The 57,671-nt window shown below is 26.0% G+C and carries 53 protein-coding genes and 1 pseudogene (1 of these 54 only partly in view); 29 read left to right on the forward strand and 25 right to left on the reverse strand.

Features of this window, described 5'->3' with window-relative positions; all coding sequences use genetic code 11:
* The 6 genes in view from BUA62_RS01070 to BUA62_RS01095 are tightly spaced (at most 60 nt apart) and all read right to left on the reverse strand, a layout consistent with a single transcriptional unit that may run on beyond the window.
* Positions 1–827: the 5' portion of a hypothetical protein gene (locus BUA62_RS01070; protein WP_072862536.1), read on the reverse strand. Its footprint begins 334 nt before the window's first position; only the first 827 of its 1,161 coding nucleotides appear in the window; it begins with the start codon at positions 825–827; its stop codon lies off the left edge, out of view.
* Positions 828–880: 53 nt separating this feature from the next.
* Positions 881–2,461 carry a glycoside hydrolase family 130 protein gene (locus BUA62_RS01075; RefSeq protein ID WP_072862537.1) on the reverse strand — a complete coding sequence of 527 codons (1,581 nt, stop codon included), beginning with the start codon at positions 2,459–2,461 and terminating at the stop codon, positions 881–883.
* A 41-nt stretch (positions 2,462–2,502) separates the two neighbouring features.
* Entirely contained in the window at positions 2,503–5,640 is a 3,138-nt protein-coding gene (locus BUA62_RS01080; protein WP_072862538.1) for an alpha-mannosidase, read from the reverse strand.
* A 27-nt stretch (positions 5,641–5,667) separates the two neighbouring features.
* Positions 5,668–6,501, reverse strand: a complete 834-nt coding sequence (locus tag BUA62_RS01085; RefSeq protein WP_072862539.1) for a carbohydrate ABC transporter permease — start codon at positions 6,499–6,501, stop codon at positions 5,668–5,670.
* Positions 6,494–7,375: a carbohydrate ABC transporter permease gene (locus BUA62_RS01090; RefSeq protein ID WP_159429481.1), complete on the reverse strand. Its 882-nt coding sequence runs from the start codon at positions 7,373–7,375 to the stop codon at positions 6,494–6,496. The genes BUA62_RS01085 and BUA62_RS01090 overlap by 8 nt, the downstream gene beginning before the upstream one ends.
* 60 nt (positions 7,376–7,435) lie before the next feature.
* Positions 7,436–8,758: an extracellular solute-binding protein gene (locus tag BUA62_RS01095; protein ID WP_072862543.1), complete on the reverse strand. Its 1,323-nt coding sequence runs from the start codon at positions 8,756–8,758 to the stop codon at positions 7,436–7,438.
* 314 nt (positions 8,759–9,072) lie between these two features.
* On the opposite strand from BUA62_RS01095, the gene BUA62_RS01100 reads away from it, so the two are divergent.
* A complete protein-coding gene (locus BUA62_RS01100; RefSeq protein ID WP_072862545.1) occupies positions 9,073–10,242 on the forward strand; it encodes an ROK family transcriptional regulator in 1,170 nt (389 codons plus the stop codon).
* 40 nt (positions 10,243–10,282) lie between these two features.
* Here the strand turns inward: BUA62_RS01100 and tgt are convergent, their stop codons facing one another.
* Positions 10,283–11,395, reverse strand: coding sequence for a tRNA guanosine(34) transglycosylase Tgt (gene tgt, locus BUA62_RS01105; RefSeq protein WP_072862648.1), 1,113 nt, complete (start codon positions 11,393–11,395; stop codon positions 10,283–10,285).
* 4 nt (positions 11,396–11,399) lie between these two features.
* Positions 11,400–12,023 (reverse strand): cyclodeaminase/cyclohydrolase family protein, encoded by a 624-nt coding sequence (locus BUA62_RS01110; protein WP_072862547.1) that lies wholly within the window; start codon positions 12,021–12,023, stop codon positions 11,400–11,402.
* A gap of 122 nt (positions 12,024–12,145) precedes the next feature.
* On the opposite strand from BUA62_RS01110, the gene BUA62_RS01115 reads away from it, so the two are divergent.
* Genes BUA62_RS01115 through BUA62_RS01160 form a run of 10 tightly spaced genes read left to right on the forward strand, consistent with a single transcriptional unit; the run spans position 12,146 to position 19,960 of the window.
* Entirely contained in the window at positions 12,146–12,958 is an 813-nt protein-coding gene (locus tag BUA62_RS01115; RefSeq protein ID WP_072862549.1) for a purine-nucleoside phosphorylase, read from the forward strand.
* A 9-nt stretch (positions 12,959–12,967) separates the two neighbouring features.
* Positions 12,968–13,939, forward strand: a complete 972-nt coding sequence (locus tag BUA62_RS01120) for a DHH family phosphoesterase (RefSeq protein WP_084670640.1) — start codon at positions 12,968–12,970, stop codon at positions 13,937–13,939.
* Positions 13,936–14,358 carry a Na+/H+ antiporter subunit E gene (locus tag BUA62_RS01125; RefSeq protein WP_072862551.1) on the forward strand — a complete coding sequence of 141 codons (423 nt, stop codon included), beginning with the start codon at positions 13,936–13,938 and terminating at the stop codon, positions 14,356–14,358. The genes BUA62_RS01120 and BUA62_RS01125 overlap by 4 nt, the downstream gene beginning before the upstream one ends.
* A 44-nt stretch (positions 14,359–14,402) precedes the next feature.
* Entirely contained in the window at positions 14,403–14,609 is a 207-nt protein-coding gene (locus BUA62_RS11900) for a monovalent cation/H+ antiporter complex subunit F (protein ID WP_084670641.1), read from the forward strand.
* Positions 14,609–14,890 carry a monovalent cation/H(+) antiporter subunit G gene (locus BUA62_RS01135; RefSeq protein WP_072862555.1) on the forward strand — a complete coding sequence of 94 codons (282 nt, stop codon included), beginning with the start codon at positions 14,609–14,611 and terminating at the stop codon, positions 14,888–14,890. The genes BUA62_RS11900 and BUA62_RS01135 overlap by 1 nt, the downstream gene beginning before the upstream one ends.
* A complete protein-coding gene (locus BUA62_RS01140) occupies positions 14,883–15,638 on the forward strand; it encodes a transporter substrate-binding domain-containing protein (protein WP_072862557.1) in 756 nt (251 codons plus the stop codon). Before BUA62_RS01135 ends, BUA62_RS01140 begins: the two co-directional genes overlap by 8 nt.
* Positions 15,635–16,318 (forward strand): hydrogen gas-evolving membrane-bound hydrogenase subunit E, encoded by a 684-nt coding sequence (mbhE, locus tag BUA62_RS01145; RefSeq protein ID WP_072862559.1) that lies wholly within the window; start codon positions 15,635–15,637, stop codon positions 16,316–16,318. Before BUA62_RS01140 ends, mbhE begins: the two co-directional genes overlap by 4 nt.
* Positions 16,318–16,653 (forward strand): cation:proton antiporter subunit C, encoded by a 336-nt coding sequence (locus tag BUA62_RS01150; RefSeq protein ID WP_072862561.1) that lies wholly within the window; start codon positions 16,318–16,320, stop codon positions 16,651–16,653. Before mbhE ends, BUA62_RS01150 begins: the two co-directional genes overlap by 1 nt.
* A complete protein-coding gene (locus BUA62_RS01155; protein ID WP_072862563.1) occupies positions 16,653–18,080 on the forward strand; it encodes a complex I subunit 5 family protein in 1,428 nt (475 codons plus the stop codon). The genes BUA62_RS01150 and BUA62_RS01155 overlap by 1 nt, the downstream gene beginning before the upstream one ends.
* A 26-nt stretch (positions 18,081–18,106) precedes the next feature.
* Positions 18,107–19,960, forward strand: a complete 1,854-nt coding sequence (locus BUA62_RS01160) for a WD40 repeat domain-containing protein (protein ID WP_072862565.1) — start codon at positions 18,107–18,109, stop codon at positions 19,958–19,960.
* A 26-nt stretch (positions 19,961–19,986) separates the two neighbouring features.
* On the opposite strand, the gene BUA62_RS01165 is transcribed toward BUA62_RS01160, so the two are convergent.
* The 4 genes from BUA62_RS01165 to BUA62_RS01180 all read right to left on the reverse strand — a co-directional run bounded on the left by BUA62_RS01165 (position 19,987) and on the right by BUA62_RS01180 (position 23,463).
* Positions 19,987–20,358 carry a hypothetical protein gene (locus tag BUA62_RS01165; RefSeq protein WP_072862567.1) on the reverse strand — a complete coding sequence of 124 codons (372 nt, stop codon included), beginning with the start codon at positions 20,356–20,358 and terminating at the stop codon, positions 19,987–19,989.
* Complete coding sequence (gene feoB, locus BUA62_RS01170) at positions 20,355–22,304, reverse strand: ferrous iron transport protein B (RefSeq protein ID WP_072862569.1); 1,950 nt, start codon at positions 22,302–22,304, stop codon at positions 20,355–20,357. Before feoB ends, BUA62_RS01165 begins: the two co-directional genes overlap by 4 nt.
* Positions 22,305–22,545: 241 nt before the next feature.
* Entirely contained in the window at positions 22,546–22,995 is a 450-nt protein-coding gene (locus BUA62_RS01175; RefSeq protein WP_072862572.1) for a FeoA family protein, read from the reverse strand.
* A 195-nt stretch (positions 22,996–23,190) separates the two neighbouring features.
* Positions 23,191–23,463 (reverse strand): metal-sensing transcriptional repressor, encoded by a 273-nt coding sequence (locus BUA62_RS01180; protein ID WP_072862652.1) that lies wholly within the window; start codon positions 23,461–23,463, stop codon positions 23,191–23,193.
* Positions 23,464–23,624: 161 nt separating this feature from the next.
* Between BUA62_RS01180 and BUA62_RS01185 the strand changes: the two genes are divergently transcribed.
* The 6 genes from BUA62_RS01185 (at position 23,625) to BUA62_RS01210 (ending at position 30,658) form a co-directional block, all read left to right on the forward strand.
* The gene (locus BUA62_RS01185; protein WP_072862575.1) at positions 23,625–26,258 is read left to right on the forward strand and encodes an O-antigen ligase family protein; all 2,634 of its coding nucleotides are present in this window, start codon (positions 23,625–23,627) and stop codon (positions 26,256–26,258) included.
* A gap of 77 nt (positions 26,259–26,335) precedes the next feature.
* A complete protein-coding gene (locus tag BUA62_RS11420; RefSeq protein ID WP_159429483.1) occupies positions 26,336–26,503 on the forward strand; it encodes a hypothetical protein in 168 nt (55 codons plus the stop codon).
* Between the two features lies 1 nt (position 26,504).
* The gene (locus BUA62_RS01195) at positions 26,505–27,383 is read left to right on the forward strand and encodes a DegV family protein (protein ID WP_072862580.1); all 879 of its coding nucleotides are present in this window, start codon (positions 26,505–26,507) and stop codon (positions 27,381–27,383) included.
* Positions 27,383–29,725 (forward strand): ATP-dependent DNA helicase RecG, encoded by a 2,343-nt coding sequence (recG, locus tag BUA62_RS01200; RefSeq protein WP_072862582.1) that lies wholly within the window; start codon positions 27,383–27,385, stop codon positions 29,723–29,725. Before BUA62_RS01195 ends, recG begins: the two co-directional genes overlap by 1 nt.
* Before the next feature lie 8 nt (positions 29,726–29,733).
* On the forward strand, positions 29,734–30,282 hold the full coding sequence (rsmD, locus tag BUA62_RS01205; protein ID WP_072862584.1) for a 16S rRNA (guanine(966)-N(2))-methyltransferase RsmD: 549 nt from the start codon (positions 29,734–29,736) through the stop codon (positions 30,280–30,282).
* Between the two features lies 1 nt (position 30,283).
* Positions 30,284–30,658: a late competence development ComFB family protein gene (locus BUA62_RS01210; protein WP_072862586.1), complete on the forward strand. Its 375-nt coding sequence runs from the start codon at positions 30,284–30,286 to the stop codon at positions 30,656–30,658.
* Here BUA62_RS01210 and BUA62_RS01215 read toward each other — a convergent pair.
* Entirely contained in the window at positions 30,649–31,197 is a 549-nt protein-coding gene (locus BUA62_RS01215; RefSeq protein ID WP_072862588.1) for a hypothetical protein, read from the reverse strand. The genes BUA62_RS01210 and BUA62_RS01215 overlap by 10 nt on opposite strands.
* 87 nt (positions 31,198–31,284) lie before the next feature.
* On the opposite strand from BUA62_RS01215, the gene BUA62_RS01220 reads away from it, so the two are divergent.
* The 9 genes from BUA62_RS01220 to BUA62_RS01260 all read left to right on the forward strand — a co-directional run bounded on the left by BUA62_RS01220 (position 31,285) and on the right by BUA62_RS01260 (position 40,763).
* Positions 31,285–33,321: a CBS domain-containing protein gene (locus BUA62_RS01220; protein ID WP_072862590.1), complete on the forward strand. Its 2,037-nt coding sequence runs from the start codon at positions 31,285–31,287 to the stop codon at positions 33,319–33,321.
* The gene (locus BUA62_RS01225) at positions 33,308–33,640 is read left to right on the forward strand and encodes a hypothetical protein (protein ID WP_072862592.1); all 333 of its coding nucleotides are present in this window, start codon (positions 33,308–33,310) and stop codon (positions 33,638–33,640) included. Before BUA62_RS01220 ends, BUA62_RS01225 begins: the two co-directional genes overlap by 14 nt.
* Positions 33,627–34,190: a DUF4416 family protein gene (locus BUA62_RS01230; RefSeq protein ID WP_072862594.1), complete on the forward strand. Its 564-nt coding sequence runs from the start codon at positions 33,627–33,629 to the stop codon at positions 34,188–34,190. The genes BUA62_RS01225 and BUA62_RS01230 overlap by 14 nt, the downstream gene beginning before the upstream one ends.
* A gap of 3 nt (positions 34,191–34,193) precedes the next feature.
* On the forward strand, positions 34,194–35,552 hold the full coding sequence (locus BUA62_RS01235) for a hypothetical protein (protein ID WP_072862597.1): 1,359 nt from the start codon (positions 34,194–34,196) through the stop codon (positions 35,550–35,552).
* An 8-nt stretch (positions 35,553–35,560) separates the two neighbouring features.
* Positions 35,561–36,889 carry a hypothetical protein gene (locus tag BUA62_RS01240; protein WP_072862599.1) on the forward strand — a complete coding sequence of 443 codons (1,329 nt, stop codon included), beginning with the start codon at positions 35,561–35,563 and terminating at the stop codon, positions 36,887–36,889.
* Between the two features lie 22 nt (positions 36,890–36,911).
* Positions 36,912–38,033 carry a non-hydrolyzing UDP-N-acetylglucosamine 2-epimerase gene (gene wecB, locus BUA62_RS01245; protein WP_072862601.1) on the forward strand — a complete coding sequence of 374 codons (1,122 nt, stop codon included), beginning with the start codon at positions 36,912–36,914 and terminating at the stop codon, positions 38,031–38,033.
* Between the two features lie 22 nt (positions 38,034–38,055).
* Positions 38,056–39,135, forward strand: coding sequence for an ERCC4 domain-containing protein (locus BUA62_RS01250; RefSeq protein WP_072862603.1), 1,080 nt, complete (start codon positions 38,056–38,058; stop codon positions 39,133–39,135).
* 146 nt (positions 39,136–39,281) lie between these two features.
* Positions 39,282–40,397 carry an MFS transporter gene (locus BUA62_RS01255; RefSeq protein WP_072862605.1) on the forward strand — a complete coding sequence of 372 codons (1,116 nt, stop codon included), beginning with the start codon at positions 39,282–39,284 and terminating at the stop codon, positions 40,395–40,397.
* A 27-nt stretch (positions 40,398–40,424) separates the two neighbouring features.
* Positions 40,425–40,763, forward strand: coding sequence for a hypothetical protein (locus BUA62_RS01260; RefSeq protein ID WP_072862607.1), 339 nt, complete (start codon positions 40,425–40,427; stop codon positions 40,761–40,763).
* A 15-nt stretch (positions 40,764–40,778) separates the two neighbouring features.
* Here BUA62_RS01260 and BUA62_RS01265 read toward each other — a convergent pair whose 3' ends face one another.
* A complete protein-coding gene (locus tag BUA62_RS01265; RefSeq protein ID WP_084670644.1) occupies positions 40,779–41,816 on the reverse strand; it encodes a DUF362 domain-containing protein in 1,038 nt (345 codons plus the stop codon).
* Positions 41,813–42,727: an alpha/beta hydrolase gene (locus BUA62_RS01270; protein WP_200782269.1), complete on the reverse strand. Its 915-nt coding sequence runs from the start codon at positions 42,725–42,727 to the stop codon at positions 41,813–41,815. Before BUA62_RS01270 ends, BUA62_RS01265 begins: the two co-directional genes overlap by 4 nt.
* 144 nt (positions 42,728–42,871) lie before the next feature.
* Between BUA62_RS01270 and BUA62_RS01275 the strand changes: the two genes are divergently transcribed.
* On the forward strand, positions 42,872–43,504 hold the full coding sequence (locus BUA62_RS01275; RefSeq protein ID WP_072862611.1) for a deoxynucleoside kinase: 633 nt from the start codon (positions 42,872–42,874) through the stop codon (positions 43,502–43,504).
* Complete coding sequence (locus BUA62_RS01280; RefSeq protein WP_072862613.1) at positions 43,492–44,118, forward strand: deoxynucleoside kinase; 627 nt, start codon at positions 43,492–43,494, stop codon at positions 44,116–44,118. The genes BUA62_RS01275 and BUA62_RS01280 overlap by 13 nt, the downstream gene beginning before the upstream one ends.
* A 38-nt stretch (positions 44,119–44,156) precedes the next feature.
* On the opposite strand, the gene msrA is transcribed toward BUA62_RS01280, so the two are convergent.
* The 4 genes and pseudogenes from msrA to BUA62_RS01300 all read right to left on the reverse strand — a co-directional run bounded on the left by msrA (position 44,157) and on the right by BUA62_RS01300 (position 46,427).
* Positions 44,157–44,657, reverse strand: a complete 501-nt coding sequence (gene msrA / locus BUA62_RS01285) for a peptide-methionine (S)-S-oxide reductase MsrA (RefSeq protein ID WP_072862615.1) — start codon at positions 44,655–44,657, stop codon at positions 44,157–44,159.
* Between the two features lie 258 nt (positions 44,658–44,915).
* Positions 44,916–45,237: pseudogene (locus BUA62_RS11905) on the reverse strand (PD-(D/E)XK nuclease domain-containing protein); the annotation flags it as partial.
* Positions 45,238–45,487: 250 nt separating this feature from the next.
* Entirely contained in the window at positions 45,488–45,982 is a 495-nt protein-coding gene (locus BUA62_RS01295) for a hypothetical protein (protein WP_072862617.1), read from the reverse strand.
* A 37-nt stretch (positions 45,983–46,019) separates the two neighbouring features.
* Positions 46,020–46,427: a hypothetical protein gene (locus BUA62_RS01300; RefSeq protein WP_072862619.1), complete on the reverse strand. Its 408-nt coding sequence runs from the start codon at positions 46,425–46,427 to the stop codon at positions 46,020–46,022.
* A 435-nt stretch (positions 46,428–46,862) separates the two neighbouring features.
* Between BUA62_RS01300 and BUA62_RS01305 the strand changes: the two genes are divergently transcribed.
* Positions 46,863–47,357 carry a hypothetical protein gene (locus tag BUA62_RS01305; RefSeq protein ID WP_072862621.1) on the forward strand — a complete coding sequence of 165 codons (495 nt, stop codon included), beginning with the start codon at positions 46,863–46,865 and terminating at the stop codon, positions 47,355–47,357.
* Between the two features lie 103 nt (positions 47,358–47,460).
* Here the strand turns inward: BUA62_RS01305 and BUA62_RS01310 are convergent, their stop codons facing one another.
* From BUA62_RS01310 to BUA62_RS01335, 6 genes are all read right to left on the reverse strand, one after another.
* The gene (locus BUA62_RS01310) at positions 47,461–48,747 is read right to left on the reverse strand and encodes an McrC family protein (protein ID WP_072862623.1); all 1,287 of its coding nucleotides are present in this window, start codon (positions 48,745–48,747) and stop codon (positions 47,461–47,463) included.
* Between the two features lies 1 nt (position 48,748).
* Entirely contained in the window at positions 48,749–50,926 is a 2,178-nt protein-coding gene (locus BUA62_RS01315; protein WP_072862625.1) for an McrB family protein, read from the reverse strand.
* Between the two features lie 26 nt (positions 50,927–50,952).
* A complete protein-coding gene (locus BUA62_RS01320; RefSeq protein WP_072862627.1) occupies positions 50,953–51,864 on the reverse strand; it encodes a restriction endonuclease in 912 nt (303 codons plus the stop codon).
* Positions 51,865–52,031: 167 nt separating this feature from the next.
* Complete coding sequence (locus BUA62_RS01325; RefSeq protein WP_072862629.1) at positions 52,032–52,532, reverse strand: restriction endonuclease; 501 nt, start codon at positions 52,530–52,532, stop codon at positions 52,032–52,034.
* A gap of 37 nt (positions 52,533–52,569) precedes the next feature.
* The gene (locus tag BUA62_RS01330) at positions 52,570–55,455 is read right to left on the reverse strand and encodes a DEAD/DEAH box helicase family protein (RefSeq protein ID WP_072862631.1); all 2,886 of its coding nucleotides are present in this window, start codon (positions 55,453–55,455) and stop codon (positions 52,570–52,572) included.
* 1 nt (position 55,456) lies between these two features.
* Positions 55,457–57,325 (reverse strand): site-specific DNA-methyltransferase, encoded by a 1,869-nt coding sequence (locus BUA62_RS01335; protein ID WP_072862633.1) that lies wholly within the window; start codon positions 57,323–57,325, stop codon positions 55,457–55,459.
* Between the last annotated feature and the right edge of the window lie 346 nt (positions 57,326–57,671).

Here is a 57,671-nt window from a genome sequence, read left to right on the forward strand (position 1 = left end):
TCATGAATAATAGTAATATCCTTTTCCGGGCAATAATATGTTTTAAATATAGGATCTTTTGGCTTTATTCCTGCATACTCATTTCCATTTTCATATATTAATCGTGATGCTAATAATAATGCAAAATCTTCTCCACGGGGTATTTCTAAAGGGTAAAACATTTTTTGAGCAAATTCTTTTCGTATTATCATATTACCGCCAAAACCAAATATAGCTTCTTTTAAATCATTAGTTTTAGATAATCTAATAATATCTTTATCCATAGATTCATTTTTTCTCCAACTTTTTAAAATATCTTTTCCTAAAATTCTTATTGTTTCATTTTTTTCATATGGGGCAGTGATCAAATATTTATCAGGATTTTTTGTCAAAATTTCTTTAGCTTTTATAATATAATTTTTTCTTAATAATTCATCATCATCTATTTGTATAATAATATCTTCATTATTCATAGTAGGGAATATAAAACCAAGATTCCTTATTTCAGAATATCCTTTTGTTGAAAAGAAATTTGAGTTGTATTTTTCTCTGTACTTTTTTATGTCTGTATTTGTATATAAATAATATTTAAATTTCAATTTTTTTAATATTTTTTCTGTTTTTTCTTTGATTTCATCATCGTGAGAAGTATTTTCATGTGCTGCTATTGAAAAAATATAAACATTTAATTCATCATTTTCATCCATATTTAAATTATTAATGCTTTTTATTGTTTTATACAATGTATTTTTTTGTTCAAATTCATTTAATGGTGTTGGATGATCAAAGTTATCTACAAGATTTTCATTAACTCTTATATAAGTATTTATAACGATAGCAAATTTCATAAATATCCCTCTTTCTATATAATTTTAGTTATATTAGTTTTCTGTTATAAATATTAGGAACTTAATATATCCATTAATTTTGCAGATGCAACTCCGATTACTTTATCACCTCCGTCATAATAAAATAAAAGTTCATCTTTATCTTTTATTATTTCATTTGAATCTTTATTTTTCATAGTTATTCCATTAGTAAATACAACATTTGGTGCCCAACCATATAATTCATAATCTTCTTCTGGTAAAAATATAGGTTTCTTTGAACGATAAAGGATTTCTGATGGATTGTTTGGATTTAGTAAAGCTACACCTAACATATAACTCCTTCTGCCTTTATTAATTCCAACTCCGTGATAAATCAATAATAATCCATGTACAGTTCGCAAAATCTGTCCCGCACCTATTCTTTCTGAATCCCATTTGTTTTTTCTAGTTTTCAAAATATCCACAAAATCATTATTCCATATTTCTTCAATTTTATTTGAATAACTAATAGCAATATTTTTTTTTTTAGATATCATTGGTCTGCGTAATAATGCATGTTTACCATTTATCTTTTCTGGAAATAAGACGGCATTTCTATCATAAGTATTAGGAAACAAAAGTCCATGTTTTGTCCATTTGTTTTTAATTTCGTTTTTCGAAATATCTTTTAGATTAATAAAATCTTTTATATCAATAGAAGCTAATGCAATTTGAGTTTTATCAGAATAGGCCGTATAAGTCATATAAATCTTTTTATTTATTATTGTTAGACGAGGATCTTCTACACCACCTCTTTCACGTTTCCTTTCATTTAATTTTTCGTTTTTTGGTATTTCATATTCTGTAGTAGGAATGAAAATTGGAAAATCTAATCTCCCGTCAATATCTAAACCGTTTTTGCTCCATGCTAAACCAAATCTAGAAATATGATCATTTCCAAAAGCTCTATAAACTATGTAATGTATGCCGTCTATTCTAAGTGCAGCTGGATTATAAACCAATTTTGATTCCCAGTCGTTTTTTGGAATTGGTGATAATATTGGATTTTTTTCATATCTTTTTAAAATACTATTTTTTTCAAATAAATCTTTTACGGGTATATTAAATAAAACTTTACGAAAGTCATAACTAGTACCATTAATATAATCCCTTTTAAATTTTGATAATGAGATTATATCATCAAAAAGCATTTCTTCTCCATCTATAATAAATTTTTTACTATTTAAATCTTCCCATTTTTTTAAAACTAATCTTACTTTTTTTATTATTTCATTTTTTAAAATAATTAAATCTAAAATCATTTCATCTTTTTTTGCTGAAACTTTTTTATCATTTAATTGTTCAACTAAATAAAACAAACTATTTGGATTAGCATCAATCTTTCCAATTATTGAATCAATAACTATAGCTCCTTTTTTTATCTTACCTTTTAAAATCTTTGAGTTACCTAAAACTGCTGCTCCGGACTCTATTACAACATCTTTCCCTAATTCTGCATGCTGATCTATTAATACTCCATCTTTTAAAATTATATCAAATTTTTTTCTTAATCTTTCATCAAAAAACATCTTTTTTATTATTTTAGGTAATAAATGAATATCTTTATAGTTAGGTATTAAATTAGTAAATTTAGATAAATATAATTGATTCACCATTTCCCACCTTTCAATTCTGATAATTATCAAATTTTTAACTAATCTTTGCTTCCAATATTTTTAGAGCTTTTATATTTTTGATAATAATACTCATAAATATATTCATATACACGTTTATTAACTCTAGCGTTATTTAGTAAATATCCCAATTCTCTCAATTCTGATTTAATTTTTTTTATCAGATGAAGAAAATCTTCTGTATTTCTTTTATATGTTTCAAGATATTTTTTTTGAGATAAAATTACAGATATTTTAGCTTCCAAAAAAGCCCTTTCATAAGACATTATTTCATTTTTAATTTTATGATATTCATATTGTATCTCTATAAATTTATCAGAATTCTTCATATTCCTTAATTTGTTTTCAAGCTTTTTTGCTAATTTTTTAGCTTCTTCTAATTTTTTTTCTATAATCTTCATTCTTTTTTGTTCGCTTTCTATATCTTCTTTTAATATTAAAGGCACACTTTCGTATAATTGAAAATCTTTATCAATATTTAATTCAAAATCTCTATTAATTATTTTAAAATAAAAAGAATTCATATTTTTATTCTTTATAATATTCTTCATATCAAAATCTAATTTAAAAGTTACTATTTCTTTTGGTTCTACTTTAAAAGAAATCTCGTTATTGCTGATAATTTCTACTTTTCCAATATTATCTTCATATAAATTTGTTATATAAGCATTTTTGATTTTAAAAATAGTTGAAATTTTTCCAGAGACTTTTTTATCAAGCGTGTTAAATAATCTAATAATTATTCCATCATTTTTTTCTGCAATTTTTAAAGAAGATAGCTGTAATGAATTATTTTCAGATATTAACTCAAAAAAATTATTTTCATCTTTTAATATTCCAATATGATTATCAGTTTTGACAATTAATGGTTCTATGTTGAACTCAAGGCTTTTATAATATGACATACCATCAACATGAGAACCTTTATGAGGATAAATAGCATATTCAAATTCCATTTTTCTTAAACATTGAGCATCTGGTGTAAATATTATCGGACCTGCATCTCCTATTCTTGTTAATAAATCATTTCTTGCTAACCATCCTACAGCTCTAAAAAGAGTTAGCGCTATAGTATTTTTTTCAGGTAAAATTTCATATTCAGTCAAACCTTTATTTAAAACAGAAATTCCCTTTTCTCCATCATTTATATCAACAAAATATTGTTGATTAAATGTTGTTATTGGTTTATTTTCTCTAGCACCAATGATTATTCTTTTTACATTATCCGGTATCAAAGTATCATCAAACTTTTTTTGTTTAATGCTTCTTTTCATTATATCAAATTGAGAACCGGCAAAAGAATGCTTTGAATTCAATTCTGTAGGAAATAAAATTCTCAAACGATGATCTTTAACAGTATTTTTTATTTCTGTTTTAATCTTTATTACAGGAGAATTTGATTCTACAATAACCCAATGAATAATTGGCATTTCCCTTAATATTTTAGTTCTTGTCTTTCTATCTTCTGTTAATGATTCAGGTAAAAGCAAACTCAAACTAATTTTAACAACAACCTTAAGAGGGCCTTTTTCAATAAATTCTATCTTAGCTTTATTTTTATTATTTGTAATAATTACATCTTTTTCGGGATAAGAATAATTGTATTCATCACCAGCATCTGCCTCATCAATTACAGTACATAAATTATTATACGTATAATTATTTATTTTATCTGTTAAATCTAATGTACCATTAGAATTTAGAATAACTTTCAAATATTTATTCTCTATTATATTCTTTTTCGTGACCACTTTATCATAATTCAAATATTTTATCTTTGAATTTTTATCTTTTCTTTTGAGATAAATTGTTTTGTATCCCATTGCTGGAATTTCATTTAGCAAAATAAATATTTTGCCATCTTTTCCTTTTTGAAAGGGTATATAATTATTATGTGAATCCAAAATATAAAAGTTTTTTTCATCTGTTTTTAAAGTAATAATTTTATTTTGTAATTTATAAGGCATATTATTAAAAATAATATAAGGATCTTCTTCTAAAGATGTATCGATATACGAAACTATTTGTTTTAATGAATTCATAGAAACTTCTTTTGATAAAGAGTACGATTGTTCAAATCTTTTTTCCATATCTATATGAACATCATCAATACTAACACCACAAATACTATCATGCGGATGATTCTTCAATAACATCTTCCAGCTATTTTCAATTTTTTCTTTTTCATACATACCAGTAAACAACCAATTGATAGTTGAGAAAGGTTCTGTGTACTTTTCTAACTCAATTTGACATCTATGATTTAACAATTTTAGATACATTCGCGAAGAAAGAACACCAGGAAATACAGAAATAAATCTTCCACTATAAAGTGCTCCTTTTAATACTTTTAATTTAGGAGAATATTTTTTAATTTCTTCTATATACTCTTCAGGAGTACTTTGTTTGACTTTTATATTTGAAAATTCTGTATTTCTTAATACAGGAAAAAAATTATCTGGTTTCATTTCCTGATCATATCCATTCATTAATAATACATTCGGCGTAGTTGCAAAAGGATATATTTTTTTTACTTCATTTTCGATTCTCTCTTTAAAAATTTCTTTGTATTCGCCTAATCTCATAGCATTTCTGTAACTACTTAAAAGATAAACCGATAATATCTGACTTCCATCCGGACTTTCCCATAAAAACTCGGAATTAATATCAGTTGGTTCCATCTCAATGCCACGCCATAAAAAAAGACCCTTAATATCAAATTTTTTATGTATTTGTACCGCTTGAGAAATTTGACCAAAATTATCTAACAACCATCCTACTTTCATAACATTTCCATATTCTTCTGAAATTTGATGCCCAATTAATAAATTTCTTACTAAAGCTTCTCCGCTTGTAAGCTGCCAATCTGGTTGCAAATAATATGGTCCTATAAATAATCTTTTTTGTTGTACATACTTTTTTAATTTTTCTTTGTATGAAGTAACATCCATATTCTTCTCCGCTAATTGTTGAAGATAATCTTCTATTATCAATGTTTGACCATCTAAAATAAAACGATATGTCTTTTCTTTTTCCAATAAAGCAAACAGAGAATCAAGAAAAGGAATTAACCATTCATTTGTATATTCACTATTTAAAAACCATTCACGATCCCAATGTGTGTGTGAAATAATATGCGCATATATTGTTGATATCACTCAAAAAACCTCCTCGTACAAATTTTTTTATTCTTTAACCGCACCAGCTGTTAAAGCGCTTACAATAAATTTTTGTAATAAAATAAATAATATTACTGTTGGAAGGGTTGCTATAATACTTGCTGTTGCTGTCAAGTGTATAGTTATAGCCTCGCCACCAGCTTGATAGTTATATATACCTAACGATATTGGGAATAATTTTCTTGTACTCAACAATATAAAAGGTATAATAAATTGCCCCCAACTTGATATTGCATTAAAAATTACTGCTGTTGAAATTCCTGGAGTAACAAGTGGAAGTATTATTTTAAAAAGCAATTGCCAATCAGTGCATCCATCAATTTTTGCAGCTTCATCTATACTTACAGGAATACTATCTATTGTTCCTTTTAATAACCAAACTGTAAATGGAATTTGTATCGCAATATATACTAAAATAACACCTAAATGTGTATCCAATAATTGTAATTTATTAAAATAATTATATAAAGGAATAGCTATTATCAATGGAGATATCATTTGAAAAAGTAATATTGAAAATAGAATTACTTTTTTAAATTTAAACCTATATCTTGAAAAAGCAAAAGCTCCAGGAATACTAACCACCAAGGTTCCTAAAACTGTAAATATTGTTATTTTAAATGAATTATATAAGTAAAAAACAATATTTTTATCTCTTAATATTTTTGTATAATTATTCAAATCTATTTTCCTTGGTATTAATGTTGGCGGATATCTAAAAACTTCGCTTAAAGGTCTTAAAGAAATCGAAAAAATCCATAATAATGGAAGTAGAAAAAAACAAAAAATTATAAAATATCCAATATATATTAAAATATCACCTTTTTTATTTCTAATCATTTTCAACACCACCTTTAGAAATTACCATCTTATAATAAAATATGGATATAATTAAATTTATGAAAAATAAAATCACTGCTAAAACTGATCCTCTACTAAGATTCAATTTCCCAAAAATCGTATCATAAATATTTAATGAAATAACTTCCGTGGATCTTCCAGGGCCTCCGCCAGTTAAGGTCATTATCATATCAAATGTATTAAATGTATAAATTGTAACCAAAACTGTATTAATAAAAATCATAGGCTTTAATTGAGGTAGTGTTATATAAAAAAACTTTTTAATACCTGATGCACCATCTATACCAGCTGCTTCATATAATTCATAAGGTATTTGTTTAATACCGCCATATTGCATAATCATAGAAAAAGCTGTTCCTCGCCATACATTAGCAACTATAATTGAATAAATCGCTAACTTTTGGCTTGAAAGAAATGGAAAAGAATGCCCGAAAATTAACATAAGATAATAATTAAAGATGCCATAATTCGCTTCTGTTAAAAATAACTTCCATATAATTCCAATTATTACTCCAGGAATTACCCAAGCTATTAATACAACAGTTCTAAGAATTAATGTTCCTTTTAAATTTCTTTTTTCTCCTTCATCGATTAAAGCTGCAATTAAAATACCTAAAAAAATTTGAATAATAATGCTCAAAAAAACAAATAACAATGTAGTTTTTAACATTATCCAAAAATTTAAATCTGAAAAAACGCTAAAATAAGAAGAAAATGTAAAAGAATATTGATTTTCACCTAATCTAATGTCTGTAAAACTATATTTAAAAACATCCAAAATAGGAATTAAATAAAACACTGATAAAATCAAAAAAAGCGGTGTAATATATATATAAAAATTTCTTTTTTTCAAGATTTTCACCCCCATATATAAATGGCCCTTACTTTCAAGGGCCATTTGTATTAAATTTTATTATTTTATTTCATTATATTTTTTCATAACTTCTGCCCACGCATTGTTTAAAGCCTCTTCAGGAGATTGTTTCCCTTCTATTACATTGGCAATAGCTACTTGAAATTCCGTTGAGATTGTTGGATATATTGGATAACCTGGTCTAACATATCCATCCTCTGCAATTTTTAATAATTTTTCCATCCATGGATTTTCAGAGTAATAACTGAATTCCTTATAAACACTTTTTCTTGTTGGAAGATATCCAGCATTTTTTGTCCAACCGGCCATACCTTCTTTTCCAAAATAAAGAGTTGTTATAAATCTAATAGCAGCTGCTTGTTTTTTTGGATCGTCAGTAGTTATTCCCCATGTCCAACCACCAACACTTGTAGCTTTCATACCTTTTTTAAATTGAGGCAAAGGAGCAATATCCCATTTTTTCGCAAATTCTTCTTCGCCCATAACTTCTGATAATTGTTTTATTTGCCAATTTCCACCTATAAACATCGCTACATTGTTTCCAATAACATCACCATTAACATCAGATTCGCTTTTTATGTTAACAACTCTTCTTGGAGAAACTCCTTCATCAACTAATCTTTTTATAAAATCTAATACATTTATCATATACTTTCTATTTGGCCCTAAATTAAATACAGGTCTTCCTTTTTCATCAACAAGTTTTCCACCTTGAGCCCAAAAATATGGAAAATTACATATAGACGTTCCTTCTCCTCTTCCTGCTGGAAATAAAAATCCTGTCATTCTATATTTTTTAGAAATATTTTTAGCTACAGTGATTAATTCATCCCATGTTGTAGGCGGCGTTTTTATTAAGTCTTTTCTATAAAATAAAACTCTTACATCTGTTGTAAACCATATTGCTTTTATATTTCCATCTTTATCTACAATTCCCTTTTTTACATAAGGCAAAAAGTCATCAAATTCTGTTCTGGTTATGTATTTATTTAAATTTTGCAACTTATCTTTAAACACAGGTAAATAAAAAGAATCAATTTGTACTATATCTGGGGTTTTACCAAGATTTTGTTGTTGAAGAAGCTTCATTACCTGTGTTGCAACATCACCTGTTAATAAAGTTGGTAATATTTTTACTTCTGGATTTTTTTTAGCAAATCTTTCAGCAGCTTCAAATAAATAATCAGCTCTTTGTTGATATGGGTTTGATAATGAGTAATGTGGGAGTGCTGCCCATGTAAGTGTGATTTCAGCCTTAGGATTTCCAACTAAATCTTCGCTTACAACAATATTTTTTGCAAATGAAAAATTAAAAAAAGATAAAGACATAATAAAAACAAATATACATACAATCTTTTTCACGAAAAATCCCTCCTATTAAAAAATATTAGGCAATTAGTTAATTAATTAATTTAATTAACTAATTGCAATTTATTATAACTCCTTTTGATTTAAAAGTCAAATCATTTATTTCTCATTTGCGGTTATAAAAAGAGATCAAATTTGATTAAATATATTTAAGAAATAAAATTATTAATTTCTTCTTATTATTAATTTAAATTATCAAAAAACGAATACAAATTATTTTATTAAAAACCTTTTGATTTTTTTATGTTATAATATAGTATGAATTTAAAAGCATTTCAATTTCTTCATACTATAATCGAGGTGAAAAAATGAACTTTATATATTCAAACTCCGAAACAAAATTTAAACTTTTTTCCACACTAATTAGAAAACAATCTATATCAAGAAGTGATCTTGCTCAAATTCTTAATCTCACACGTGCATCTGTTTCCAATATTGTTTCAGAATTAAAAAAGAAAAATCTTATTATAGAAAGTGATAAGATTTCTGGAGGAGTTGGAAGAAAGAAAATCTTATTAGAAGTAAATTCAGATGCATTATATGTTATAGGCATTGAATTTGAACGGAAATCTTTTACTGCAGGAATCTACAATTTATCTGGAAAACTTTTAAAACATTTAAAACATAAGTTTTATCAAATACAATCCATTGAAGATATTTTAAAAGATGTTGAAAATTCTGTTGTTTCATTGCTTTCATGGGCTCAAAAAAAGAATATTAACGTTAGTGCAATTGGTATAGGAATACCGGGACCAGTAGATCCAGAAGAAGGAGTCATATACAATGTTCCATATTTTTTAGATAATAAAAAATATGGATTAAAACTTGAATTTGAAAAAAGGTTTGGTATACCTACATTTATTGAAAAAGACGCAAATGCTGCTGCTCTTGGAGAATTTTGGTATGGTATCGGAAGAAATTACAACTCTTTTGTCTATTTATTAATGGTTGAAGGAATTGGTGCTGGATTAATATTAAATCAATCTATTTATAGAGGTATAAATGGTTTAGCTGGAAAGGTTGGTAAATTTTTATTTTTAAATGAAAATAAGAAAGCAACACCTTTTGAAAAGTATGGGGGAGAATTATCTATATTAAATTTAATATGTCATTATTCTCATAAAAGTCCTTTTTATTCTAAAATATTAAAAGAAAGAGATATAAAGATATCTGACTTTATCGATGGGGTAAAAAGGAAAGATACTATATCATTAAAAGTTTTAAATGAAATTGAATATTATATTGCTTTAATTATTTCTAATATCATTTATCTATTAGACCCAAATTTGATAATTATTGGTGGAGATTTAATAAACGTAAAAGACGATTTTTCAAAGGATATTGAAAAACTAACAAAAAATATAATTAAAGATCATCCTATGCCAGAAATAAAAAAATCCGGAATTTATAACATGTCAATTTCATTAGGTGGAGCTACAAGAGCTTTTATGGAAATAATATCAACTCTATTAAAATAAAAATACTTAAAATATGCGAAGTCCTTAAAGGACTTCGCGTTTAATAAATATTGTTTGGATTTGATAAAAATTCCTCTTTAAATTGTATAAACCTATCATCTTCTATTGCTTTTCTTACTTCTTTCACGAAATTAATTAAAAATCTCAAGTTATGTATACTCAATAAAATCTTTCCTAATATTTCGTCCTTTCTAATTAAATGATGAATATATCCTCGTGTATGATTTTGACAAGCATAACAATCACACTTATTATCAATTGGATCTGTTGAATATTTCCATTTTCCAGCTTTTAAGTTCACTTTTCCTTCCCATGTCATAGCTGTACCATGCCTTCCCATTCTTGTTGGAAGGACGCAATCAAACATATCCATACCATTTTCAACTGACATTAATATTATTAAAGGTGTTCCAATTCCCATTATATATCTCGGTTTATTTTCAGGAAGTTTAGGACCAGAATGTTTTAGTATCCTTTCTGTTTCTGCATAATGTTCTCCCACTGATAATCCACCTAACGCAAAACCATCAAAATCAATTGATGTAATTTGTTTTAAACTTCTATCTCTTAAATCTTCAAAAAAACCTCCTTGAACAATTCCAAATAATGCTTGATCTTTTTTTGCATGAGATTTAAAAGATCTTTTTGCCCATTCAAAAGTTCTATCAACAGATTCTTCAACATATTTTCTTTCTGCTCCTGCTTCGACACATTCATCAAATGCCATTGCAATATTAGAACCAATAGTCATTTGAATTTCCATTGAAAGTTCTGGTGTCATCATTATCTTTGATCCATCAAGCGGAGATCTGAATAAAACCCCTTCATCAGAAATTTTTCTATCTCTCAAAGAAAATACTTGAAAACCTCCACTATCTGTTAATATTGGTCTTTCCCAATTCATAAAATTGTGAAGACCACCAACATTTTTAAGAACCTCTAAGCCAGGTCTTAAAAACAAATGAAAAGCATTTCCAAGAATAATTTCTGCTTCTATATCCTTTAAATCAGTATTTTTTAATGCTTTTACAGTACCATTTGTACCTACGGGCATAAAAACCGGTGTTTCAATTATTCCATTTTGTGTATATATTCTTCCTCTTCTAGCATTTGAATTTTTGTCTTTATGCAATAATTCATATTTTAAAGGTATGTCATCAAACATCAAATATCCTCCTGTAATTATGATTTTTTTCTTCACTTAAATTTCTAATTTTATTTATTAAATTATCTGTTTCAACAATAAATTCTTTAATTTCTTCTTTAAAAGATTCTTTATAATCATCATCTTTTAAATAATTCAAATTATCTTTTACAAGTGTTAATCCTGATTGCATAGTAGCCCAGGCATAATAACCTGTTATTATTGCATCAGATAATAGATTTTGATTACCATACTTTGCAATCATATAAGAATTATTAAGTATTTCATATCCACACTTTGCAATTTTATATGCTGTTTCAATACTGTTTTTTGTAGCTTCTTCTATTAACTTCTTATCCTTCGATTTTAAAGCTTCTTTGAATTTTTGATAAGCTTTAACATCTTCATCAGCCAATTCTAATAATCTTTCTTTACAAACAAGAAAATTTTCCAAAGCTTCTTCTATAACTTTTTCATAATCTTCTAAACCTTTTTTATTAATTGAATATTTTGAAACCATACCCCCAAGTGATGCGGCAAGAGAACCACAAACTGCTGCTGCAGCGCCACCACCTGGTGTTGGTGTTTTTGAATCTAACTCATTAGAAAATTCTATTATCTTTTTTTCCTTTATCATTTTTTCACCTCCTTAATTTTTTCTATATAATTAATTATATCAGATATTTTTTTAAATAGTAAATTCAGGGCGATTTTGTGATAAAATATAATAAAAAGCTATAGATAAAAGGAGGAATCTATATGTACACTAAAATCTGGGAGGCAGCTAATTATATTAGTTCTAAGACTGATATAAAACCATTATTAGGTCTTATTTTAGGTTCGGGACTTGGATATATAGCTGATGAAATAGAAGATCCTATTGTGATCGATTACAAAGATATTCCACATTTTCCTCAATCTACTGTTGTTGGACATGCTGGAAAAATGGTTATTGGAATGTTAGAAGGAAAACCTGTTATCTCTCTAAAAGGAAGATTTCATGCTTATGAAGGACATGATTTGAAAAAATTAATATTCCCAATTTATGTTTTCAAAGAGCTGGGAGTAGAAGGTTTAATTCTAACAAATGCTGCTGGTGGAGTTAATAGAACATTAAAACCTGGGGATATTGTAGCAAACACAGATTTTATCAACTTTGCATTAAAAAACCCTTTAATTGGACCAAATACTGATGAATTAGGCCCAAGGTTTCCTGCTATGGTTACCCCAATTGACAAAAAATGGTTAAAAAGAATTGAAGAAAAAGCAGAAGAAAAAAAGATAAAAATTGAAGAAGGTACTTACTGCTGGATGATGGGACCTGCATATGAAACACCTGCAGAAATTCGAATGTTAGAAAGATTTGAAGGTGATTTAGTTGGAATGTCGACTATGCCTGAAATAATCGCTGCAAATCATTGTGGAATAAAATCGGTTTCCTTTTCAGCAGTTACTAATATGGCTGCTGGAATATTGCCTCAACCTTTAAATCATAAAGAGGTTATGGAGGTCGCTGAAAGAATAAAACATAAATTTGCTAAAGTTGTAAAAATTGCTATAAAAACATATTGAGGTGATAAAATGATTAGAACAATAGAATCAATTATTGGTGAAATAAATAAAGTAAAAAACATTTTAGTAGTAGGACATATTATGCCTGATGGTGATGATATAAGCTCAGTTTTATCTTTAACTATGGGATTAGAAAAACTCGGGAAAAATGTTAGAGGTGTTATTGATTGGGAAATACCTGGATATTTGGAAGAATTCCCTTATGTGAAAGAAAAGATAAAATCTTATGATTGCATAAAAGAATTTCCTGCAGAATTAATTATTTCTGTTGATGCTTCATCCCCAGATAGAATTGGAAGAGTTTATGATCATTTTAAATTTGCTCGTAGTGTTGTAATAGATCATCATGCAACAAATACATATTTCGGAAATATAAATTGGGTTGATAAATTTGGTGCAACTGCTCAAATGGTTTTAAGATTAAATAAAATGCTTGAAATTGAATATGATAAAGATTTGTCAACAGTAAATTTATTGGGCATTGCAACAGACACAGGCTTTTTTAAATATTCTAATACCGATGCCACAATATTTAAAGATGTTGCCTGGCTTGTTGATAAAGGGGGAGATATAGGGTTTATCAGTAATATGATTTTAGAAAATAAGCCATATGAGCATTTAATGTTATATAAAGATTTCCTTGATGAAATGAGATTTGATGATAACATTGCTTATTCTCATATAACTTTGGATATGCTAAAAAAATATAAAATTCCACCTAAAGATTCTCCATCATTTGTTGGGGAGTTAAGATCAATAAAAGGTGTAGAAGTTGCTATTACTTTTTCTGAAGCTGAACCCAATGTTTATCACGTAAGTATGCGTTCAAAAAATTGGTTTGATGTATCAAAAGTTGCTGTCCATTTCGGAGGAGGTGGCCATCCAAGAGCCGCTGGTTTTAGCAAAGAAACATCTGATCTTAAAAAACTGGAAAAAGATGTGGTAGAAACTATAAAACTTTTAATGGAGAGTTATAAATGATACACTTATTTATTATGTTTCTATGGTTAGGATTTATTGGAGATATCAATGATTATACAATTTTAATAGGAATAATTGTTACAATTTTAGTTGTGAAAATCTCAGAGTTTTTTTTAAAATCTGAGATTTTTGGTTTTGTGGAATTATTTATTTCTGCTATAGGTAGAATATTACCTATGTATAAGATGACATTTCTATCATTAAAATATTTATTTAAAAAAAGTTATTGTGGTTTGATTCCTATAGACGTTGAAAACAAAACAGAAGCAGAAAAAGCTGCTATTGCAAATTGTATTACACTAACTCCTGGTACTATGTTTATTTTAGAAGAAAAAAATCATCTTATAATACACAAATTCGATAAGACACCTGAAGATGCTCATTCTTCTAATGATGTTTGGCGAGGTGAATTATTCTGATTTATACAATTTTAAATATATTAATACTTTTATCGTTAATATTAATGATAGTAAAATTAATTCTCGGTCCCACAGCATGGGATCGAGTTTTGGCATTTTCTTCTATGTCATCAAAAATATCTATTATTTCTTTAGTATATGCCATTATAAATAATTTTATCGTGATGATTGATATCATTATTATATTTTTAGTTTTAAACTTATGGGGAGTAGTTATTATTTCTCGTTTTTTAGAAAGAGGTAGAAAATAATGTTTAGTAATTTGCTGATTATTATAGGTGGAATCTTAATATTCCTTGGAAGTATTGGAATGATAAATCAAAAAGATTTATATACAAGAATTCAATTTGGAGGTATATCTGATACTGTTGGTACATTTACAGTATTAATTGGTCTAGCTCTAAAAAATCAGGAAATAATCTTTAGATTTATAATTATTGGATTATTGGTTTTATTGATAGGTCCTGTTCTATCTCATGCTATTGCACATAGCGCTGCACATAATAAAATAAAGGTGAGAGATAATGATTGAACTTTCATTAATTGAAAATATTTTCTTAATTTCTTTAATAATATTGGCTTTTATTATGCTTTTTGTCAAAAAATATATCAACGCTATTCTTATATATGCTGCTTTTGGGACGATACTATCAGGAGTTTTTTTTATTTTTAATGCTCCTGATGTTGCTGCTGTACAAATGACAATAGGATCTGCCTTTATTATCTTTGTTTATATTATCGCAATAAAAACAAGATCAAAAATAACAGTTGGATATGTTGAAACACCTTATCTTTTTGAAAAACATGGAGACAAATTATTAGGCTTTGAAAAAGATTTGTTGGATAATTTCTCAGAAAATTCTTTTTTTGAGATAGAGTATATACCAATAAAAAAAGAAAAATTATTAGAATATATTAATAATAATGAATTTGATATAATCGCAGGTGGAATAATAATAGAAAATGAAAATGAATGTAACTATATATTTTCAAAAAAATACCTTCCAACAAAACTATTTGAATATAAAGGAAAAATTGATCCCAATTATGAAAGTATTGTTTTAAATAATCAAGGGGAGAAGAAAATTATCGATTATTTGCGTTTAAAAAATTATTTTAGAAAAAATTCTGATATTGAGGTAAAAGAAATTTCTAGTAATTCATATAGATTTATTTTTTCAAAAAATAACAAAGCACTTAAGGATGATTTTAATAGATTTTTAAAAACTTTTTTAAATTCAAAAGAATATGAATCCATTGTTCGGAGGAATATAGGATGAAAAGATTTATAATTTCTTTAATTTTATTATTTATGTTCTTTTTTTTATTATATATTGAAACGCCTTATAATATTCTTAAAAATCCTAATTATAATATTAATGTTCTAAACGAAAATGGTTCATTAAATATTGTTTCAGCTATTGTTTTAGATTATAGATTTTATGATACATTTTTCGAAATACTGGTATTCACGATAACAATAATTGGTATTTCCTATTTTATGAAATTTTTCAAACCAAATAAATCAGAATTTTCTAAACCATCTGTTGTTTTAAAAGTTTTTTCTCCCGTTATGTTTCCAATAACTTTATTATTAGGAATTTACAACACACTCACAGGTCATTTGTATCCGGGAGGTGGTTTTAATTCTGGTATTATTCTTGGAACTGGGGTACTTTCACTTGCTTTAATAAAAAAATACGAAGATATTGAAGAAATATTTGAAAAATCCAGAATAGAAGAAATAAAGGTATTAATCCCTCTATTTATTATAGTTTATGCTATTATAGGAAAGCTATTTTTCGGCGAATATTTTATCAACTTTTTTCCAAAATTTCAACCCGGAAGCATCTTTAGCGGCGGAAGTGCCGTAATGCTAAATTCTTTTATAGCTTTCGAAGTTTTTGGAGGCTCATGGACTATTCTTTATCAGTTTATAAAACATAGGGGGTTACTCTAATGGAATTATATTTCATTTATTCCTATATAATTATTATTCTAGGATTCTTTGGTCTCATTTTAAAAAAAGATTTAATAATGAAATTATTCTTTTTAAGCATCTTTCAATCAGGAATTCTTTTATTTTTTGTTGTTTTGGCTTATGATAAAAATATTCCAATTATCACATCAGATATAGTAAAAGATGCTGCTGATCCATTAATTCATTCTTTTCTATTAACAGTTATCGTTATAGGTTTCGCTACGATTTCACTTTCATTAGTATATATAATGATATTGGCAGAGAAATTCAAAACACATAATGTAGACATAATTGAAGAGGAGTTAGAAAAATAATGGCTATACTGTTAATATTAATTCCTATATCTTTTGGAATTTTATCATATATTTTCAAAAAGCATCATAGAAAAATAGGATTTATTACTTATGCTGTTCTACTATCATTAAATACATATTTAACATTTTTTGGCAATGAAGAAAGAATTTTCCCAGGTGGTTGGGATAGGTTAAAAGGTATTGAAATATATTTCCCTAAAGAAATGTATATTCTAGCTTTCTTCTTTAATATAATGATGTTAATTATTTATTGGAGATCTGCAAGAAGACATAACAATATATTTACTGCATTATGGCTAATAATAAATGGGACTTTAATAGGGATTTTAACTTCAGAAGATTTTTTTAATACATATGTTCATTTAGAATTAATATCGATATCATCATTTTTACTTATTGGATTAGGAAGAAAAGAAAGAAGAATATGGGCCAGCTTAAAATATATGTTTTTAAGCTATATTGGATTAAATTTTTATTTATTAGGTGTTGGTTTAATTTATGCACAAACTGGTAGTTTAAACTTACATATCGCATTTTCATCAAAACCAAATCCCCTTGCTGTTTCACTTATTGTAACAGGATTGTTAGTTAAAAGTGGTATGCTTTTTCTAGCTGCATGGCTTCCAGCAGTTTATACTGAATCTTCTTCTGAAATATCAGCTATATTATCGGGGTATATTACTCCTATAGGTACATATGTTTTATATTCTTTTTCATTATATGATGGTTTTTATGTCGAAGCTAAAGAAATATTTTTAATTTATGGCTTCTCTTCTTTAATTCTAGGTGGTATTTTAGCTTTCTTTGAAAATGATGCGAAGAAAATTTTAGCTTATTCTACAATGTCACAAATAGGTTTAGCGTTAATTATTATTGCGGAAAAAAAGGAATTATTTATTCTATTCTTTATATTACAAATGTTGTATAAATCTTTAGCTTTTTATAATGTTGGTCGAATATATGAAAAGACTAACTATAGGAATTTAGATTTAATAAAGACTATAAAAAAATATGATATTAATAAGATGTTGGCAATATTTAGTATTTTTGGATTATCTGGTATATTTCCTACACAAACATTTTTCATAAAAGAAAATATAGGTCTTCATGGTTATTTAAAAGAAATATTATATATTTCTTCTTTTATAACAACTTTTTACTCTATAAAATTAATTGCTGCATTAAAATTATCTAAAAAATACTTTTACTTAGTTCTTTTAATACCTATAATTCCTATTTTAAATTATTTACCTATGCATCTCACATTAATAGATTCAAGTTTTTCTCTTTTGGCATTAATTATTGCATTTTTTACATTAAAAATAAAAACTAAAGCTTTCACTGTAAAATTGAACTATCTTGAAAATGCTTTGATTTTACAAACATTTTCTATTATAATTGGATATTATATAATAAAATTTATTTAAATATAGTTTTTGAAAGGAGGCTGATTATGAAAAAATTTTTTATTTTGGTCTTATTAATTTTCTTATTTTCATACTCATTTGGTGCTTTAATGAAATCTGTTGACGGTAACACTGTTAAAGTTGAGGTTATAGAAATTAAAGATGGAAATATTACTGTAAAGCTTTTTAATCAAATTTATACTGTACAGGAAAGTAATGTTTTATATATCTCATTTGATGAAAAGACAACCTCAGATTATGGGGTTATCATAGATGATAAAATCTTTTCTGGAAAGTTAACATCCTATGCCTCAACAACAGCAAATATTCAAATGAACATTGGAGAATTTATATTAAATGATGTTTCAAAATTAAAATTTGTCAACTTTGCAAACCCAAATGTCCCTAATATAAAATGGTTTAGAGAAGAACAACCTCAAAATTTCGAAATATCATTAGGAGATAATTATACTGAAATTAAAGGAAATATATTTGAAGCAAAAGAGAACCAATTATTTTTAAATATTCCAATTTTAGGGCAGGGTGTATTGAACCTTAACGTTATAAAAAGCATATCTTATCCACGATATGAATTCAAAGAACCTTATATATTAAAATTATTTAATGGTTATACATTTAAGTATGTTAACTTCTTAAAAAAAGTAAATGATTATTATTTCTTTGATTTAGGTTATGGAACTTTAAGTTTATTTAATTCTTCCATTTTCGGATTTTCTGGTGGAATGGAAAACCCAAAAACTAAATATACATATTTCATATTGAAAAATGGAATGAAATTTTTTGGTGATATAACTGGTAGTGATGATAGTAATTTGGAAGTTAGCAGCATATTTGGAGATCACAAAATATCAAAAGACTCTATTTTAACTTACGCAAAAATACCTGAAGGAAATGTAATGCTTGTTTTATCTAAAGATGAAATATTATATGGTGATTATTCAAAAGAAAATAGAAAAATATCATTTAATCCTTATAATAATGGAAAAATAGATATGATATTAGTAAATACAAATAAAGAAAAAGAAAGTTTAGTTAGTACTCTTACAGAAAATTGGAATTTAAAAACTAATATTATTAATAAATCTTTGGCATTAAGTAGTTATAATTTAATGGCTTATGGCAATGACAAAATGGTAATAATAGTTTCTGCTGTAAACAATAAAGGTTTCGATAATTATAGTCATGATGCGAAAATTACAGCTTTAACTTTCGACGATGATAATCAATTACTTTATTCTGGGGATGAAAAAGGTGTATTAAACGTTTATAATTTAATCAATAAAAAAATAGATTATATGTTCGATTTTAAAAGTAAAATTACTTATTTAATTTCAAAAAATAAGGTCCTATATGTTGCTTTACAAAACGGAGAACTTTACACAATTACTGGCACAGAAAGCAAACTATTAGCTAATTTAAAAGATGAAATAACAAAAATAAGCGTAAATGATAGAGCTATTTATATTTCCACAAAAGATGGTACAATATCTAAAATCGATAAATTCAATGGTGATATTATCTGGAATGTAAATTTTGAGGCAACAATCACAGATATTTTATTATTAAAAAATGACAAATATTTAATAGCCTCTCAATTTAATGGAAAAATTTTAATTTTGAATATTGAAAATGGAAATATTTTAACTTCTTTCCAATCATTTGAAGGTGTTTACAACGTCTCACCATCATTATTAAAAAATTATTTCATAATCTCAGGAAAAAATGGAAAAGTGGAAATTTGGAATAGTGTAAATCTAAATAAATTATCAACCTTTAATTTAGGAACAGACATTATATATGCTTTAGTAGATTCTACTGGTGATATTATTTTCTTATTATCAAATAATTCCATTATATCAATGAAATTATTTGAGTATTAAAAAAAACGGCTTTAAAGCCGTTTTTTTTATTTATCTTCACCTGTTTTTTTTAAATAATTTGTTTCACGAATAAAAATATATAGCATTAAAAAAGTAAATACATATATATATACTTTAAATTCTGGTATATCTCCATCGCTTGTATAAATAGCAAGCCATTCAAACAAATATTTCAATAATTCATATATCCCAATTAATACAGAAATAATACCACTTACAATTATATGCGCGGATTTATGATACCATATATTTTTTATATCTTCCCATAATCCAATAAATGCAATCAAAGATACTGTAATATATGATATAAAAATAAAATTATCATATTCGAAATTTAAAACACCCATTACAAGTGATGATATGCCTATTAAAATTAAAATTATTTTTTTATTTATCATAGGAAAATTCCTCCTATCAAGTAAACAAAATTAGCTATTAAATAGGCAATTATCAAAGTATAAAACAATTCAAAAAAAACCCATTTCCAGCTATTTGTTTCTTGTTTGATAACCCCTAATGTTGCAAAACATGGTATGTAGGCTAAAACAAAAAAGATTAAAGCTAATGCTGATCTTTGAGATAAAATATTCTGCAAAGCATAAGTAATACTTTCTTCACCTACATTCAAAATTGCCATATATGATGAGGCAACAACTTCTTTTGCTACAGCGCCAAAAATTAAAGAAATATTTGTTTGCCAGTTCCAACCTAAATGTAATGTTATTGGCTCGAATAATCTACCTAAATATGCTGCATATGAATGCGCAATATCATTATTATTTGGAAAATAGGACAATAACCATATGAAAATAGTGGCAATTAAAATAATACCTCCAGCTTTTTCTAAAAAGTGTTTTCCTCTATTCCAGGAATAAAGGGCTAAATTTCTAAATGTTGGCATTCTAAACCTTGGTAATTCTATTGTAAAAGGGACTTCTTCTCCCTTAATAAAAAATATTTGTAAAATCTTTGCTGATAATAATACAAGTATTATACTGGAAATATATACTAATAATAGTACCGTTGCTGCGTTCTTATCAAAAAATGCACTAATTAAAAGAATATAGACAGGTAATCTTGCCGAACAAGATGCAAAAGGGATACTCAAAACTAAAGCCATTCTCTCTTTTTTATTTGCAATAGTTTTAGTCGACATAATAGCCGGAACACTACAACCAAAACCTAAAATTATTGACATAAATGATCTGCCGCTAAGTCCAAATTTTCTAACTAATTTATCAACTAAAAATGCTGCACGAGGTAAATATCCAGATTCTTCCAAAAATCCCATAAAAAAGAATAAAACAAATAATTGAGGTAAGAAAATAAGCACCCCACCAACACCACCAATAATTCCATCCACTATAAGAGAATTCATCCATGGAATTTCTATTTTTCCATCAATTAAATTTCCTAAATAACTAAAACCAATATCAATTAAATCTGAAAGTGGACTTGCAATATTAAATGTTAAAGAAAAGACAAAATACAAAGCAACAATATAAATTAATAAGCCCAATATTTTATGCGTCATTACATGGTCCAAAATATCTCTCATTGCCCAACTTCTGCCTTCTTCAACAACAGAACTTTTTATTATTGTTGCAATAAAATTAAATTTCCAATTCATAAATTCTGATTTTAATTTATTAATATCAAACTTTGAACTAATTTCTTGTACTAACTCTTCGGGATAATGAAAATTTTTATTTCCAAATTCTAAATAGTAAATAGCTAACCAATTTTTATCGTATGATTTAAAAAAATCATATTTTTCTATTTTTTTAGAAAAATATTTTAAGAATTCACTAATTGGTTCTGGATAAATAAAACTTCTTACAGGATCATTTTTTTTCTCTGCTGTTTTATGTATAGCCTCTAATAACACATCAACACCAATGTTCTTCTTTGCAGATGTCAATACAACTGGTATATTTAATGTCTTCGATATAAATGATGGATTTATTATTTTACCTTTTGCTTGTGCTTCATCTATGGAATTAATAGCTAAAATAACGGGTAAATTCATATCTAAAATCTGCATTAATAAATACATAGATCTCTCTAAATTTAAAGAATCTGCCACTACTACTACAGCATCAGGTGATTCATTTATTAGATAATCTCTAGCAACTTTCTCATCATCACTTTGTGCCGATAAAGTATAAATTCCAGGTAGATCAACTAATTTAAAATGATGTCCTTTATATTTAAAAGAACCAACTTTTTTTTCAACTGTAACTCCGGGCCAATTTGCTATATACTGCCTACTTCCAGTAATTATGTTAAAAATAGACGTTTTTCCAACATTAGGATTTCCTATTATGGCAATTTCGAAAGTCATAGATCACCCTCCACATTGTTTTTTATTGCAAAAATTTTTTATAGGACAATCATTACATCTCAAATCTAATGAATCGAAAGTATTTATTTTTATTCCATTTGAAATTAAAATGGAAATATTATTTCCCATTCCTGTTCTGTCATTTTAAATTTTCTTTTTATATCATCAGTGGAGAGGGTTTCTTGTCTATTTTCAATATATTTTAAAATTTCACTTATCATGTGGTACCACCACCAGTTATTTATTTTTTCAATAAAATTTTTCTTGCTCTACCTCTTCCAAATACTATTTTTTTACCATTAATTTCCATTGTGACTTTTCCAAAATGATTATTTATTACATTTATTTTGTTTCCTGGCTTTATATTCATATTTTCTAATTCTCTTCTAAAAAAGACTCCACTTTTAATAATAAATATTTCATATTCTCCCGGAACACTTTCATCTAAAGATAATATTTCTTCTGTCACTTCTATAAAAATTTTATTTGCTTCATCTTTTCTTATCATAATTTTATTATCCTCTATTTTAAATATCATAGGGTCTCCAAAAGGTGATTCGTGCACATAAGTAATTTTCTTTCCGGGTATTAATCCCATAGCAATAAATCTTTCTTTAATAGTTTCTTCAAATTCTAATCTCACTATAATCCCATCCATCCCAATTACAAGACTACTCAAAGGTATGATCACAGCATTTCTCCTCCTGAAGCAAGTGATATATTTCTTTTATATTATATCCGAATTCTGTTAAAAAAAGTCGGTTTAAAAGGAAAAAATGTATTACTTAAATTGTTTTTTTATTTTTACTTTAACTATCTAAATATAAAAATTAACACTATTTAATATATAAAATGAATTTTTGTTGTATAAATAAACACACACATATCAAAGTGTCTTATTTATATATTCTATTACTTCTTCCAACTCTTTTATTTTGCTCTCTATTTCACTGGTTTCATTCGAATAAGCTGCTTCTCTTACACATGTTTCAAGATGTTCTTTTAAAATTTGCGAATTTGCTTTTTTTAATAAAGATATAGAAGCTAAAATTTGTTTAGATATATCTATGCAATATCTGTTATCCTCAATCATTTTTATAACAGCTTCAACTTGTCCTCTTGCAGTTTTTAAAACATTTAAAGATTTCTTGTGTTTCATGTGATGATGGTGATGATTGTTTTTTTCCACTTTTATCCCTCCGTATAATATTATTTTCATTACATATATTATTATATACTATTTTTATTTATTTTATATGTTGCTAAATAAAAAATTTGTGGTATGATATTATAGAAAGAAAAAATTAGAGGAGGTTTGTTATGAAAGAATTATCCAAATACCCAAAAGATATATTATCAATGGGTCTATTTTTTTTGTTATTACCTTTTTTAATGGTTCCTACTTGGGTTTATGAATATTCAACTCAAAAACACCTTGTTTTTTCAATATTTTATACAATTATGTTTTTTTATTACTTTTATAAAATTCAAAAGGAAAAATATGAAATCAAGTATTCTTTAAACCATATATATTTTTCTTTATTCGGCTTAGCAACTGTTTTTTCTTTAATAAGTGTTTTGATTCAAAATAAATATTACTTTAGATATTCTTTTGAAGTTGCGTTTTATATATTAATGATTGTTTTTGTTTCATATATTTTAACAAATAGATTTGGGGAAAAATTTGAATATATTGAAGCAGCATTATTTATCTTTTTAATAACTGGTTTTATTATCGGATTTGACGGACTTTTGAATAAATTTTATGGTTTTGATTTATTTTTTGGAAAATATGGTGATCCATCAAAAAGAATTACTTTAAGAACCACAATAGGTAACCCTAATTTTGTTTCAGACTATATGGGACAAATGATTCCTATAGCAATATATTTTGCCTTGTCTAAAAAATCAAATATGTATAAAAGATTTTTTTCTATAATATCTATTTTCATTATGTTCTGGGTATTACTATTTGCTCAAACACGTTCTATTTATCTTTCATTTTTCTTGGGTATGATGATTTTTACATTTTTCTTCACTATTAGTATATTAAAGAATAAAGATAAAGAACAAATAAATTATATCAAATCTAAACGATTTATTATTCCCTTAATACTCATTATTTTAACATTTTCTTTTTTAGTTGTTATGTTCAATATTCCTTCCCCTTTTAATAAAAGTGGTGAAGTTGTCGCTTCAAAAAGATTCGAAGCAATGACTTCTGTTTCATCATGGGATGAAAGAACACTTTCATGGCTTGCAGCTGTAGAACAATGGAAAGATAGTAATCATCCAACAAATAAAATTATTGGTGGAGGAATAGCAACATACCCTGTTTATGCTGTAAGATACATGGCTGATATACAGGCACGAAATCCAGAAAAGTTTTATTATGCATGGAATAATTTTAAAAGAGCACATAATGACTATTTACAAGTATTAGGAGAAACTGGTCTTTTGGGATTTATTCCTATAATATTGCTTCTATTTGGGCTAATCGTAATATTCTTAAAGCGTGTCTTTAAATTAAAAGACTTTGATAAAATATTAATGTTTAATCTTTTTGCCTGGAGTTTAACTATTGTTGCTATTCACTCTTTTACTGAATTCCCAATGCATTTGCATCCTAATATAATGTCTGCATTATTTATTATCTCAATAGCTGTTTCAGAACAATTCGGCGAAACTAAAAAAATTACTATTCATAAAAACACTTTAAAATCTTTATTCATTGTTTTCTTTATAATAGGCATAATTGTTTCATATTTAAAAATCCAATCCACAGCAGCTGAAGTTTATTTCAAAATCGGAAACACTGAATATATGAAAATAGATGCTTATGAAAATGTTGTCAAAAAACAAATTCCTAGCATATTAAAGCAAATAGACGACAAAATAAACCAATATAAAAATTATAAGGTTACAAATCCTGTGGAATTACAAAAAGTTTCCAATGAAATAAAAAATCTTGAAGAGCAAAAACAAAAATATTTATCAACTAAAGCTGATTACGAAAATAAAGCTTTTAATTCATATAAAAAGGCTAAAGAATATTTCTTAAAATCATTAAAAGCAAACTCTGCATTTGGGAAATCCGGCTTTTATCTAGCCCAATTATTAGCTAAAACACCATATAGACTTATGGAATTAGATTATAATAATCTTGAAAAATATATGGATATGAAAACACCTGAATATGCTTTTATGCTAAATAAATTTGAGGGGCCCATTGATTTAATGCCATTTAATAGACCTCAAATTAGAGACACTATAAAAAGGCTTTATATTTTATTGAAAAATGAAAATAATATTCAATTATCTCAGGCTCTAGCCTATATACAATCAATTCAAGATGAAATTGACCAATTAGAAAGTAATTATATTTCATTTAATGAGAAAAATGCATATAGATTAATAGCGAAATTAAATGTTTTAATATTCCAAAATTTATCTAATATTGAAAAATTCTTTAATTCTAATGAAAAAGTTGTTAATGAAATAACTATATTAAAAGAAAAATATTATAATGATTTTGTTCACTGGTTCAATAAAACTATTGAAATACTACCTGGTGGTTGGAATAGATTCCCAGAATGGGAAGATGTATACACAGAATACATGAAAATTATGTTTAATTTTAACAATTACTTAGGATATGAAAAAACTATTGAGAATATAATAGAAATATCAAAAAAAGAAGGAAAAGCCGATTACTATATGGCAAAAAAATTCCGAGGTATCCCGGATAAATCTTTTGATTTCTTTGAAAGTTTATATTTTCATTTAAAAACGAATGGAATGAATGATTTAGCAATAAAATTATCTGATGCTGTAATTAAAAATTATAAAGATGTTTATGATTTTTATATTCTTTATTTAGAAAAATATCCAGATTATAGATATAAAGAACGCGTAGAAAACTTTATAAAGGTATACAATTTTCTAAAGAAATGAGAATAACAGTTATTCTATTAATTATGATTATATTGCTTAATTCTATAACCTTTTATTTCTACTTAAAAGTTAAAAATATGGAATCTATTGAATCAAAATATTCCATATTTGATGTTTATATGAAAGCCAGATTTTACGATAAATTAATATTATTTATGAATAATCATCCTGATATTGATCAAGTTGAATTAAATGGATTAATTTTCAAAAGAGATGGAAACAAAATTAAAGTTGAGGAGGAATAAAATGAAAAGAGCAATTATTATAGACTCAGGCTGTTCTCCAACTAATGACTGGATAAAAAAATATAATCTTAATTTTATGGGTATGAAAATTTATATTGATGGAAAAGAATATACTGATGGAGTAGATTTAAGCCATGAATATTTTTATGATGTTGTTAAAGAAGCTAAAGATATTCACACAGCACAACCTTCCTTAAAGGAAATAATGAATTTTTATGAAAGATTAAAAGAAAAGGGATATGATGAAATTGTTGACATACATTTTTCATCGAAAATGTCTGGTTTATACAATACTTCTAAAATGGCTAAAAACATGTTAAATGACATCAATGTAAAAATAGTAGATACAAAAATGGTATCAATTGGAGCTTCTTTTGTTGCAAGAAGAATTGTCGAATTATTAGAAGATGAAAATAGATCTTTTGAAGATGTAGAAAAATTAATTTCTACAATAATTAATAACACTTTTATGGAATTTTCTGTACCAACATTGAAATATCTTATTAAAAATGGAAGAATTGGAAAAGCTGCTGGAATGGCTGGTACATTATTAAAAATAGTACCAGTATTAACAGTTGAAGATGGTGAAATTACTCCTTTAGCAAAGGTTAGAGGTATTAATAAAGCATACAAAATAATGTCAGATAAAGCTTTTGAGTTTATAAAAGACAAACCACATAATATAAAAATATATAAAGTACATGGTTTTGATTCAAATAAAGAGCAAGAAAATACTGTATTTAACATGTTTATGGAAAAATTTGAAAAATTAGGATATAAATATGAATTAATAGAGGGGAGAATATGGCCAACAGTTGCCTGTCATGGAGGACCTGATATATTTGGTCTTGGAGTTTACGGGGAGGAAAATCCTTTATAATGCATCTTGAAGATTTTTTTAATAACCTAGAACTTTTTTTGAACTTAGGTTTATCAAAAAAAATATCCTCTGATAATTTTTTTAATGAAATTTACAATTTTTGTAAAAAGAACATAGATTTAATAGAAAAAGAAAAGGGCCTAAAAGAAAAAATAGGCTCCTTTTTAGCATATTACAAGCCAATAAATTCTTTATCTGAAGAAAGACAAACAAAAAGAATAAAAGAAGGATTTAAATTAATTGAAAAGCTAAGAAATCAATATTTAATTGATGAACCAAAACTCCCACATAAAGATTTACCTTTAAAAACTGATATAAAATTTATTAAAGGTGTTGGAAACAAACGTGCTTCTATAATGCGAGAATTTGGAATAAATAATATTGAAGATACTTTCTACTTTTTCCCTAGAGATTATGAAGATAGAAGAGAAATAAAAAAAATTATCGATTGTTATCATGGACAAAATTGTCTAATCGTTGGAAATATTGTGAATTTCGAAGAAAAAAAGATTGGAACACTAAAAATATTATCATATGTTTTGGAAGATACCGATAACTCCATTATAGTTTTAACATGGTTTAATCAAGATTTTATAAAAAAATTTTTACAGCCCGGCTTAAAAGTAGCTGTATATGGCACAGTTGAAATTGAATTTGGTAGAAAACAAATGAAAAATCCAGATTTCCAAATTATTTCTTCAATAAAAGAAGTAAAGACTGGAATATTTCCAATTTATTCCTTAAGAAAAGGATTATATCAAAATAATATGAGAACAATTTTCACAGAAACTATTGAATACTCTCATTATATGAAAGAATTTTTACCTGATAAAATACTTGAAAAATATAACTTCATAGATTTCCCTAAACGAATAAAAGGAATACATTTCCCAAAAAGCTTTTATCATCTGAAAAAGGCTAAAGAAACTCTTAAATATGAAGAAATATTCTTGTTTGAATTTTCTGTATTAATTCAAAAACAAAAAATACAATCAAAAGAAGGTATTGCTAAAAATATAAAAGGTGAGCTAACAAAAAAATTTATTTCGTTATTACCTTTTAAATTAACAAACTCCCAAAAAAAAGTATTTGAAGAAATTAGAAAAGATATGAAAAAAAATATCCCTATGAATAGACTTTTGCAAGGTGATGTGGGTTCTGGTAAAACTGTAGTATCTGAACTGGCTTTAATCGATAATTTCGAATGTGGCTTTCAAGGGGCTGTAATGGTTCCAACTTCTGTTTTAGCAAAACAACAATATAAAAAACTAAAAAATGATTTTGAAAAACTCGGTATTAAGACAGAATTATTATTAGGAGAAACGAAAAAAAGTGATAAAAAAAGAATTAAAGAAAAATTGATAAACAATGAAATTGATGTGTTAATTGGAACACATGCATTAATTCAAGATGATGTTGAATTTAAAAGTCTTGGTTTAGTTGTAATAGATGAACAACATAGGTTTGGTGTTAAACAAAGATTGGCTCTTATAAAAAAAGGAAAAATGCCTGATATATTATTTATGACTGCTACTCCAATTCCCAGAACTTTAGCCATGACATTATACGGAGATTTAGATGTTTCTCTAATAACTGAAATGCCTACCGGAAGAAAAAAAATTAAAACTTTACTTGTAAAAGAAAATAAATTAAATGAGATTTATAAATTTATTGAAAAAGAATTAAAATTAGGCAATCAAGTCTTTTTTGTCTATCCTTTAATAGACGAATCTGAAATTTTAGATTTGAAAGCCGCTACAGAAATGTATGAAATATTAAAATCAAAATTTAAAAAATATGGTGTAGGGCTTTTACATGGAAAAATGACATCTGATGAAAAAAATACTATTATGGAAAAATTTGTAACTAAAGATTTTCATGTTTTAGTTTCAACCACAGTTATTGAAGTTGGTGTAGATATTCCAGATGCAACTGTTATGGTAATTGAACATGCTGAAAGATTTGGGTTGTCTCAATTACATCAATTGAGAGGAAGAGTTGGCAGAAGCAAAAAACAAGCTTATTGCTTTCTAGTAACTAGCCAAAATATTTCTAACGAAACACAAGAAAAACTAATAAAATTTGCCAGTACAACTAATGGTTTTGAAGTTTCTGAAATTGATCTACAATGGAGAGGTCCAGGAAAATTTTTCGGAACAGAACAACATGGATTGCCAGATTTTAAATTTTTAGATATACTCAATGATCCAGAATTAATCGAAAAAGCAAGAAACGATGTTTTAAGAATATTAGAAGAAGATCCACACTTAAAAAAATATAAAAATTTAAAAAAAGAAATATATAGAAGATATGGAAAAAAATTGAAAATGTTAGAAGCGTAGGTGATAAAATGTTATCAATAGAAAATGGCTTTTTAAAAGGAAGAAAAATAAACATTGTTCCAGATAAAAGAACACGATATACACCAGCTAATGTAAGACGTGCCTTGTTAAATATAGTTGATGTAACAGAAATGTATTCTCTAGAAATATTTGGAGGCTCTGGAATTGTATCATTTGAATTTATAAGTTCCGGAGCAGAAAATGCAACTATTGTAGAAACATCTAAAAAAGCCTGCTCAACAATTATAAAAAACGCTAAAAGCTTAAAAATAGATAATAAAATTAATTTAATATGTTCGGATTTTAGAAAAGGTATAATTAAATTAACAAAAAAATACGATATAATATTTATGGATCCTCCTTTCCAATTGGGATTAGCTTCAGAAGCATTAAAAAAAATAACTGAAAATAAACATATTTATGACGAAAATACAATTATTATAGTAGAGCATTCTAAAAGAGAAATTTTAGAAAAAAATTATGGTGATTTAATAAGAAATAAGGAGTATAATTATGGTGATATAAAATTATCTGTTTATGTAAAGGATGGTGAATAAAATGCTTATTGAAAAATATCATATTTTTAATGTATTGGAACATTTAGTTGAAGACATTACGAACGAAATGTTTAGCATGCCAAACGTTGATATGTGTGTTTGCGATAGATGCAGAGCTGATGTTATTGCATTAGCTTTAAATCACTTGAATCCAAAATACGTAGTTACAGAAAAAGGAAGAATTTTTTCTGAACTTGAAACTTATACATTCCAAATGCGTGCAGAAGTATTAACGGAAGTTTTAAAGGCTATGGAAAAAGTGAAAAGAAAACCTTCTCATTCATTGGAAGAATCTCTATATAAAGAAGTAAATGTGGATCTTGATAAATTAGAAAAGCATTTTAAAGATGTTCAAAAAAAGAATAATCAAAAATAAGCAGTGAAAATCATTCCCAATATATCATCATTTTGATTAGAAATATAATTTCCTAACTTCAACATTATTAATTGATTTTCAAGAATTTTTATTTTATTTTCTATATCTGATTTTATTTCTGAATCTTCTTCAGAATTCACATACCCTTTTAATCTATTAATTAACATTTCTAATTTTTGTATTTTTTGTTCTTTTTTTATATTTTTATCAGCATCCTTTTTATCAAAAACATTATTATTTTTATCCAAATCTTTTTTATTTTTATCTTTATAAACAACCATAACCTCAGTTTTTCCAGCAATTGCTGCTAAAAAAGAACCTCTTTTTTGCATATTCAATGAAATTCTACTATACACAACATAACCGCCATTTTGAGCGGCTTCTTTTTTAAATGCCATTAAATTTCCTGTTTCTTGACTCAACACTCTGATAACGCTTAAAGAAGCAGGCGATGATGAGGCTAAACCAGGTTCTCCAGGATCAAGCCTATATCCAAGCAATGGATTTACTACATCTGGATTAATTCTCATGTCTATCATACAATCACTCCAGGTGATTTACTATTTATTATTTAGATGTATATATTAATGAAAAAGTTCTATAATACCAAAAAAGTGAGTGATAATATGCATATTTTAGAAAAATTGGAAAAAAATTTAAATACAATAAAAATTGATCATTTGAAAATAAATTTCACATATTTTGAAGGATTAATAAATAATATAAAAAAATATGCAAAAAACATACATTCAATATACTCTTCTGATGTTATTATAATATTTGAATTAAATAAAAAAACAAAAGTTTTTGGCTTTTCATATTGTAAGGATATTGATATTAAAAATATTTTTGAAAAGTTTAATGGAGAAGGTACAAATTACTTTTCTTCGTTTACTACAAGTGAAAAAAATATTGAAAAATTAATAAAAGACATACTTGAAGAAATAAGTAAAAAATATACACCAATTTTAAAGGCCAAAGATATTATGTCTTCTCCTGTACGAACAATTTTATCCAGTGAACCAATTGAAAAAGTTCATAGAATAATGATACAAACTGGGCACAACGGTTTTCCTGTCATTGAAAAAAATGAATTAATAGGAATAATAACAAGAAAAGATATCGAAAAAGCTATTAACCACGGATTATCTAAAGTACCTGTAAAAGAAATAATAACAAAAAATATTATTTCTGTTTTACCAGATACACCAATTGAAGAAATACGATATAAAATGCTTGAAAACGGTATTGGAAGACTATTAGTAATTGATAAAAATAACATGTTAATTGGAATTATAACAAGATCTGACCTTATTAAAGGAAAAGTTTTTCACAAATCCAAACCAAGCATTATCGTAGAGTATAAAGAAGAATTGCATAAATATAATATCTTAAAAAAAATGGTTAAATTTATCCCACCTAAATATATGAATTTATTAAGACTGTTAGGCATATATGGAAGCGAATTAAATATGCCTGTGTATGTTGTTGGCGGATTCGTTCGAGATTTATTACTTGAAAGAGAAAACTTTGATATTGATATAGTTGTTGAAGGAGACGGATTAAAATATGCAAAATATGCTGCAAAAAATCTAAGGATTACTTTTGTAGAACATAGTGAATTTCATACCGGCTCTTTATTTTTTAAAGATGGTTTTAGAATAGATATTGCCACAGCAAGAACAGAGTATTATGAAAAGCCTGCTGATTTACCAAAGGTTGAATTGAGCACAATAAAAAAAGATTTATATAGACGTGATTTTTCCATAAATGCTATGGCAATAAAATTAAACAGTGAAGAATTTGGTGTTTTACTCGACTTTTTTGGCTGTAAACGAGACTTAGATAATGGCATAATTAGAATTTTATATAATTTAAGTTTTATAGAAGATCCAACAAGAATATTAAGAGCTATACGATTTAAAAAGAGATTTAATTTCAAGATTGAAAATAGAACTTTGGAATTATTGCAAGATGCTGTAAATAATAATTATATAGAAAAAGTTACAGGCATGCGTTTAAGAGAAGAATTTGAAAAAATATTAAATGAAAAAGATATTATAAAAACTGTTGAAGAAATGGGAAAATTAAAAATTTTAGATCATTTATTTCTTTATTCTAAATATTCTAATGAAAAGGTTGAAAAATTTAGTAAAATATTAGAATTTTATAACTGGGTAAAAATAAATATCCCAGAATATACCTATAAAACAAAAATTTTTCACCTCTTTCTATACCCGTATCTTATTTTTGAAGATAAAAAAGCTATTTCATATGCTTTTGAAAGATATGGATTACCAAAAAAATTTATTAGTAATATTGAAAAAATGAAAAATTCATTATCATTATTAAATACATTAAATTCAAATTCTTCTTATTCTGATATATATAAATTAGTTGAATCATTTGATAATGAGTTATTAATTACTTTATCTGGATATCTAAAAAATAATTTAATAGAAAAATACAAAAATTATTTATTAAAAATAAAAAATTTCAAGCTTGAAATCAATGGAAAAGATATTATACAATTAGGTATAAAGGGAAAATTAATAGGAAAAATCTTAGATGAAATAAAAATGAAAAAACTTGATGATAAAATTCAAAACGAAAAAGATTATTTACTAAAAATTGTGAGGGAACTAAATAATGAATCAATATAAAGCATATATATTAATTGCCACTATTTTAATATCTCTATCTATATTTTTCATAATTAAAATAATAGATGATTCTTCAGACTTAATAACTGTTGCCGCAACACAAAAATTACCTTTGGTAATTGAAAATAAAAATAACAATGATATTTTTATTAATAATGAAAAACTGGGACCTTTTGAAAGCAAAAATATAAATTTAGGGAAAGATGAAAAAATTATCATAACAAATAATACAGGAACTGTTATAATAAAAACAATTGAAAAGATATATAAAATAAAATTAAAATCTTTCGAGGTGGTGGTTGAAAATGGGAAAAATTAAAGATATCGATAGAGTTAATTATGTAATACATTTTTTTTCTGCTGGAGATACTGATTATTGGTTATATCATGAAAATGTATTAGACGAGCTAAAAAAACATTTTGGAGAAATTGATTATATTTCAGATGAATTAGATTTTCAAAAATATACATATTACTACAATATGGAAATGGGGCAAAATGTAAAAATAAAAGCTCGAATGATTAGTTTTAAAAATCTATATTCACCAGGTTTCCTAGCAGATGCAAAAACTATTACTAATTCATTAGAAGCTAAATATGCAGTTGATGGAAAAAGAAAGATTAATTTAGATATTGGATATATTCATCATATGCAATTTGTGCTAGCAAGTACCAAACCATGGGGCAATAGAATTTATCTTTCAAAAGGCATATATGCGGAAATCACCTTAATGTATGTATACGAACAATGGAAAGCATTTGACCACTCATATCAAAATTTCAAAGACAAAGAGTACCAGGATATTCTTACCGAAATTAGAAATATGTACCTTGAAAAAAGAAGAAAATGGTTGTCTGGAAGGAAATAAAAAATGAAAAAAAGACTATTTATATTATTTCTATTAATATTTATAACAACTGTTTTTGGATCGGCAAAATTATTATTTCCAAATTCAATAGATTTTTATTATCAAAGATCAAAAAATATAAATTCCGGTATTCAATATACCGGATTTCCTTTGTTTTTCACTGAAGATAACGATTATAAATCTAACATATTATTTGAATTCCCACTTGGTTTCGAAAAAAGATTGGAAAATAATGTACTATTTAATGGAGGAGGATATTATACCTTAGAAAAAGATAAGATTTTTTTTAGTGATCTATACAATGAATTTTATTCCTGGATGAACTTTGGTTTTGAATTCTATCATAATGACGAATTATATGCTAGATTTATAGCTGATTTTAAAGAAGGTAACAGTCCATATTTCAAATATGACAATATAACTATTTTCGACATATATAAAGATTTCTCAATTTCTAAAAGAACAACATTGGATATGCCTTCATTAAGTTACTTGAGCTTAAAAAATCACAATTGGAGTTTTATCCTTGGACGAACAAAAATATCTTTAGGTCCATTAAAAAATTCTTTAATACTTTCAGATGCATCAAAATACTATGAAAATATAAATTTTAAATATAATTTTAAAAACTTTTCTTTTAATACTATTTTTATTTCTATGCAACCCATGCTAACAAAAACAGAATATGAAAAACAATTTTCCACAGAATCAACAGTTGCTCTTAAAGAAGTTTGGGTAAATAGAATAGATTACACAAAAAATATATTAAATTTAGGCATCACATCTTTAAACCTATATGGTGGTGAAATCCCTTCTAATCCCTTTGATACAAAAAATTCCTTATTCGCTGTAGATGCTCAATTGCAATTTAAAAACTTTAGATTTTATATTCAAGATGCTTTTAATCCATTAAAAAACAAAAATAGCTTTGGACTTGGCGGTGAATTTTTATTTGAATTATATAAAGATATATTCTTTTCCATATTATATGAAAAATATATTATAGACTCTGGAATATACGAAGATGAAATACCATATAACAGACTATATAACAGATCTCTTGAAATTATCAACGAACCTGGTGCCAGATATTTTTATGATTATCCTTTAGGCTTCAAATATGATGAAAATTCTAACGTTAATTCAATTCAAACTTATATTTCTTCGAAAGAACTATTATTATTATTTGAAAATGAATGGGGAAGTTCTTTTGGAAATTCTTTTTGGAATAAGCGATATAAAATTTACTATAACATACCTTATATAGGAAATCTCGAATTCAAATATATTGACACAAAATACAATGAAGAAAAGTTTATAAACTATTCAGTATTTTTCATTATACCAATTAAAATACAATGAGGTGCCATATGAAGAAGCTTATAATCATATTTTTTATAATTATTTTCTCATCCTCTGTTTTTTCATTTTATTTTGAAAATGATATAGATTATAAAATATATATTTTTAATAGAACATTGAAAGGAGGAGCTTTAGAAACCTCTATTTCTCCTTATCCATCAGATCAAGAAAAAGAAATAAAAACATATATTAATATTCCTTATTTTTCTACTGATAATTATCAGTTAATTCCTATTTTTGAAATAAAAAACAAAAACATAGGATTAAATATAAATCTTACAAATAACTACAATTTAAAATTAACCTATTATTACGGAAAAAAGATAAATTCTTTTTGGTTTATTATTGGTAGATATAAAACAAATTGGTCATTGTTAGAACACGGCGTATTTCTTTCTGATTCTCTTCCATTTGTAGAAGGACTTACTGGAGGATTTACAACAAATTTTTTATTAGGTAATATAGGAATTTACTTTGGAGCTTATATATTTAATCCTTATCTAACAAACGAAGAAAAAGAAATACAGAAAATGAGCATAGATGGAAATGCTGATAGACGAAGTATTGGTATAGGATATGATGACCCTTACAAAACATTATTAATTCACAGACTCGACCTAAAACCTTTTAATTTTTTAAGAGTTTCTATTAATGAATTAAATTTAATAGGCGGCAAATTTCCAGACATTGTAGACCTAAATTTTATGAATATCCTCCACAACACATATGGAGAAGGGTATTCAAATGCAATGTTTGCAATTGATGGTGAATTTTTACCTCTAAAAGGCTTAAAAGTGTACGGTGAATTTGCCATGGATGATTTTGTTGTACCTTTAACTGAATCTGGTGCCGAAGATTATAAACCAACTGCATTTGCTTGGGGATACGGAACTCAATATATTTTTAAATTACTAAACGGTTATATAAATACAAAATTTGAAAATTATAAAATCTATTCGTGGATGTATAATAGATGGCAAGAATTGTTAAAATTCACCGGAAGATACATTGATAATAACATTATATACGATATTCCTATGGGATATGAGAATGGAAGTGGAATTGAAAGTCAATTATTTGCTGTAGAATACATTAAAAATAATGTTAATATAAAAATCACTTTAGAAAAAATTATTATGGGTGAAATAAATTTGGATACCTCTTATTTTGATAAAGAATTAAAAGGTAATACAGAAACATGGGAAGGTCCGTATGGTGACACAAAGGAAAATTATTATACAACATTTTATATAAAATACAAGAACTTCAACTCAAAAATAAAAATAGAAAACCTTAAATTCAAAAACTATAACTTATATTTTTCATTTATTTTTTAATAAACCAAGAGGAGGACAAAAAATGAAAGTAGGATTAATATTTGGGACAAGACCTGAAGCAATTAAAATGGCTCCAATATACCACACTTTGAAAGAAAACGGAATAGATACCAAAATCATTGCAACTGCACAACATAGAGAAATGTTAGATCAGGTATTAGAATTATTCGAAATAATCCCTGATTATGATTTAAACGTCATGACTCATAGACAAACATTACCTGAATTAACCAAAAATTTAATAGGTAAATTAGATCCTATTCTCAAAGGGGAAAATTTTGATTATATTTTAGTTCAAGGGGACACAACTTCAACATTTGTTGGTGCTTTGATTTCTTTTTATTATAAAATACCTGTTGGACATATAGAAGCAGGATTAAGAACCGACAATATTTATAACCCTTTTCCAGAAGAAATGAATAGACGTTTAACTACCGTAATCAGTTCTCTACATTTCCCACCAACCAAAAAATCAAAAGAAAATCTTTTAAAAGAAGGAATTTCAGAGGAAAACATTTATATAACCGGTAATACTGTTATTGATGCTTTGTTATGGGTTATTGAAAAAAACAAAGATAAAATAGAAAAAATACAGGAAAAATATGGATTAAAAAATAAAAAATATATTTTAATGACAATGCATAGAAGAGAAAATTGGGGAACACCAATGAAAAATGTAATGCAGGCAATAAAAGAATTTTTAATAAAAAATCCTGACATATTTTTGGTATTTCCTGTTCATTTAAATCCCGCTGTAAGAGAAATTGTATTTCCTGCATTAGAAGAATTAAAAAATGCTATACTGATAGATCCTTTAGAATATTTAGAATTCACAGCTTTAATGACTGGTTCATATTTTATAATGACAGATTCTGGAGGAATCCAAGAAGAAGCTCCAGCTTTAGGAAAACCTACTTTAGTTTTGAGAGAAACAACAGAAAGACCTGAAGCAATAGAGGCTGGAACTGCAAAATTAATAGGAACAAAGAAAGAAAATGTTCTTGAATATATGAATAAATTGACATTCGATTTAGAATTTTATTCAAAAATGGCAAAAGCAAAAAATCCATTTGGCGATGGAAAAGCTTCTCTCAGAATAACAAAAGTTCTATTAAAAGAAAAAATAGAAGAGTTTATAATATAACTTAAAATTGGAGGAAATAATATTGTATGATAATAAAGCATATTTCATACTTGAATCTATTCCCAATCCAAAATTCCCTTATCGACTTACTATAATTCAAAATAAAAAAATATTACTTTCATTAAGAGTCCAGGATAAATGGCCTGGACAAAAAGGACATATTTTCTGTATTAGAGAAAAAGAAAATAAAACACCTGATATTGATAATATTATAGAAAAAATACCAATTGTATACATGCGAAGAATTGGTAAAAGATTAGTCTTGATTTTAAACAGAAATATAAAAAAGAGATGTGATTTTCTTTTTCTAAAAAAGAAATATAAAAACAAAGAAGGAGAATATGAACAAATATTCTGGAGAACAGAACAAGGATTAAAACAAAATAAACCTAAAGTAAAATTAACAACATATCATCATAGTATGCTTGAAATTATTATAGATTCAAATGAAAAATACCCATGGAAATTTCCGGGTTCTCTAACATCAAGAAAAAAATTACCTATTGGAGATTATGCATTAATACATAATGAAGAATATATAGCTGTAGTTGAAAGAAAAACATTTGAAAATTTTTTAAAAGAATTTGGCCAAATGTCTTACTTTCATCAACATTTAATTGAATTAAAAGCATACAAAAATGCTGCTCTTGTTATTGAAGCAAACTACTCAGATTTTTTTAATGAACACAAATCAAAAATCTATGCACCAGCATTCTCCGCAAAAGCTATAGCTGAAATATTTGCATATCACCCTGATTTAACAATAGTTTTTGCTGGTAACAGAAAATTAGCAAATGAATGGACATACAAATATTTTGAAGCTGTAAAGGCTCATATTGAAGATGAACCACATTACAAAATATCTGATATTATTGAAAAATATAAATTACCTGAAAAAAGAAAAGGCGGAATAAATTACGAAATAAGAAATGCTATATTGCACGAACTTCCTGAAACTTTCAAAACTGCTTTTTTAAAAGAAAAATTTAATAATGTATCAGAAAATACTATTAGAAAAGTTTTAAATGAATTAAGAAATGAAGGTAAAATAGTTTTAGAAAAACATGGAAGCAAAAGCTTTTGGAGAAAAATAACTAAATAGCAATTAAAAACAAGCCAATACTTATCGGCTTGTTTTTTTTATTCGTTTTATAAAAAACTTAAAGATTTATTAAATAAAAATATATATACCTCTCTAAATCTTTATGTTATAATTTGTTAGTAATACTAACAATAAGGAGGATTCTTATGACATTTACAATTTCCTTAGCTCATTTTTTTGCTGATTTTTTCAATGCATTCTTCAAACCTTTAGGCCCTTATTTCATTGAAAGGTTTAATATTGACAGCAGAACTTTTACAACTTTAATTACCTTAATTGGAGCATTTTCTTCAATTTTACAAATATTCTTTGGTTTATATTTTGATCAAAAAAGAAGAGATGGTGTATATGTTATTATTCTTTTATTTTTAGAAATATTTTTAATAGCTTTAGTAGGATTTGCAAATAGTTTTTATGTATTACTAACTTTGATATTTTTTATTAGACTTTTTAATTCTGCCTTTCATCCCGTTGGGGCAAGTTTTGCTGGGAGACTAAATAAAGGAACACATATTGCCTGGTTTTCTGTTTTTGGAACTTTTGGAGCTGCATTAGGTCCTATTTTTATTACCACTTATGTAAAACTATTCGGTATCGAAAACTTATATATTGTTGGTATTATCAGTAGTTTATTATTAATTTTCTTCTATAAAAAGCTATGGACGTATGAAAAAATAGAAATTTCTGAGAAAAAAATTCCATCTTTAAAAGAATCATTAATTTTATTACCTGTATTTTTAATGGTTGCCTTAAGAGGATTTATCATGAATGCATTTCATACATTTGTCCCAATTTATCTAAGTCAAAAAGGATCTAATTTAATAATTGGTGGAGCCACTCTAACTATTGGAATGATAATAGGAATGTTTACAAACTATTATGGAACATATTTAAGAGATAAAATTGGAATAAAATTCATAAATTTTGTTGGTTTTTTTGGTATGGGAATTTCAGGAATTCTTATGATCTATATGAATACTGAATTACTAAGAATTATTGCATTCACTGCTTTTGATGCATTTGGATTTCTTACAATGTCAGCAAACACTGTAGAAGCACAATTTTTAATGCCTAAAAATAAAAGCTTCGCATCCTCAGTATCCATGGGATTTGCATGGGCTATAGGAAATTTCATTTCAAGTGGTTATTCTGCAATTTTTGGAAATAATGTTGGATTTGTTTTATTTAGTATTAGCATTTTTTCTGCCTTTTTGGGAATTCTTTATCCTATACTATATAAAAATAAGAAAAATATGGTATAATATATGAAACATTTCAAGGAGGGTACTATGTTTTTTGATGACTTTGATGACTTAGACGGAATTGATGATTTTGATAAATTATTTGAAAAGTTGAATAAAGTAGAGCAACAATGTCCAGACTGTTTAGAATGTGGATATTGCTGCAAACATACTCCATGTTATTACGGAAAATGGAATGAAGAAAAAAATCAATGTGAATATTTAACAGAAGATAACAAATGTGCTAAATACAATGAAATTGTTGAATACGAAAGCAAATTAAATTTAAAAGTTAAAATGTTTGGAAGTGGATGTTGTTTAAATTATTTAAATCCTGTTAGATTGAATAAGCTTAAAAAGCTTAAAGAAAACAATGAGTCAATTTAATTGACTCATTGTTTTTTATTTTAATTTTCTTATTAACTTTATTGCATCTTGAGGACATACTTCATGGCAAACATAGCATCTGATACATATTGAATAATCTATAAATTTATCTTTATCAATATTAATCGCCTCAGCTGGACATCTATTTTCGCATATCTTACATTCTATACATTTGTTTTTATTTATTTTAGGTACTCTTTCAAAAACTCTTACTAAATTGGTTACCGTTTCAAAAATTGGTGCTGTCAAAGGTAATTTTATTTGTTCTCCTTCCCAATTAGAATCTAATTCATAACGTGGAATTAAACCTTTTCTCATCGCTTCTTTTATAATATACACATATTTTTCTTTCACATTTAATGCTTTTATTATTGCATGATCTAAAGCGTATGCATTTTCAGAAACACCCAAAACATTAAAATATTTCTTAATACCATTTGCCGGGCCATTACCTTCCATTCCTAATATACCATCCAGAATATTCAATGTTGGTTTTACTATATTATGTATATCTATTATAACATTAGCAAAATTAGTATTTGTCTTAGCTCTAAAATGCCATGCAGATTTTTCTTTCCCAACAACGCAACCAAATGTATTTTTCACTGCTAAAGTCATAATCATTTGAACATGCGTTTTTAATTTTGCTATATTTACAATCTTATCTGCTTCTAAAACCTTCCTTGAAATCATAATACCTTTAAAATTTTCCCCATCTATTTCAACTGGATCATCCAATTCCACAATAGGTACATCCAATCTCTTACAAACATCATATATACCATTTGCCTTAACCGCCTCTAAAGCTGTTCCTGTGGCCGGACTATCTCCAAGATATGGTTTAGTACCTAAATCAAGCAAAAATTTTAAAACTATTTCTACTATTTTTGGATGTGTTGTTATACCACTTTCAACACTTTTTGGAGATAACAAATTTGGTTTAACTAAAACTTTATCTCCCTCACTAAATCTATCTTCATACTTTTTTAAAACAGGCATTAATACATCTTCTGCATTATCATAACCAACACATTTTTTCAAATATACTTTCATTTAATCTCCCCCAATCCTTTTTCAAAAAATTTTAAAGTTTTCCTTAAAATAGATTTTCTATAAACATAAGAAGTTAAATGGCCACTTGGAATAGAATATAATTTCTTCCTAGTATTAATAGCATTATATAAATCCAATGTTGAATTTTTTGGAATAAAAATATCAAATAACGCTTTAAACATTACAGTTGGAGTTTTTATAAATTTAGCAAAAGTTAAAGGATCATACTCAAAACATGCAATTGGAGATTTATCTAACTCCACTTCAGGATTCTCCAATTTTTTCAAATAAACAGGATAATCATTTTGATGATATAACCTACACTTCTCGGGATTACATTCTTTATTTTCTTCATATTGAACTCTCAACACACCAGTTACAAAACTCTTCCATGTAATATGATAAAAATTACCTCCTGTAACCACCAAAGATAATCCTTTTATATCATTCCTCAAAGAAGCAGCTATAGTTGATACCATACCTCCAAAACTAAATCCCATTAAATATAAATCACCATCAAATTTTTCCTTTAAATAATTTAATGTTGTGAGTATATCCACAACAGAATGTTCAAAACGTGATCTTAAAATATAATTATTCGTTGTAGATAAAAACATTTCCCCACTTTTATAACCTTTTGGTGTTCTATCAAAATGATACGGTAATATCATCAAAGCACTATTATATCCCATTTTAGCGAAATTTTCAGGAAACCACTTTAAATATTTTAAATTTTTTGTACCCAAACCATGAATAAATAATAATGTTTTTTTTGTCCCTGCATTATATGTATATACAGAAATTTTCGATGATTCAGAAAATTCACAAGGATAATTTGATTTTAAAATCACCATCTCATTATTTTCTTTTAATATTATCGGATTATTATCATAATCTTTTGCAAATATCATGTTACACCTCTCAATTTATAGTATTTTGTGATATAAATAACTACTATATGTGGTAATTTTAAAGAAATATAAAGGAAAAATAAACAAAAGTAATATATAATAACTTTGCTACTATATATATCATATCATAAAATGGAGGGGATTATGGAAAAAATAAAAAGCTATTTCAAAGGTAAGTCCATACGAATAAATATAGAGGGGAATATTGGAAGTGGTAAAACTACGTTAGCTAATGCTTTGTTTTATAAATTAAACGCTGATGAACTCATATTAGAAGAATTTGAAAACAATCCATATCTTCCTCTATTATATAAAAATGAAGATGTTGGATTTCAAACAGAAATGTTTTTTTTAGTATCAAGATATAAACAATATCACAAAAATAATTATTCAAACCTCGTTATATCTGATTATGATATGTTAAAAAATAAAATATTCGCAAATATCACAATTACAAATCCTATTGAAAAAGAAAAATTTCTAAAAATCTATAACATCTTAACTGAAGATATAAAAAAACCAGATGTTTTAATTTATCTTGACACTAATGTTGATGTAATAGTAGAAAGAATCAAAAAAAGAAATAGAGATATGGAAAAAGTTATTGCAAGAGAATATTTGGAATTAGTCGATAATGGCTATAAAAATTATTTCTCTAAAGAAAAAGATTTTTTATATGTTGATGGAAACACCTTTAATGTTTTTGATGAAAAGGAATTAAAGAAATTATTAGAAAGAATAATTCAATATTTGGAGGGGAAAATATGGGTAAGATGATTGTATTAGCAGGAAATGTGGGAGCTGGAAAATCAACATTTACAAGAATATTATCTGAGAGATTAGGATTTACACCATATTACGAATCAGTAAGTGACAATCCATTTTTAGAAGACTTTTATGAAAATCAAAAAAAATGGTCTTATCATTTACAAACATTCTTTCTATTTCATAGATTTAACAGTATAAAAAAAATAATAGATAATGACGATAATGCTATATTAGATAGATCCATATATGAAGATGCTGAAATATTTGCAAAAAATTTATATAACAATGGCAAAATGAGCGAAAGAGAATATCAAACATATAGACAAATATTTTATACAATGCTTGAATTTTTAAAAAAGCCGGATTTATTAATATATATAAAAACAAGTGTAGATACTGTTGTTAAAAGAATTAAAAAAAGAGGTAGAGAAATGGAAATGCAAGTTCCTATAGAATATTGGAAACAACTTGATGACCTTTATATGGAATGGATAAGTAATTATAATCAGTCAAAAATATATGTTGTTGATGGCAATACAATTGATATCGTCGAAAATCCGGAATATATCGATAAAATTGTTGAAGATATTTCAGAAATATTAGAATTAGAAAATGTAAAATAGCCGCTAATTGCGGCTATTTTACATCTTAAATGAAATCTCTATAATTTGAAATTTATCCAAACTTCCCTCTTATAATGGCAGTAAGGTTGTTTCCCGGTTTTATCATAATAATCTTGATGATAATCTTCAGCTAAATAAAATTTTTTTGCTGGTTCAATTGATGTTGCAACAGTAAATTTTTCCGCCAAAGTTTTTTTTAATTCTTCTGCTATTTTTTTCTGATTCTCATTTGTATAAAATATAACACTTCTATATTGAGTTCCAATATCAGGCCCCTGCCTATTATATTCTGTGAAATCATGAATTTCAAAAAAATATTTAATTAAATCCTTTTCTGAGATTAAATCTTTATCAAAGATTATTTCGACTGTTTCAGCATGTCCTGTTCTGCCCGTACAAACATCTTCATATGTTGGATTTTCATAATTTCCACCCATATATCCAACATTGGTATCTAAAACTCCATTTAATTTTTTGAATAAATGTTCAACTCCCCAAAAACATCCAGCTGCAAAATATATTTTATCTAAATTACTCACAAAATCATCTCCTTCTAAAAAATTATATACTATTTTTATTATATCATATTATAATAAAAACACTTGTTATAACTTAATTTTGAATAATTTTTTTTAATAATTTGTTTATATGATATACAATTTCGCTAAGCAACGCAAAGTAAAATCAAGAACAAAATCATTTTTCTTTAAAAGTCAAAAAATTTTTATCAATATAAAAAACAAAAATATTATAATAAATGCCATTCCATAATTGGAACGACATTTATATTTTTAATTTTATATAACTTTTTCAACAATATAATCATCAATATTCCTTTTTTCAGAATTGACATTTATTCCTATTAAGTATATTTCATTTGCATTATCTATGTATTTTTCATAATACTTCTTTTCTTTTATTTGAGATATTGCGTCAATTGCACTTTTATCTATTTTTATTTCAAATAAATATATCTTGTCTTCATATTCTATTTTTTTTTCCTTTTATGTAATTGTATAAGAATGATGGGGATCCACTTTCAAACCAGTAATTTTGAAATTCTTGTTTTTGAAAGAATTTTAATATTGAAAATGGATTATAAACATAATGTTCTCCATCATTTGTAATTCTGTATTCCTATTGGTAATTTTTTCATCTAATCGCCTCCGTATACCTATATACATCCATTCTAATTATACTTCTACTTTTTTTCGTATAGCATAATTTAATAAAAAAATTTATGTGTAAAACTATTGATTAGAAATAAATTTTAAATTATAAATATAATTGATAATAATAAAAACACCTTTCCAAACAATTTGAAAAGGTGTTTTTTCCATTTTTTTACTATTAGTTATTTACCAATTAATTATTTACCAACAGAAAAACCAATTTTCAATCCAATAATAGGTGCAGTATAAGAAAGGTAATCAGCAAAATTAAAATAACCATACCCTAATAATGGTTCAATAAAAATTTTATTTTCACTATCTTTAAAAATATATTTATAACCAAAACCTCCACTCAAACCATATCCAATAGCAGTAGCGGAATCAGCATAGGAACTTACGGAAATAACAGCAACTCCAATATCTACAAATCCATATAAACTAGAATTATCAAAATATAATTTTGGACCACCACCAAAACCTACAATCATCATATCATAAGCAGAAATTGACGTAAATAAAACCGAAGAACGAATTTCAAAACCATTTGATGAACCAGGTTCTTTTATTTCTATACGAGCATTAGGTATTCCATTGATTAATGATATTGTTTCAATAGATACTGAAATATTTGATCCAAATATAAAAACATTAAATAGAACTATTAACATAAAAAATATAAATTTTTTTTTCATAAACTCGCCCCTTTCTTACTGATGACTTTGGTTATTTTTATTTTTTTGAAAAGCTTAAAGATAGTTCCCCATATTTTTCACCATCGATTGTAATAATCATAGTCGCACTCATTGTATTTCCATTAACTTTTCCAGAAATAGAAAGTGCCATTGTACTTCCGTTACTTTCCTCTTCAATTTTAAATGAAAAATTTCCTTCATTATCTATTTTTCCATTTGAAAAAAACAAAGTATAGGTACCCAAACTCGAGCTTTCATAATATTCTCCGCTAAAATTTTCTCCATTTTGTGTTTTTATTTTAATTTGGAGTGTAGTTGTGTAGTCCCCGTTTTTAACTATTGATTCCCAAGTCCCTCTAATATCTGGCGGCGATTTAAAAACTACACAGGATGTTAACCCAACAACAATGGAAAAAATGAACAACAGTAAAAATACTCTTTTCATCCTAATCCCCCTTCCTAATTTTTTAAATTAAAAAATATATATGTTACATACATTTACAATTATATCATTTAATAATTGTATTGTCAACTATATCAAATATTTTATATAAAATTTTCTATATTTTTCACGTGATAAATAATTATACACATCGCAATTAATATTTTTCAATAAAATTTAATAAAAACAATAAGAAAGTATTAGAATAAAAAATGTTGAGAATAAAGCGATGTTATGTATATTTAAAATTTCTATTATTTTAAATATAAACTTTTTGGTCTTTATAAAAATACTTGAAAATTTTTATTAAAATATGTATTATTACTCCTTTTAAATAAAAAAATTATTATCATCTAATTTTTTTTATTATTATATTGACTTGATACTAAAAAATCTTTATAATAAATATAATAGCCAATTATATGAGGGGTGATGTTTGTGAAAAAAATTTCTTTATTATTATTTTTGTTACTCACTATTATAAATTTTGGAGTAGAAAAAACTCCATATGTAACTTTTTTCGGCTTGGGATATGCAGCATGGGAAGATGCTATGTTAGGAAACTCATTCTCTTCTTCATCTATTGAATATAGCGTTTTAATTCCAAATTTGTCAGATAGAATAGGATTAGGCATACATGTATTCTATTCCATTGGATATAAAAAAGATCTTTTTGATGATAATTTAGTATGGGTGTCTTCCATTGGAGGGTTTGGAATAAGTACAAATATAGATTTAGGATATATAGGGGGAATTATGAAAAAAAGCTATTTAGAATTAGGCATCACTGGAGCTTTAGATGGAATTTATGGATTTTTACTAGGTATGAATGGTCCATTTAATAATAAATATAGTTTTGGATTTAGAGGATTTTATAGTTTTGACATGGATAAATACATGTCAACAACTCTTTCATTCGGAATAAATTTTTAATGTATATTTATAAACAAATACTGTATTCAAAAAGAATACATAATACATATTTTTATATTGTTTGAAAAATCAATAATATTAAATATAAAAATAATTTTCTTCTCTATATTTTTAATTGTAAAAAAAATATTTCATTAGTATATTTTTCCAATTCAAAATTATTTTTAAAAAGCAAGTTTGATATTTTCGATAATAACACTGGTTGCAATATTATTTCTGATTTATATTTATTATTAGCCGGATTTTTAAATTTAATTTTTTGAATTATAGCTGTCTCATTCATTGTTGGATATAAAATTTTCACCTGGTTGCTTTCAACCCCACTAAACGAATATATTGTTAATTGATATAACATTTCTCTTGGTAAAGGTTTTTCCCATAAATCTCTATATTTAGCATCTATAAATAAAATGACTTTATCCTTTTTTAAAACTGCAAAATCTGGTCTTATTTTTGGATTATTCCTTCCTTTAGGATTAAACGATTTATCATATTCAAATAAATTTGAGAGAACATATTCTTTTTTTATATTATAATTAATTAAAAATTCATCAGCTAATTTTGATAATAAATCTTGAAAGAACTTGTTCATATCAAAGAAAAATCCGTTAAAATAATGCATAGAATTTTCCATGCTTAAACCTTTTACCTCAAATAATAATTTGATTATATTTAACGCCGGTAAATAATGACTATTCAATCTATTGATCATACTAAATGCTTTTTTGATGTTATTATTATTAATTTTTATATGATTTGTATGCTCAGATATTAATCTATAAAAAAGAGAGAGTTTTTGTTTTAATGAAGAAGAATCGGTCATTTGTAAGGCTAATTTCAATCCTGCTATTAAAAGAGAATTTAATAAATTATCAGAATTTCTTTCATAATATATGCAAGGCAAAGCATCGGGTGGCGGATATTTTTTTGAATACAATCTGTTAATATCTATAATCCCTCTTGGTGATTTCAAATAGTCATTTTGTCTTTTATAAAATCTTATTAAACCTAATCTGTATATTGTTTCAATTTCTAAATATAGTTGATAAATAAGAATATCAAAAAAATTTGTTTTTTTTAAACTATATAATGATTTTTCTAAAATTTTTAAATCCTTTAAGTTATATGTATATTTTAATAACCTTAATAAAGGTAATTTATCTATTTTTGTTATTACTTTAATTTGAACATTTTCTATTTCTATTTTACCTACATATGAAAAGCTCCGAATTCTTAATCCTTTTTTTAATTCATCTATCTGTAATATTTTTTTCTCTTTTAATTTTTCTACTATTTTCTGTGATTTGTAATTTTTAAAATAAAAATTAATTAAACCATTTTTATAATTAGGAAGTATTTCCTGCCATTCATTTAAAAGTATTTTAATCATTTTAATCCCCTTTTAGTAACTCTTTAGAATTTTCCACCAAAGCATCAATAAATTCCTCTTTGCTTGCCTCTTCAAGAAATTTATAATTGATGGATTGATTTTTAATATCAATAAAAGAACTTCCTAAAATCTTTTTAATTATTTCATAATCTTCATAACAATATTCTTCGATTAAAGGAATAATATCTTCTTGAATAACTCTTTTAAATTTTTCAAAATCCTTAATGGGTTTTCCATTTTCCATAAAATAAGAGTGCCCAATTTGGAGATTTCTTGCATCTTTTCCTAAACAAGCTATAATTTTTTCATTCAAACTTTTTAACCATTTATCCAAAGGTAAATTCTCAATCATAAATCCAGAAAAAATTGAATAATCTGGCATCAATTCAATAAATCCAAATCTTCTTCTTAGAGCTATATCAATTAAAGCAATAGAACGATCTGCAGTATTCATCGTCGCAATAATATATACATTTTCTGGAACAAAAAAAATTTCTCCAGATAAGGGTAAAATAGCTTTTTTCCCTCTTTTATTTATTTCTAAAAGCGTGATTAATTCACCAAAAATTCTTGAGATATCTCCTCTATTAATTTCATCTATTATTAAAAAGTACTTTTTATCATGATTTTCATTAGCATCTTTGCATATTTTTTTAAAAATACCTTCTTTTAAAGAAAAAAAAGTCTGATTATTTTTAATATTTGTTTTGATCCCTTCTATAAAATCTTCATATCCATATGATGGATGAAAAGTACAGAATTTTACTAAAGAATCATTATCACCATAAATTTGAATTAATTCACCAGCGTTCAATTCATTAAAACTCTTATTAAATGCAGATTCCGAAGCTAATTCTAAACAAGTTTTCTCAGCCCAATAAGTTTTTCCCGTTCCAGGTGGTCCATACAATATAACTTGTTTTTTCCTCTCCAATACTTTTTTTATTTTTTGTAAAATCAGAGACGTGTCAATTTTTGGTTTAATTGATTCTGTTGAATTTTCAAACATTTTTTCAATTTTAATAATATCTTCCGTTTTATTAACTTTTGTAATAGAAAAATTAACATTAATCTTTAAATCATATTTTGAAGGATCAAAAAATTTTTCCCATTTAATAGCTTTACTATGTTGAAACTTTTCATTTTTTTTAAATTCATAAGGCCCCTTAATTTTCCCTATTCCTAAAACTCTATTTTTTCTTAAAAGAACAATAGTATCATTTATATCAATATCAAAATAAAAGCTTACAATTTCAGTTATTTTTTTCTCTATATCCGTATTAACAACTAACCCTTTTGAAATCAAAAAATCTTGAATATATTTTTTTGCATCTGTTTTATTTTTGAAATCCATATTATCAAGGTTATCCAAAGCTTGAAAATCATAAAAAATATAATTTTCATCAAACATTATTTCTTCATCATTTTTTTGGTTATTTAAAGAAAAAATCCAATAATTATGCACATGACCAAAAACTTCCAATAAAACAGCCGTATAATGAGATGTTGGAATACCAAGTTTTTTAGCTTTAGAAGTAAATTTATTGGATAAATAATATAATCCTTTTTTTTCTTCAAAGTTTATTTTTAATTTTCGCAAATAAAATTTTTGGAGTTTTTCTACATGAAAATTGTCTATTTTTTCAGGGAATAATAAATGATAATATTTATGTATCCATGCGTAATTAGAATATTGTTCTAAAATTTTATCAAGTTCTTCTTGTAATTCAGTGTATGTACTATCTTCATAATTATTCAGATTGTTTTCAATGAACGAGATCCCTTTTAGAAGGCGATCTTTTATATATTCTGCTTTTTTTACAGCTTGATTTATATTAACAGATTTCATCTTTCTTGTACTACCAATGATCCAATCACCAGTTTTTTTGCTTTTAAAAATTCCAAATTTCAAGGCTGAGCCTCCAGCAATACTACCGAAATTCTTTGTTTGAAATTCCTCATCGTTTTTATATTCTAACCAATAATTTAGAGTATCTTTTCTTCCCTGATCAAAAACATATTCTAATAATTCTTCTCCTTTTAAATTCTTTAATACATCTGGTCCAAATTTTTCTCTAAATAATTTATACTGTTCATCTAAATCTCTTTCTGTTACAATAATTCCATTTTCTATTAATTCATCTCTTAATTTTAAAATATCGTCGTTTTTTAAAATCATAAAACTTCCCCCTGATCATTTAAAAATTATTCTTCTTCAAAATAATCCGTATCAATTTTTTTTATTTCAAAAGAACTTTGCACATAAACACCCACATTAAAATCAATCATAAGATTAGCAAAGAGTTCTCCATCAATTAATACAATCTTTTTATTATTTAATCCCCTGACATAATCAATAGCATCTTTTGTAAAAGAAGAAGTAGTTATAAAAATCCCTTTATTTGCTCCAGGAGTATCTAACGCACCTGAAAATTTTTGTATTTCGGGTCTTCCTACTATTTGATTTTTATCCCATTTTTTCGCCTGTATATATATTTTATCTAAACCAAGTCTATCTTCATTAATTATTCCATCAATGCCACCATCTCTCGTCTTTTTTGTATTTCTTTTGGCATTTTCAAAATTTCCTCCATATCCCATTTTTACCAAAACATCTAGAACAATTTTTTCGAATTTATCAAAAGATACTTTATATAAATAACTAAGTAAATCTTCAACCAATGAGCTTCTGAATTCTAGATAGGCTTCCTCAATTAATTCTTGTGGAGTTTTATTTTTTGTTTGAGTGTTATCGTTCCTGTTTTTTGAATTATTACTACCTTGATAAAATTCCTTAAAACTTTCATAATTTAACAAAAGTTTTTTATCAATATTTTTTGGTTTTTCTTGTAATAATTTCATACCTTCTTCTGTTATTTTAAATTTTCCTCTTTCAATATTTTTCAATAAACCAGATTTTTCCAAATACGTTTTTGCCCAACTAATCCTATCGTAAAATACTTTTTTCCCACTTTTTAATGTTTTATTTAAGTCTGCATCTGTTAGTTCCAATTGTTTAGCTAATTCTTTTTCACATGTTTTTAAATTATAAATTTTCTTATCGGATATTAAATTCAATAAGGGCAACATTAATTTATCATATGTAGGTATAGCCATAATTCCACCTCAGATTATTTAATAATTTTTTGTTTCTCAATTGACTCCTAAAGATTTAAATACAGCATCAATTGGATCATTATAAAATATCATTTGAATTTTTGTAACTAATTCTGTTGGAACCGTTGCTAAATCTGCTGCTGAAGATGCAGGAATTAATATTCTTTTTATTTAACAATTTTCATTAAGGCATCATAATTATCTACTACACCATATTTAATTTTTTTGTCTTCAAAAATACTATTTAAAATTTCAAAATGCTTTTTTGCATATTCTATTTTTAACCTTTCTTTTTCTCTAATCTCCATACTATCCAAACTTCCCTTAGTTTCAGCAATAAAATATATTTTTTTTTCATCACCGTTTTGTATAACTATTGCCCAGTCAGGATTATAATTCCCAACAGGTGTTTCTATTTTAAAATCACTTGGTAATTTTGCATATACTTTTATTTCCGTTCCAATTTCAAGGACACTTTCAGCAAACTTTCTTTCAATTTTTGAATCAAATTTCAAATAATTATATATATGCTTTTCTACTTTTATTACATTTTCATCCAATTTCCCCTCAAATTTTTTTATAGTAAAAATACTATTATCATAAGTTTCTTCTGTCAAATTGTATTTTATATTTTCAATTAATGTTGTACCTATTTCATTATTTATCAAATTAGAAACTTTTATTATAAATTTTTAGTTTTTTTAATCAAAATAAAGTATCTCTAACAGCAAGTTCATTTAATCTGCAATTATTAGCAATATCTTCAATATCTGCTCCGCTTTTTTCTAAATTATAAAATTGTTTTTCACCTACAATCAAATATTCCCAAGTTTTATTATCTCTTAGCTCTGGACTTATATTATTAATTCTTTTTACATAATCAATTGCTGCTTTTTGTTTTTGTATAACATTTGGATTTTTTAAATCTTTTGATGCTTTTGTCTCGATAATAAATATATTTTTATCCGTTTCTACCAAAAAATCGGGATAATAATGAGACATCAAGCCATCTGTTCTGAAGTATATAATTGTTGCAAAATCATGTTTATATTCCATTATTTTTATAAATTTATTAACTTTACTATCTCTATCTAAAAATTCCAAAAAATTTTTTTCAAATATTCCTTTATTTGATGGATATGGAGTTTTTTCATATATTGTCTTTTGCAGGTCTAAAAGATATGTGCTTCTTGCATTAAAACTGCTTATTTCACTAAAATATTTTTTCTTTATAACAGCACTATTTATTTTTAGATTCATATGAATATCATTTATAACTTTACTAAAAACCTTAATTATATGTTCTGTTACAAAATTATTTCTGTGTAATAAAATACGATAATTTTCATCTTCAAATGGATTAAAAGGTTCACCAAACAATTTTGTTCTGATATAAATATCTATCCATCTAATTATTTCATCTTTGAAAACTTGAAGAATTGGAAATTCCTTTTTTCTTCCTCTCTTTATACTTTGTTTACTATTTAAAATTATATTAATAAGTTTTTGTAAATATTCATTATAGCTATTAGCTTTAAACAAATCCGCATTTACTTGATAATCTCCAAAAGTAGTTTTTACAGTTAACTCTTCACTATAAAATGTTTCACCTTTTAAAATAAAAGATTTTAACTTTTCTAAACTAAAATACTGAAAACCTTCTAACTTATTTATATCTATTTGTGGAAGTTCTAATGTTTTTTCTTCATCTTGCTCTATTTCAATAAAATACATATCATATTTTTTATAATTCTCTTTTAATTCAACTTTTACAATATCACCAATAGATTGACCTTCTTTTGGTATATTTTTATCAATTCCATATTCATCACTTGCTAATTCCCTATCATAAAATTCCATGAAAGAAGGATGTTCTATAATACTTAAAACATCAAGATAAGAATTTGGCGATTTTTTTTCTACTAAAACTCTTATTCTATTCTCTCTTTTTATATCCTCAAATTCTTTTCCTCTAAACATAAGCCTTAATCCTCTACCGATTGTTTGTTCCAATAAAATTGAAGAAGCAGTAGAACGAAGAGGTACAATCACACAAACATTATTTACATCAAAACCTTCTTTCAACATTAAAACTGATATTATAATTTTAGGTTTATCATATTTATCTACATTAAATAATCTTTGTTTTATACTCTCCCATTCCTCTTTTTTAACCTCCCCTTTTTTATTAGAATGAATACTTACAAAATCATCTGCATTTATACCAATTTCTAATAAAAAATCTTCAACTAAAGATACTACTTCTGTATCTTCACACATTATAAGCATTTTTGGATATTTTGGTGTAGCAAGTTTGGAAAAATCTTTTTCTAATATTTCAAGTTTTTTAATACCTGCTTGAATCATTATTTTTTGTCCATCACTTAATGCAATAGGTTTATTATTTTTTTCATCTCTTATAGCTTTAAAATCAAGAGGAAGTGATGCAATCTCTTTTCTTTTATCAATAGTTATCATTTTAACAAGTCCATCTCTTATAGCGCTATGTAAATCAAAATCAACAACTATATGAGGAAAATAGTGTTTTGTTCTTTTTTGTCCACTTCCAGTTACATCATAAGGAGTTGCACTAAAATCTATTTGAGAGAAGAATTTTTTATTTTTAGATATATAATTAAGACTCTTTTGCCATTCAACTTCTTTAACTTCTCCTGCAGATTTATTTTCATGAATATGATGAGCTTCATCATTCATTATAATTAAATTATTTAATGAAGCTAAATATTCAATTTCGCTTCCTCTAAAATATCTATTATCAAGTGCATCTAAACTATTACCTGCACTTTTTCCAGGCCTTGCAGGAAGCAATTCTTCTATAATTATACTTGGATTTTCAAAAGGATTTTCATCTTCTGTTTCATCTAACATAAATAAATGCCAATTAGCAATAGCAATCATACCATCACCAGTTACTTTTTTGCCTATTTCATCTTTTTTTACAACACTATTTTGCAAAAACGCAAAAACTACTTCTCTATATCTTTCAGGTAAAAACAATTCTTGATTTTTATATATATCACTTGTTTCGAATTCTCTAAATTTTTCCTCATTTTCTTTGCCTAAGTAACTATCAAGTAGTCTTTCATATACAATAAGTCCGGGAGCTATAAATAAAAAATTTTTTGAGTATCTTTTATTTTCATTATTATTAATTGCATTCAAATATTGCCAAATCAAAAAAGCATTCATAACCCAAGTTTTACCAGTTCCTGTTGCCATTTTTATTGCATATTTAGCAAATTGATATTTTTCTTTTGCTAAAAGTTCTATGTTTATTTCATTTAAAAGCATTTTGTCTACTTTTTGATATATATCTAATACTGTTTCTACTTTTAAAATTTCATGTAAATAAATAGTATTCAATATTGCTTGTTTTTGACCTCTGTGAAAATTAATTTCTCTATTTGTCGTATGTGGTTCACAAAACCAGAAAGTCAAAAGATCTTTTGTTGTAGGGGTTACTAATTCTAAAAACTCACCACTCTCCCATAATTCATTTACATTTTCTGTAATCTTTTTTGCTAACTTTAAAGGTACGCTTCCTGTTAGTGTATTTGTAGGCATTGGCATATTACACCTCCACTTTTACAATAGATTCAAATCCAAACACATCAACCGCTTTTACCATTACAACTCTTTTATCTTTTTTAGGAAGAATTAATTTAGTTTCATTTATTACATGAAATTCATCATTATCATTTGCAGTATTTTCTCTATAATCTTGCCAAACACTTCTAAAAGTTTCTCCATCAAAATCCGGGTCTATTGCCCAATATTCTATAAGAGCTAATGGGTCATTTTTCATAATCTCTTGTAATACTTTTTTATCTTTCTCTTCTAATGGCACATTGTCAGGACTAAGAAGCACATAATTATCAAGTTTTATTGTTAATTCTTCCATACTCTCATCAATTTCTCTTCTTTCAACTGGCTTAATTGTCAAATATTGCAGTGATGAAAATCTAATTTTCCCACTATTTACAAGTTCTTTGTATCCCGATTTTGTTTTTAATCTATCAATTAAATCTGGCGGAATTACTAAAACTTCAAGATTTTTATCATCGAGTTCTTTTATCGCAGCACTAATATCATAAGCAAAATTCCATCCAAGCACTATTACCTTATCCCATCCACCAAGTAAGTTATCTCTAAGTTCTATTGCTTTTTTTAAAGTCGCACGACCAGTTAGTTTATTTGGGCTATCTACATAAATTAGAGTTTTACTCTCTTTTATATACCCTAAATTTTTTGGATGTCCTTTCCCAAAAGGAATAGCTCCTCTTCCCTCATCATCTACAAATAAACTAATTACTACTTGTGCTAAATCTCCAATTCTTCTAAATAGTTTTGAAGATGAAAACATTTCTTTTTGATAATCTCCAACTGATTGATATAAAAATGGCTTAGCATTATTATCGATAAGTCTCTTTCTTGTAATTAAACAAGCAGGTTTTCCAATATCACTTACAATCCAGCGACGACCAAGTTTCTCAGCAACAGCAGCAGTTGTGCCACTTCCTACAAAAAAGTCTGCTACTATGCTATCTTCATTTGATGACGCTTTTATAATTCTTTCAAGTAGCTTCTCGGGTTTTTGAGTGGCGTAATTTAAATATTCTTTTGAATTGCCTTTTAAAACAGGAATATTCCACCAATCTTCAGGAATTTTTCCATTTTCTTTAAGTTGAACCCCCTGACCTCCTGTCATTTTACTTGCATTACCAGCATAACCTGCCCTTGCTAAACTAGATTCAGCATAGGGTATTCTAATGTCATCTGCATTAAAAATAACATCTTTTTCTTTTTTATAAAATAAAATAATATCATGAACTCTGGAAAAATTTTTTTGATTAGGAACAGCGGGACGTGTATAACACCACACAATCTCATTAACAAAATTTTCCTTCCCAAAAATATTATCAAGTAAAATTTTCACATAATGCCCCACATGCCAATCGATATGCACATAAATACTACCTCTTTCACTCAAAAGCTCTCTCATTAATACAAGTCTTGGATACATCATTTTTAAATAACTAACAGTTCCATATTTCCAAGTGTCAGCATAAGCAAATTGTTCTATTACCGTTGGCTTTTGAGTGATTTGCTTATTAGGCAGTTTTATTTTTGTTTTATAATCAGCTTTACTATCAAATGGAGGGTCAATATAAATTAAATCAATTTTACCTCTGTAACCATTCGCAAGTAATGCTTGCATTACAAGTAAATTATCTCCATAAATCAGTCTATTTTGTGCCTCTAAATCCATATTTCCAATTATGTTTCCAAAGATACTCACTTCATCTTTATTAGGAATCACTAATTCATTCGTTTGAAGCCTAAGTGCATTCCCTTTTTCGATCTTTTCAAGAATTTTCTCAGCTTCTACTTTTCCTTCTTTTACAATTTTTGGCAATTCTTCAATTAGTGATAGTGGCATAATCTTTTTTCCCCTTTCTTTTAAACTTTATTTATTTTTATACTTTCTCCAACTTTATTGACTTTATTATCAAATATCATTTGCTCATTCAAAAGAAACACCTCTTTTTTAATTAGTGTTTTTTGTATTTCAATTTTAAACTTAGACTATATTTTTAATATCTAACCGATACTTTTTTACACAAAATTTTAACATTTACTACATTTAAATTATATCATTTTTTCTTTAAAAGTCAAAAAATTTTTATCAATATAAAAAACAAAAATATTATAATAAATGCCATTCCATAATTGGAACGACATTTATATTTTTAATTTTATATAACTTTTTTAACAATATAATCATC

This window comes from Marinitoga hydrogenitolerans DSM 16785 (genome assembly GCF_900129175.1).
Classification (GTDB): Bacteria; Thermotogota; Thermotogae; order Petrotogales; family Petrotogaceae; genus Marinitoga; species Marinitoga hydrogenitolerans.

Coding starts and splice junctions, on each gene's coding strand:
- BUA62_RS01240 (WP_072862599.1), top strand. CDS start 35,561: ATGAAGAAGCTTATAATCATATTTTTTATAATTATTTTCTCATCCTCT.
- BUA62_RS01220 (WP_072862590.1), top strand. CDS start 31,285: ATGCATATTTTAGAAAAATTGGAAAAAAATTTAAATACAATAAAAATT.
- mbhE (WP_072862559.1), top strand. CDS start 15,635: ATGAAAAGATTTATAATTTCTTTAATTTTATTATTTATGTTCTTTTTT.
- BUA62_RS01210 (WP_072862586.1), top strand. CDS start 30,284: ATGCTTATTGAAAAATATCATATTTTTAATGTATTGGAACATTTAGTT.
- rsmD (WP_072862584.1), top strand. CDS start 29,734: ATGTTATCAATAGAAAATGGCTTTTTAAAAGGAAGAAAAATAAACATT.
- BUA62_RS01150 (WP_072862561.1), top strand. CDS start 16,318: ATGGAATTATATTTCATTTATTCCTATATAATTATTATTCTAGGATTC.
- BUA62_RS01275 (WP_072862611.1), top strand. CDS start 42,872: ATGGAAAAAATAAAAAGCTATTTCAAAGGTAAGTCCATACGAATAAAT.
- feoB (WP_072862569.1), bottom strand. CDS start 22,304: ATGACTTTCGAAATTGCCATAATAGGAAATCCTAATGTTGGAAAAACG.
- BUA62_RS01160 (WP_072862565.1), top strand. CDS start 18,107: ATGAAAAAATTTTTTATTTTGGTCTTATTAATTTTCTTATTTTCATAC.
- BUA62_RS01135 (WP_072862555.1), top strand. CDS start 14,609: ATGTTTAGTAATTTGCTGATTATTATAGGTGGAATCTTAATATTCCTT.
- BUA62_RS01315 (WP_072862625.1), bottom strand. CDS start 50,926: ATGATTTTAAAAAACGACGATATTTTAAAATTAAGAGATGAATTAATA.
- BUA62_RS01235 (WP_072862597.1), top strand. CDS start 34,194: ATGAAAAAAAGACTATTTATATTATTTCTATTAATATTTATAACAACT.
- BUA62_RS01110 (WP_072862547.1), bottom strand. CDS start 12,023: ATGATAAAGGAAAAAAAGATAATAGAATTTTCTAATGAGTTAGATTCA.
- BUA62_RS11900 (WP_084670641.1), top strand. CDS start 14,403: ATGATAGTAAAATTAATTCTCGGTCCCACAGCATGGGATCGAGTTTTG.
- BUA62_RS01225 (WP_072862592.1), top strand. CDS start 33,308: ATGAATCAATATAAAGCATATATATTAATTGCCACTATTTTAATATCT.
- BUA62_RS01335 (WP_072862633.1), bottom strand. CDS start 57,325: ATGCCACTATCACTAATTGAAGAATTGCCAAAAATTGTAAAAGAAGGA.
- BUA62_RS01265 (WP_084670644.1), bottom strand. CDS start 41,816: ATGAAAGTATATTTGAAAAAATGTGTTGGTTATGATAATGCAGAAGAT.
- BUA62_RS11420 (WP_159429483.1), top strand. CDS start 26,336: ATGGAATCTATTGAATCAAAATATTCCATATTTGATGTTTATATGAAA.
- BUA62_RS01280 (WP_072862613.1), top strand. CDS start 43,492: ATGGGTAAGATGATTGTATTAGCAGGAAATGTGGGAGCTGGAAAATCA.
- BUA62_RS01125 (WP_072862551.1), top strand. CDS start 13,936: ATGATACACTTATTTATTATGTTTCTATGGTTAGGATTTATTGGAGAT.
- BUA62_RS01320 (WP_072862627.1), bottom strand. CDS start 51,864: ATGGCTATACCTACATATGATAAATTAATGTTGCCCTTATTGAATTTA.
- BUA62_RS01100 (WP_072862545.1), top strand. CDS start 9,073: ATGAACTTTATATATTCAAACTCCGAAACAAAATTTAAACTTTTTTCC.
- BUA62_RS01230 (WP_072862594.1), top strand. CDS start 33,627: ATGGGAAAAATTAAAGATATCGATAGAGTTAATTATGTAATACATTTT.
- BUA62_RS01155 (WP_072862563.1), top strand. CDS start 16,653: ATGGCTATACTGTTAATATTAATTCCTATATCTTTTGGAATTTTATCA.
- BUA62_RS01085 (WP_072862539.1), bottom strand. CDS start 6,501: ATGATTAGAAATAAAAAAGGTGATATTTTAATATATATTGGATATTTT.
- BUA62_RS01120 (WP_084670640.1), top strand. CDS start 12,968: ATGATTAGAACAATAGAATCAATTATTGGTGAAATAAATAAAGTAAAA.
- BUA62_RS01295 (WP_072862617.1), bottom strand. CDS start 45,982: ATGAAAAAAAAATTTATATTTTTTATGTTAATAGTTCTATTTAATGTT.
- BUA62_RS01195 (WP_072862580.1), top strand. CDS start 26,505: ATGAAAAGAGCAATTATTATAGACTCAGGCTGTTCTCCAACTAATGAC.
- BUA62_RS01185 (WP_072862575.1), top strand. CDS start 23,625: ATGAAAGAATTATCCAAATACCCAAAAGATATATTATCAATGGGTCTA.
- BUA62_RS01270 (WP_200782269.1), bottom strand. CDS start 42,727: ATGATATTTGCAAAAGATTATGATAATAATCCGATAATATTAAAAGAA.
- BUA62_RS01300 (WP_072862619.1), bottom strand. CDS start 46,427: ATGAAAAGAGTATTTTTACTGTTGTTCATTTTTTCCATTGTTGTTGGG.
- BUA62_RS01115 (WP_072862549.1), top strand. CDS start 12,146: ATGTACACTAAAATCTGGGAGGCAGCTAATTATATTAGTTCTAAGACT.
- BUA62_RS01165 (WP_072862567.1), bottom strand. CDS start 20,358: ATGATAAATAAAAAAATAATTTTAATTTTAATAGGCATATCATCACTT.
- recG (WP_072862582.1), top strand. CDS start 27,383: ATGCATCTTGAAGATTTTTTTAATAACCTAGAACTTTTTTTGAACTTA.
- BUA62_RS01260 (WP_072862607.1), top strand. CDS start 40,425: ATGTTTTTTGATGACTTTGATGACTTAGACGGAATTGATGATTTTGAT.
- BUA62_RS01180 (WP_072862652.1), bottom strand. CDS start 23,463: ATGAAACACAAGAAATCTTTAAATGTTTTAAAAACTGCAAGAGGACAA.
- BUA62_RS01215 (WP_072862588.1), bottom strand. CDS start 31,197: ATGATAGACATGAGAATTAATCCAGATGTAGTAAATCCATTGCTTGGA.
- BUA62_RS01310 (WP_072862623.1), bottom strand. CDS start 48,747: ATGATTAAAATACTTTTAAATGAATGGCAGGAAATACTTCCTAATTAT.
- wecB (WP_072862601.1), top strand. CDS start 36,912: ATGAAAGTAGGATTAATATTTGGGACAAGACCTGAAGCAATTAAAATG.
- BUA62_RS01140 (WP_072862557.1), top strand. CDS start 14,883: ATGATTGAACTTTCATTAATTGAAAATATTTTCTTAATTTCTTTAATA.
- BUA62_RS01255 (WP_072862605.1), top strand. CDS start 39,282: ATGACATTTACAATTTCCTTAGCTCATTTTTTTGCTGATTTTTTCAAT.
- BUA62_RS01330 (WP_072862631.1), bottom strand. CDS start 55,455: ATGCCAATGCCTACAAATACACTAACAGGAAGCGTACCTTTAAAGTTA.